45 protein-coding genes, 1 tRNA gene and 1 riboswitch are annotated in these 48,017 nt (G+C 62.8%); of the genes, 21 read left to right on the top strand and 25 right to left on the bottom strand.

Annotated features, from left to right (window positions below):
• Positions 1 to 972, bottom strand: a 972-nt coding sequence (locus CQ12_RS08585; protein WP_245309808.1) for a hydrolase, incomplete at its 3' end; no start/stop codon positions are given.
• 152 nt (positions 973 to 1,124) lie between these two features.
• Between CQ12_RS08585 and CQ12_RS08580 the strand changes: the two genes are divergently transcribed.
• The 4 genes from CQ12_RS08580 to CQ12_RS08565 all read left to right on the top strand — a co-directional run bounded on the left by CQ12_RS08580 (position 1,125) and on the right by CQ12_RS08565 (position 6,670).
• Complete coding sequence (locus CQ12_RS08580) at positions 1,125 to 2,804, top strand: MFS transporter (protein WP_057834879.1); 1,680 nt, start codon at positions 1,125 to 1,127, stop codon at positions 2,802 to 2,804.
• 217 nt (positions 2,805 to 3,021) lie between these two features.
• Complete coding sequence (locus CQ12_RS08575) at positions 3,022 to 4,158, top strand: TRAP transporter substrate-binding protein (protein WP_057834878.1); 1,137 nt, start codon at positions 3,022 to 3,024, stop codon at positions 4,156 to 4,158.
• 98 nt (positions 4,159 to 4,256) lie between these two features.
• The gene (locus CQ12_RS08570) at positions 4,257 to 4,925 is read left to right on the top strand and encodes a TRAP transporter small permease subunit (protein WP_057834877.1); all 669 of its coding nucleotides are present in this window, start codon (positions 4,257 to 4,259) and stop codon (positions 4,923 to 4,925) included.
• Complete coding sequence (locus tag CQ12_RS08565) at positions 4,922 to 6,670, top strand: TRAP transporter large permease (protein ID WP_057834876.1); 1,749 nt, start codon at positions 4,922 to 4,924, stop codon at positions 6,668 to 6,670. The genes CQ12_RS08570 and CQ12_RS08565 overlap by 4 nt, the downstream gene beginning before the upstream one ends.
• Before the next feature lie 85 nt (positions 6,671 to 6,755).
• On the opposite strand, the gene CQ12_RS08560 is transcribed toward CQ12_RS08565, so the two are convergent.
• Both CQ12_RS08560 and CQ12_RS08555 read right to left on the bottom strand, forming a co-directional pair.
• Positions 6,756 to 6,983 carry a hypothetical protein gene (locus CQ12_RS08560; protein ID WP_057834875.1) on the bottom strand — a complete coding sequence of 76 codons (228 nt, stop codon included), beginning with the start codon at positions 6,981 to 6,983 and terminating at the stop codon, positions 6,756 to 6,758.
• Between the two features lie 245 nt (positions 6,984 to 7,228).
• The gene (locus tag CQ12_RS08555; RefSeq protein ID WP_245309809.1) at positions 7,229 to 7,456 is read right to left on the bottom strand and encodes a hypothetical protein; all 228 of its coding nucleotides are present in this window, start codon (positions 7,454 to 7,456) and stop codon (positions 7,229 to 7,231) included.
• A gap of 261 nt (positions 7,457 to 7,717) precedes the next feature.
• Between CQ12_RS08555 and CQ12_RS08550 the strand changes: the two genes are divergently transcribed.
• Positions 7,718 to 8,758, top strand: coding sequence for a polysaccharide deacetylase family protein (locus CQ12_RS08550; RefSeq protein WP_057834873.1), 1,041 nt, complete (start codon positions 7,718 to 7,720; stop codon positions 8,756 to 8,758).
• 149 nt (positions 8,759 to 8,907) lie between these two features.
• On the opposite strand, the gene CQ12_RS08545 is transcribed toward CQ12_RS08550, so the two are convergent.
• The 5 genes from CQ12_RS08545 to CQ12_RS08525 form a co-directional block, all read right to left on the bottom strand.
• Complete coding sequence (locus CQ12_RS08545) at positions 8,908 to 9,372, bottom strand: hypothetical protein (protein ID WP_057834872.1); 465 nt, start codon at positions 9,370 to 9,372, stop codon at positions 8,908 to 8,910.
• 127 nt (positions 9,373 to 9,499) lie between these two features.
• Positions 9,500 to 9,575: transfer RNA gene (locus tag CQ12_RS08540), tRNA-Thr, on the bottom strand.
• A 93-nt stretch (positions 9,576 to 9,668) separates the two neighbouring features.
• Positions 9,669 to 11,456, bottom strand: a complete 1,788-nt coding sequence (locus CQ12_RS08535) for a heme biosynthesis HemY N-terminal domain-containing protein (protein WP_057834871.1) — start codon at positions 11,454 to 11,456, stop codon at positions 9,669 to 9,671.
• Positions 11,457 to 11,464: 8 nt separating this feature from the next.
• Entirely contained in the window at positions 11,465 to 12,703 is a 1,239-nt protein-coding gene (locus CQ12_RS08530) for a hypothetical protein (RefSeq protein WP_057834870.1), read from the bottom strand.
• A 130-nt stretch (positions 12,704 to 12,833) separates the two neighbouring features.
• Entirely contained in the window at positions 12,834 to 13,583 is a 750-nt protein-coding gene (locus CQ12_RS08525; RefSeq protein ID WP_057834869.1) for a uroporphyrinogen-III synthase, read from the bottom strand.
• Between the two features lie 143 nt (positions 13,584 to 13,726).
• Between CQ12_RS08525 and tsaD the strand changes: the two genes are divergently transcribed.
• The 3 genes from tsaD to CQ12_RS08510 are packed head-to-tail and all read left to right on the top strand — an operon-like array spanning position 13,727 to position 16,198.
• Positions 13,727 to 14,800: a tRNA (adenosine(37)-N6)-threonylcarbamoyltransferase complex transferase subunit TsaD gene (gene tsaD, locus CQ12_RS08520; protein ID WP_057834906.1), complete on the top strand. Its 1,074-nt coding sequence runs from the start codon at positions 13,727 to 13,729 to the stop codon at positions 14,798 to 14,800.
• 1 nt (position 14,801) lies between these two features.
• Positions 14,802 to 15,782 carry an NAD(P)H-dependent glycerol-3-phosphate dehydrogenase gene (locus tag CQ12_RS08515; RefSeq protein ID WP_057834868.1) on the top strand — a complete coding sequence of 327 codons (981 nt, stop codon included), beginning with the start codon at positions 14,802 to 14,804 and terminating at the stop codon, positions 15,780 to 15,782.
• A 2-nt stretch (positions 15,783 to 15,784) separates the two neighbouring features.
• A complete protein-coding gene (locus CQ12_RS08510) occupies positions 15,785 to 16,198 on the top strand; it encodes an EVE domain-containing protein (RefSeq protein WP_057834867.1) in 414 nt (137 codons plus the stop codon).
• Between the two features lie 157 nt (positions 16,199 to 16,355).
• On the opposite strand, the gene CQ12_RS08505 is transcribed toward CQ12_RS08510, so the two are convergent.
• Complete coding sequence (locus CQ12_RS08505) at positions 16,356 to 17,522, bottom strand: DNA topoisomerase IB (protein ID WP_057834866.1); 1,167 nt, start codon at positions 17,520 to 17,522, stop codon at positions 16,356 to 16,358.
• A 372-nt stretch (positions 17,523 to 17,894) separates the two neighbouring features.
• On the opposite strand from CQ12_RS08505, the gene acs reads away from it, so the two are divergent.
• Together acs and CQ12_RS08495 are read left to right on the top strand one after the other, a co-directional pair.
• Positions 17,895 to 19,847 (top strand): acetate--CoA ligase, encoded by a 1,953-nt coding sequence (gene acs, locus CQ12_RS08500; RefSeq protein WP_057834865.1) that lies wholly within the window; start codon positions 17,895 to 17,897, stop codon positions 19,845 to 19,847.
• 448 nt (positions 19,848 to 20,295) lie between these two features.
• Positions 20,296 to 20,808 (top strand): L,D-transpeptidase, encoded by a 513-nt coding sequence (locus tag CQ12_RS08495; RefSeq protein ID WP_057834864.1) that lies wholly within the window; start codon positions 20,296 to 20,298, stop codon positions 20,806 to 20,808.
• Positions 20,809 to 20,857: 49 nt separating this feature from the next.
• Here CQ12_RS08495 and CQ12_RS08490 read toward each other — a convergent pair whose 3' ends face one another.
• On the bottom strand, positions 20,858 to 21,445 hold the full coding sequence (locus CQ12_RS08490; RefSeq protein ID WP_198164100.1) for a thermonuclease family protein: 588 nt from the start codon (positions 21,443 to 21,445) through the stop codon (positions 20,858 to 20,860).
• A 48-nt stretch (positions 21,446 to 21,493) separates the two neighbouring features.
• Positions 21,494 to 21,703 carry a DUF1674 domain-containing protein gene (locus CQ12_RS08485; protein WP_057834862.1) on the bottom strand — a complete coding sequence of 70 codons (210 nt, stop codon included), beginning with the start codon at positions 21,701 to 21,703 and terminating at the stop codon, positions 21,494 to 21,496.
• A 157-nt stretch (positions 21,704 to 21,860) separates the two neighbouring features.
• Between CQ12_RS08485 and CQ12_RS08480 the strand changes: the two genes are divergently transcribed.
• From CQ12_RS08480 to purH, 3 genes are all read left to right on the top strand, one after another.
• The gene (locus tag CQ12_RS08480; RefSeq protein ID WP_057834861.1) at positions 21,861 to 23,207 is read left to right on the top strand and encodes an RsmB/NOP family class I SAM-dependent RNA methyltransferase; all 1,347 of its coding nucleotides are present in this window, start codon (positions 21,861 to 21,863) and stop codon (positions 23,205 to 23,207) included.
• Between the two features lie 162 nt (positions 23,208 to 23,369).
• A complete protein-coding gene (locus CQ12_RS08475) occupies positions 23,370 to 25,085 on the top strand; it encodes a heparinase II/III family protein (protein ID WP_057834860.1) in 1,716 nt (571 codons plus the stop codon).
• Positions 25,086 to 25,134: 49 nt separating this feature from the next.
• A riboswitch (ZMP/ZTP riboswitch) is annotated at positions 25,135 to 25,215 on the top strand.
• Positions 25,216 to 25,238: 23 nt separating this feature from the next.
• Positions 25,239 to 26,831 carry a bifunctional phosphoribosylaminoimidazolecarboxamide formyltransferase/IMP cyclohydrolase gene (purH, locus tag CQ12_RS08470; protein ID WP_057834859.1) on the top strand — a complete coding sequence of 531 codons (1,593 nt, stop codon included), beginning with the start codon at positions 25,239 to 25,241 and terminating at the stop codon, positions 26,829 to 26,831.
• Positions 26,832 to 26,954: 123 nt separating this feature from the next.
• Here purH and CQ12_RS08465 read toward each other — a convergent pair whose 3' ends face one another.
• The gene (locus CQ12_RS08465; RefSeq protein ID WP_057834858.1) at positions 26,955 to 28,340 is read right to left on the bottom strand and encodes an MFS transporter; all 1,386 of its coding nucleotides are present in this window, start codon (positions 28,338 to 28,340) and stop codon (positions 26,955 to 26,957) included.
• 129 nt (positions 28,341 to 28,469) lie between these two features.
• On the opposite strand from CQ12_RS08465, the gene ggt reads away from it, so the two are divergent.
• The 3 genes from ggt to CQ12_RS08450 all read left to right on the top strand — a co-directional run bounded on the left by ggt (position 28,470) and on the right by CQ12_RS08450 (position 32,645).
• Positions 28,470 to 30,212: a gamma-glutamyltransferase gene (gene ggt, locus CQ12_RS08460; protein ID WP_057834857.1), complete on the top strand. Its 1,743-nt coding sequence runs from the start codon at positions 28,470 to 28,472 to the stop codon at positions 30,210 to 30,212.
• Between the two features lie 33 nt (positions 30,213 to 30,245).
• Positions 30,246 to 31,142 (top strand): SDR family oxidoreductase, encoded by an 897-nt coding sequence (locus tag CQ12_RS08455; RefSeq protein ID WP_057834856.1) that lies wholly within the window; start codon positions 30,246 to 30,248, stop codon positions 31,140 to 31,142.
• 123 nt (positions 31,143 to 31,265) lie between these two features.
• Complete coding sequence (locus CQ12_RS08450) at positions 31,266 to 32,645, top strand: serine hydrolase domain-containing protein (RefSeq protein ID WP_057834855.1); 1,380 nt, start codon at positions 31,266 to 31,268, stop codon at positions 32,643 to 32,645.
• A 5-nt stretch (positions 32,646 to 32,650) separates the two neighbouring features.
• On the opposite strand, the gene CQ12_RS08445 is transcribed toward CQ12_RS08450, so the two are convergent.
• Entirely contained in the window at positions 32,651 to 33,316 is a 666-nt protein-coding gene (locus CQ12_RS08445) for a glutathione S-transferase family protein (protein ID WP_057834905.1), read from the bottom strand.
• Between the two features lie 1,208 nt (positions 33,317 to 34,524).
• Between CQ12_RS08445 and CQ12_RS43545 the strand changes: the two genes are divergently transcribed.
• From CQ12_RS43545 to CQ12_RS08430, 4 genes are read left to right on the top strand one after another with little or no spacing between them, the layout of a single operon-like run.
• Complete coding sequence (locus tag CQ12_RS43545; RefSeq protein WP_157088079.1) at positions 34,525 to 35,595, top strand: hypothetical protein; 1,071 nt, start codon at positions 34,525 to 34,527, stop codon at positions 35,593 to 35,595.
• Positions 35,592 to 36,182 (top strand): hypothetical protein, encoded by a 591-nt coding sequence (locus CQ12_RS08440; protein WP_057834854.1) that lies wholly within the window; start codon positions 35,592 to 35,594, stop codon positions 36,180 to 36,182. The genes CQ12_RS43545 and CQ12_RS08440 overlap by 4 nt, the downstream gene beginning before the upstream one ends.
• Entirely contained in the window at positions 36,179 to 37,312 is a 1,134-nt protein-coding gene (locus tag CQ12_RS08435; protein ID WP_057834853.1) for an ImmA/IrrE family metallo-endopeptidase, read from the top strand. Before CQ12_RS08440 ends, CQ12_RS08435 begins: the two co-directional genes overlap by 4 nt.
• Entirely contained in the window at positions 37,296 to 37,784 is a 489-nt protein-coding gene (locus CQ12_RS08430) for a PIN domain-containing protein (RefSeq protein WP_157088078.1), read from the top strand. The genes CQ12_RS08435 and CQ12_RS08430 overlap by 17 nt, the downstream gene beginning before the upstream one ends.
• A gap of 2 nt (positions 37,785 to 37,786) precedes the next feature.
• Here CQ12_RS08430 and CQ12_RS08425 read toward each other — a convergent pair whose 3' ends face one another.
• The 12 genes from CQ12_RS08425 to CQ12_RS08370 form a co-directional block, all read right to left on the bottom strand.
• Positions 37,787 to 38,032, bottom strand: coding sequence for a hypothetical protein (locus CQ12_RS08425; protein ID WP_057834851.1), 246 nt, complete (start codon positions 38,030 to 38,032; stop codon positions 37,787 to 37,789).
• A gap of 1,625 nt (positions 38,033 to 39,657) precedes the next feature.
• The gene (locus tag CQ12_RS08415; protein ID WP_057834849.1) at positions 39,658 to 41,103 is read right to left on the bottom strand and encodes a primase-helicase family protein; all 1,446 of its coding nucleotides are present in this window, start codon (positions 41,101 to 41,103) and stop codon (positions 39,658 to 39,660) included.
• Positions 41,100 to 42,152 (bottom strand): bifunctional DNA primase/polymerase, encoded by a 1,053-nt coding sequence (locus CQ12_RS08410; RefSeq protein ID WP_057834848.1) that lies wholly within the window; start codon positions 42,150 to 42,152, stop codon positions 41,100 to 41,102. The genes CQ12_RS08415 and CQ12_RS08410 overlap by 4 nt, the downstream gene beginning before the upstream one ends.
• A gap of 91 nt (positions 42,153 to 42,243) precedes the next feature.
• Positions 42,244 to 42,510: a hypothetical protein gene (locus CQ12_RS08405; RefSeq protein WP_198164099.1), complete on the bottom strand. Its 267-nt coding sequence runs from the start codon at positions 42,508 to 42,510 to the stop codon at positions 42,244 to 42,246.
• Between the two features lie 62 nt (positions 42,511 to 42,572).
• The gene (locus CQ12_RS08400; protein WP_157088076.1) at positions 42,573 to 42,764 is read right to left on the bottom strand and encodes a hypothetical protein; all 192 of its coding nucleotides are present in this window, start codon (positions 42,762 to 42,764) and stop codon (positions 42,573 to 42,575) included.
• A gap of 56 nt (positions 42,765 to 42,820) precedes the next feature.
• Entirely contained in the window at positions 42,821 to 43,156 is a 336-nt protein-coding gene (locus tag CQ12_RS08395; protein ID WP_057834845.1) for a hypothetical protein, read from the bottom strand.
• A 9-nt stretch (positions 43,157 to 43,165) separates the two neighbouring features.
• Entirely contained in the window at positions 43,166 to 43,516 is a 351-nt protein-coding gene (locus CQ12_RS08390; protein ID WP_057834844.1) for a hypothetical protein, read from the bottom strand.
• Positions 43,517 to 43,574: 58 nt separating this feature from the next.
• Complete coding sequence (locus CQ12_RS08385) at positions 43,575 to 43,892, bottom strand: hypothetical protein (protein WP_157088075.1); 318 nt, start codon at positions 43,890 to 43,892, stop codon at positions 43,575 to 43,577.
• 306 nt (positions 43,893 to 44,198) lie between these two features.
• Positions 44,199 to 45,152, bottom strand: a complete 954-nt coding sequence (locus tag CQ12_RS08380) for a hypothetical protein (RefSeq protein ID WP_057834842.1) — start codon at positions 45,150 to 45,152, stop codon at positions 44,199 to 44,201.
• Positions 45,153 to 45,187: 35 nt separating this feature from the next.
• Positions 45,188 to 45,688, bottom strand: a complete 501-nt coding sequence (locus tag CQ12_RS08375) for a hypothetical protein (RefSeq protein WP_057834841.1) — start codon at positions 45,686 to 45,688, stop codon at positions 45,188 to 45,190.
• A 4-nt stretch (positions 45,689 to 45,692) separates the two neighbouring features.
• Entirely contained in the window at positions 45,693 to 45,932 is a 240-nt protein-coding gene (locus CQ12_RS47620; RefSeq protein ID WP_198164098.1) for a helix-turn-helix transcriptional regulator, read from the bottom strand.
• A gap of 168 nt (positions 45,933 to 46,100) precedes the next feature.
• A complete protein-coding gene (locus CQ12_RS08370; RefSeq protein WP_057834840.1) occupies positions 46,101 to 47,369 on the bottom strand; it encodes a tyrosine-type recombinase/integrase in 1,269 nt (422 codons plus the stop codon).
• Between the two features lie 360 nt (positions 47,370 to 47,729).
• Between CQ12_RS08370 and CQ12_RS08365 the strand changes: the two genes are divergently transcribed.
• Positions 47,730 to 48,017: DUF2239 family protein (locus CQ12_RS08365; protein WP_157088074.1), on the top strand; the 288-nt coding region annotated here is incomplete at its 3' end.

Genomic DNA, 48,017 nt, shown 5'->3' with positions numbered 1-48,017 from the left:
GGCGCCGGTTTGCGACGAATGGATCGGACCGCCGCTCCGTTCGCCGGTATCGGGAGAGACGCGATAGATTTCGACCGTCGCGCCGGAGACAGGACGGTTGGTGACGACGCCGCCCGGCGTACCCGTCACCAATCCGCTCAGCCTGATTTCCGCTTCCGGCACGATCTCTATGCGCGACGGCTCGCGGCCTGCGATGAATTTATAGATCTCGCGAAACGCGCGCGGATGAAACGCGACCTCGCGATGATCGAGCACGCCGAGCACGAGGTTGGTCGCGCCTTTCAACGCAGGACCGTCCGACGTGACGCCGGTCGGCACGCCCGGCTTGCCGACAAAGCGGCCGTCGGCTTGCGCAAACTTATCGTTGCCGTCGCTGCGCAAGGTGAGGAATGCGGTGCCCGGCGTCACCTCGCTCTCACCCCCGTTCAGGCCACGCAGGAACGGGCCGCGGCCGTTGAACTCGCCGCCTAACCCCTCATCCCAATCGAAGATGCCGTGATTGGGAACGCCGCACAGCACGGCGTGACTGATGTCGGCGGCACCGCCATTCCTGATGTAATTGCGGATCGAATAGCCGCCGCGCGAATTACCGACCAGCGCAATACGCGCCGCGCCGGTGCGGCGCTGCAATTCCTTGACGGCGTCGCCGAGTTCGCGACGCTGGTCTTCGGTCGAAGAACGGTTCGGTTGCTCCACCTTGTCATCGGTGCGCGCGAGAGGATCGGTGAAACTGATGGCCATCATCCGATCGTGCGGCACGCCATTCGATTCCATCCGCCACAGCGTCGTGATCCAGAGCGCCGCATGGTCGCCATTGCCGTGCACGAACAGAACAGGCGGAACCGCACCCGCAACGGATGGCGTCGAAGCGGTCTGCGCCAGCGCGGAAAAGCTGAGATTGCCGGCAAGATTTCCCGCCAGCAAAGGTAGCGCGCCGGCACCCCTGAGCATGGTTCGCCGCGTCAGGCTCATTTGGGCTTCTCCCGTCATTTTTCAGTACCTTAGCTGTGCTCTAGCCATCCTCATAGCGACCTAACTACTGGACAGGACAAGGTTTTCGCAGGCATCTGTGAGGACTGCAGGAATCATCGTCCCCTCCTTTAGCAGCCCAACCGGAACCGGATATGACCGAACCGCCAAAGCGCTCCGACAGCATCACCGCACCGCTGCGGCACTCGGTGTTCCGGCGCATCTGGCTGGCAAGCCTGTTGTCGAACCTCGGCATCCTGATCCAGGGCGTGGGCGCCGCCTGGGCGATGACGCAGATGACGTCGTCTGCCGACAAGGTGGCACTGGTGCAGACCGCGCTGATGCTGCCGATCATGCTGATCTCGATGCCGGCGGGCGCCATCGCCGACATGCACGACCGCCGCGTGGTGGCGATGGTGTCGCTCTTGATCGCGCTGACTGGCGCGACCGCGCTGACCTTGCTGGCGTGGTTCAATATGGTCACGCCCAATATACTGTTGCTGTTCTGCTTCGTTGTCGGCACCGGCATGGCGTTGATGGGGCCGGCCTGGCAGTCGTCGGTCAGCGAGCAGGTGCCAGCCGAAACCTTGCCGGCGGCGGTCGCGCTCAACGGTATCAGCTACAACATCGCGCGCAGCTTCGGCCCGGCGATCGGCGGCATCATCGTCGCAACCGCGGGCGCGGTTGCCGCATTCGCCATCAATGCGGTGCTCTATCTGCCGCTGTTGATCGTGCTGTTCCTCTGGAAGCGGGTCCACGAACCGTCGCGGCTGCCGCGCGAGCGGCTCAATCGTGCGATGGTCTCCGGCGTGCGCTACATCACCAACTCGCCGGCGATCAGGATCGTGCTGACCCGCACGCTCGTCACCGGCCTGATCGGCGGCTCCGTCTCGGCGCTGATGCCGCTGATCGCGCGCGACCTGTTGCATGGCGGCGCGCAGACCTATGGCATCATGCTCGGCGCCTTCGGGATGGGCGCCGTGTTCGGTGCATTGAACATCGGCACGGTCCGCAAGCAGTTGAGCGGCGAGGCCGCGGTGCGCGCCTGCACGATCTCGCTGGCCGGCGCGATCGCCGCCGTCGCGCTCAGCACCAGCGCCGTCCTGACGGCGATCGCGCTGGTACTGGCGGGCGCGGTGTGGATGCTGGCGGTCGCGCTGTTCAATATCGGCGTGCAGCTTTCGGCGCCGCGCTGGGTGGCGGGGCGCTCGCTGGCGGCATTCCAGGCCGCGATTGCCGGCGGCATCGCGATCGGAAGCTGGGGCTGGGGTCATCTCACCGATATTTACGGCGTCGAGATCGCGCTGCTGGTCTCCGCCGGATTGATGCTGCTTTCCCCGCTGCTCGGCATCTGGCTGCGCATGCCGCCGGTCGGCGCGCGCTACGAGCCGCCCGCCGAAGCGCTGGCCGATCCCGAGGTGCGGCTGTCGCTGACGGGACGCAGCGGGCCCTTGGTGGTCGAGATCGAATATCGCGTCGCGCAGGACAACGCCCGCGCCTTTCACAATGTGATGCAGGAGGTGCAGCTCAGCCGACAGCGCAACGGCGCCTATGGCTGGTCGATCGCGCGCGACATCGCCGATCCCGAATTATGGACCGAGCGCTACCACTGCCCGACCTGGCTCGATTACCTGCGCCAGCGTAACCGGCCGACGCAATCCGAGCGCGCCTTGCACCAGAGCGCAATCGACTTCCATCTCGGGCCCGAGCCGATCCGCGTCCGCCGCATGCTGGAACGTCCCTTCGGCTCGGTCCGCTGGAAGGAGGACACCCCCGACCGCGCCGCCAACGAGGTCTTGCCTGTCGTCGCGACGGCCGCGGGCAGCAGCACGTAATTTTACGGAAGCGCCGCGATCACGTGGCTAGCTCGGCTGCGCTGTTAACCAGTCGGACGGCCCGGCTGGCGTCATGGGTTGCTGCCCACGGCCGTGCCGCAGCCTAACGCCGCATTGGTATAACGTATCCTTGCCAAAGCTCGGGCCCCGCCCGTAGAGTTCGCGCCAAGCAACAACGGCTGGCCGACCCAAGGCCGGCTCAACCGGGAGGATACAAATGACCAAGCCGACCAAGGACAATTCAACACGGCGCCGCTTCCTGAAAGTGGCCGCCGCGGGCGCTGCCACGGCCGTTGCCGCCCCGACCGTCGTCCGCGCCCAGGGGCCGATCAGCATGCGCTGGCAGAGCACCTGGCCGTCCAAGGACATTTTCCACGAATACGCCCTCGACTACGCCAAGAAGGTCAACGACATGACCGGCGGCGACCTCAAGATCGAGGTGCTGCCGGCAGGCGCCGTGGTGCCAGCCTTCGGCCTGCTCGATGCGGTATCCAAGGGCGTGCTCGACGGCGGCCATGGCGTGCTGGTCTATCACTACGGCAAGCAGACCGCTCTGGCGCTGTGGGGCTCGGGACCGGGCTTTGCGATGGACGCCAACATGCTGCTGGCCTGGCACCGCTATGGCGGCGGCAAGGAGCTGCTCGAAAAGCTCTATGCATCGATCAACGCCAACGTCGTCTCGTTCCCCTACGGGCCGATGCCGACGCAGCCGTTCGGCTGGTTCAAGAAGCCGGTTGCGAAGGTCGAAGACGTCAAGGGCCTGAAGTTCCGTACCGTCGGCATCTCCATTGACGTGTATTCGGGAATGGGTGCGGCCGTGAACGCACTTCCCGGCGGCGAGATCGTAGCAGCCATGGACCGCGGCCTGTTGGACGCTGCGGAGTTCAACAATGCCACTTCCGATCGCGTGCTGGGTTTCCCCGACGTCTCCAAGGTCTGCATGCTGCAGAGCTATCACCAGAACGCCGAGCAGTTCGAAATCATGTTCAACAAGGACAAGTACGCTGCCCTGCCGGACAAGATGAAGGCGATCATCGCCAATGCGGTGGACGCCGCATCCGCCGACATGTCCTGGAAGGCGATCGACCGCTACTCCAAGGACTATGTCGAGCTGCAGGGCAAGGACAACGTCAAGTTCTACAAGACCCCTGATGCGATCCTGAAGCGGCAACTCGAGATCTATGACGAGGTGGCGAAGAAGAAGTCTGCGGAAAACCCGCTGTTCAAGGAGATCGTGCAGTCGCAGATCGAATTCGCCAAGCGGGCGACGCAGTGGGAGCAGGACACGGTGGTGAGCCGCCGCATGGCCTACGACCACTATTTCGGGGCCAACGCCGCCGCGAAGAAGCTCTGACGCCAAAATAAACCCGGCTAGGCACCGTCCGGACCACCATCCGGACGGTGCCTGTGTTATGTTGGGACATCGTTTTCTCTCGCGCTAAACCGCATCACATGAACGTCCAGAGATTACTGCACACGATCGACGGCATCTCGACCTGGGTCGGCAAGGCATCCGCCTGGCTGATGATCCTGCTGATGAGCGTCGTCTGTATCGAAGTGTTCAAGCGCTACGCCGTGAACATGCCGACGGCGTGGATCTTCGACGTTGAAAACATGATGTATGGGTCGCTGTTCATGCTGGCTGGCGCCTATACGCTGGCGCAGAATGCCCATGTCCGAGGCGACTTCCTGTACTCCTCGATGCGCCCGCGCACGCAGGCCGCGCTCGACCTCGTTCTCTACTTCGTCTTCTTCATCCCGGGCATCGCCGCGCTGGTCTATGCCGGCTATTTCTACGCCGCGGATTCCTGGCACATCAACGAGCATTCCAACGTCACCGCGGACGGCCCGCCGGTCTACCACTTCAAGACGGTGATCCCGATTGCGGGCGCGCTGATCATGCTGCAGGGGATCGCCGAAATCATCCGCTGCATCGTGTGCCTGAAGACCGGCGAATGGCCGAGCCGCCTGAAGGACGTCGCCGAGACCGACGTCATCGAGGAGCAGCTCGCGCACTCTGAATACGTGGACGAGGAATCGCGCAAGATCGCCATCGAGGGGGCGGCGCGCATCGACGAAATGGCGCGGCAGCGCGGCATGGGTGGGGACCTGAACACATGAGCGATCCTGCACTCGGCCTGTTGATGCTGACGCTCATCGTCGTCGTCATCATGATGGGCTTTGCCACGGCCTTCACGCTGATGGGCCTCGGCATGTTCTTCGGCTTCATCGCCTTCTACGACCCGTCGCAGAACTGGACCCACAACAAGGTGTTCGAGCTGATGGTCCAGCGCACCTACGGCGCGATGACCAACGACGTGCTGATATCGATCCCGCTGTTCGTGCTGATGGGCTACGTGATGGAGCGTGGCGCGCTGGTCGACAAGATGTTCTATTCGATCCAGCTCGCCTTCCGCCGCCTGCCTGCCTCGCTCGCGGTCGCGACCCTGATCGTCTGCACCTTCTGGGGCATTGCCAGCGGCCTGGTCGGCGCGGTGGTGGTGCTGATGGGCGTCATCGCCTTCAACCCGATGCTGCGCGCCGGCTATGACGTCAAACTCGCCTCCGGCGTCATCACCGCCGGCGGCACGCTCGGCATCCTGATCCCGCCTTCGGTGATGATCATCGTCTACGCGGCGGTGGCGGGACAATCCGTCGTCAAGCTGTATGCGGCGGCGATGTTCCCAGGCTTCTTCCTGGCGTTCCTTTATCTCGTCTATATCGTCGGCTGGGCGATGATCAATCCGAAGGTCGCCCCGGCGCTGCCGGAGGAACAGACCCGCGTCCCGGTGCCGGAATGGATCACGAAATTCTCGACGCTGTATTCGCCGAACATGTTCGTCGGCCTGTTCAAGGCGCTGTTGTCGCCGGCAAAGGCGAAGACGGTTCTGATCGACGGCAAGCCGATGGGCTATGGCGCGATCGCGCAGAACTTCCTCGTCGCGCTGGTGCCATTCCTGCTGTCCGCGATCGCGCTCGCCACGGTCTGGTGGTATGTCGTGATCCACCAGCAGGCCGGCGCGGCGAGCGAAGCGGTCGAAGGCCTGCAACAGCTCGGCAGCGCGCCCGCGCCCAGCGAGGCGTCACCCGCCTCCAAGGGACCGGACACCCAGTTCTATATCTGGTTCGCGGTATCGGCCGTTGTGCTCGCGGCATGGACGCTGCGCTCTTACTTGCGCATGGGCGGCGAGCGCTTCGAGGTTCTCAAGCTCCTGACGTCTTCGGTGATGCCGCTCGGCATTCTCACCGTGGTGGTGCTCGGAGTGATCCTGTTCGGCATCACCACCGCCACCGAATCCGCCGGCGTCGGCGCGGCCGGCGCCTTCCTTCTCGCCTTCCATGCCCGCACGCTCGACTGGAAGCGCACCAAGGAAGCGGTGTTCCTGACCGCCAAGACCACCGCCATGGTGTGCTGGCTGTTCGTCGGCTCGGCGCTTTTCTCGGCGGTGTTCGCCATCCTCGGCGGCCAGGCGCTGCTGGAGAGCTGGGTGCTCTCGCTCAACTTGACGCCGCTTCAGTTCATGATCCTGTCGCAGGCGATCATCTTCGTCCTCGGCTGGCCGCTCGAATGGACCGAGATCATCATCATCTTCGTGCCGATCTTCCTGCCGATGCTCAAACATTTCGGCATCGACCCGATTCTGTGGGGCGTGCTGGTGTTCGTGAACCTGCAGGCGGCGTTCCTGTCGCCGCCGGTCGCGATGTCGGCGTTCTATCTCAAGGGCGTCGCGCCGAAACACGTCACGCTGAACCAGATCTTCGCCGGCATGATGCCCTACATGCTCATCGTCATCCTGTGCATGGCGATCATGTATGTCTGGCCGGGGCTGACGCTGTGGCTGCCGAAATATCTTTACGGCGGCTAGAGCATTTGAAAGTGCGCCCCGGATTTGATCCGGGGCGACGGTCGGTTCGCGTTACGAAGACCCGCGAAAAAATCCGAGTGCGATCTTACTGCCCGTGGCTCGCCAGCATCTGCTGGCAGCCCTTGCTGATCTTGGCGCGGTTCTGCTTCAGGCAGGCCAGCACGATCTGGTCGCCATCCTGCATCTGCGCGCGGCAGTAGCGCGAGACGTCGCGCGAGCAGGCGTCATGCCCTTTCTGCCGGTCCTGCTGGGACTGGGCCGCAGCGGCTGACGTAATCAGAACCAGGGGAATGACGAAAAGAATCTTGGTCATTTGCTATGCCTTTGCACCGGTAAAACGCAATCAGCGCGTTCTATCTTGTTTTCGAGCGGAGGGAACACCGTTTCGCGTCAGGAAAACGCCTCAAAACGGGAATCGAGCGCTGAAATCCGGGCTGGCAACGCATTTGTGATGGACGAAATCGCGCAGATCCTGCGCGTGGCGCTCCCCAAAACCTCAAGAAAAAACGCCTGCGTCGCATCGCCGCAAGCGTTTCCGGGAGCCGGACAGAGAGCCGATTACTGCGCGGCGAGCTTGCCCTTCTGGGCGGCGAGATCGCGATCCATCACGGTGCGGCAGCCCGCGCTCAGCTCGGCGCGGCGCTTGATCATGCAGGCGGTGATCTTCGGGATATTCGGGATTTCCGAGCTGCAGAGGCGGAACGCGTCGCCGGTGCACATCTGCTGCGCTTCGGAGCTGTAGGCAAAGCTCGCGGTCGACGAGGCGGCGGCGAAAGAGGTGGTCATGGCCAGCACTAAACTCACCTTGCGAACGGTATTGAAGAACATTGCGGTCATTGTCGGCTCCTGTTGGCCCGGCAAAGCGGGGCCCGTTGTTGATGGCGGGGACCATGCGCCCGGAACCGCTGTCACGACTGTGACTGACGTCACTCGCTCATAAACCCCTTATTTGCTTCGCCTAACCGGCGCCTGTTCGCGAGACGTTAAGACATTGTTGGCATTAATGACCCGTTGCGTGTGTATCCCGAGTATCTGGAAAGAGTAGCGATGCGTAATGCGTTGGGCCTGATGCTGGCCAGTTTTGTGACGGCGGTATTGATCACCGGCGTTTGGTTCTGGACCTCCTCGCCGCGCGCCGATGCGGCTCCCCCTCAAACCGTCGCCGCTCGCATGGCCGAGCCGCTGCTGGCGCCCGCCGCAGCGAGACCCGCACCGAAGGACGACGTCGAGATCACCGCCGGGCTCTCGAAGCCGATGCCGGCCGCTGCTCCCGCGCCCTTTCCTGCGCCGCAGCCGATGCGCTCGAGCTGCGCCAACCCCGACGCGCTCGGCGTCAGCCGCACCGTCGTGATCGACACCACAGGCGGTCCTGGCTTCGGCTTCCTGCAATACAAGCAGTTCGACTTCCTGACCGATAAGGAAGTGGTGCTGACCTTCGACGACGGTCCGTGGCCGACCACGCCGGCGGTGCTGAAGGCGCTCGCGGATGAATGCACCAAGGCGTTGTTCTTCCCCGTAGGCAAGCACACGACCTATCATCCGGAGATTCTCAAGCAGGTCGCGGTCGCCGGCCACACCATCGGCTCGCACACCTGGTCGCATGCCCATCTCGACAGCAAGAAGCTGACCGAGGCGCAGATGCGGGAAGAGATCGAGAAAGGCTTCAGCGCCGTGAAGATGGCGCTGGGAACCGCGCCCGCGCCGTTCTTCCGCTTCCCCGGGCTCGCGCACACACAAACAGCCCTCGGCTATCTCGCCTCGCGCAACATCTCGATGTTTTCAGTCGATGTCGATTCCAACGACTTCAAATCGTCGGGTCCCGACCAGGTGATCCAGAACGTCATGACCAAGCTCGACAAGCAGGGCAAGGGCGTGATCCTGATGCACGATCTGCAGAAGAGCACGGCGCAGGCCTTGCCGACGCTGCTGCGTCGCCTGAAGGCCGGCGGCTACAAGGTCGTGCAGATGCGCGCCAAGGAGCAGCTCGAAACCCTGCCCGAATATGACGCGATGCTGGTGAAGGATCAGAAGACGCCGGCGGTCGCCAGCCGCCCGATCAGCAGCGTGGTGCAGACGGTTTCGCAGTAAGCATTCGCGGCGCCTGTCGGCGTCGCACTTCCAATTTGGTCGCCATGCCCGGGCTTTGCCCCGGGCATCCGCGTCTTTGGGATACGCCAGCGAAGGAAGACGTGGATGGCCGGGCCGCGGCCATGACGTTCGTGAATTGAGATCTCGGCTTACCAGTAGAACCCGTATCGATGCAGCGCGCGAGCGATGCGCGCTTCGATCCGGTAGCGTGTGTGGTGCAGCCTCATTCTTCCTGACATCGACCTTCCTGACATCGACGCCGTTCTCCGGAATGCAGGCCTGCCGAGCGCGGCATGCGCGGAGGCCGCGGCGGGCCGATACGCCCTCGCCGCCCGTGGCCTAGCCGTCTCGGTCCTGCTCGTCTCAACCTTGTTCGCGTCGGCTTTCGGCGTCTCAGCCTTGGGTGTTTCAGCCCTGGGTGCCTCGATCGCCGGCCGCTCGACATATTTCGGCGGCTCCGGCGGGGCTTCAGCGGTCTTCGGTGCATCGACGACGGCCTTCGCAGGCGCCGGAGCGCGCGGCGACTCGATGCCGCCCAACGACAGGCTCCGATCGCCAGCCTGCGCCGCGGCGGATACAAAAACGAATCCTGCAATGAGAATGAATTTACGCATGTTTGTATCTCCCCTTGAGGTTGACCGGGAGACTACGGGTGGCAGGCTTTCGTTTATGTGAGACAGGTCACGCCAACGCATGCGCGACCGCGCGCGACAAATTCTTCAGGGAATTTTTTGAAAAGCGTGGTGCCGCAAACAGGACTCGAACCTGTGACCCCGTCATTACGAATGACGTGCTCTACCAACTGAGCTATTGCGGCGAACCGAAGCGGCGCTCCCGCGTGAGCCGCGAGCGCCCGCACCTGATATCGGGCACGGCCCCGATTGGCAAGAAAAACGCTCGGGCCTTAACCCTAGTTGCCGCCCCAGCGTGACAAAAATCCTCGCCAGCCGCCGGCCTGGGCCTTGGGCGTTCCGATTTGTTCCGCGAATTCGTCCGGCGGGCCTTCCTCGTCGACCCCGGGGTCGTCAGGCGCCCGGACCAGCGGGATTACGGCCGGAATCGGCGCCGGGACGGTCTTTGGAATGTCCTTGCGCGAGCGGAACAGGGGAGCCGGCTGCGGCGGGGCTGATTCGGGCGGCTTTTGCGGAGCCGGGGCCGGTTCAGCGGCCGGTTCCGGGCGGCTTGCCTCGGCCGGGGTGGGCTCGGCGGCGACAGGCGCTGGCGGCGTATTGTCCTGCGCGGCCGATGGCTCTGGTGCGACCGGAGCTGCCGATGGCTCCGGCGTGTCGGGAGCTATGGGCTCGACCACCGGCTCGTTCACGGGCTCGGGCGGCGCAATCACCACCGCGCGGCGCGGGGTCGCCAGCATGGCTTCCTCGAACGGGGAGGACTCGATCGCAGGTCCCTTGTCGGACGGCAGCGCCGCGACCGGCGTCTGCCACTGGAAGGCATCGAGCCGTCCCGTAACCGGCGAGACCGGTCGCCAGCGATCACTGACATAGCCGTCCGCGGTCCAGGCCGGATCATGCAGTGCGCGCACCGCGCGCAAGGTCCACGCCCGCGAACGGCCGCTATCGCCGTGCTCGGTGCGCTCCAGCTCCGCCATCAGCAGCGCGACACGTTGCGTCGGCTGATCGATGAAGGGCGCCAGCGCCTCACGCGCTTTCGCAAATTCGGAGGCGTCGATCGCAGCGCGCGCGATCGCCAGCGCGCCCTCGATGTGGCCTGGCGCTTTTGCAGCCAGCGTCTCGACGCGCACCAGCCGTTGCCGCGCGGAATCGCCGAGCTTCACATGAGAATAGGCGTCGGCAAGATCGGGATGCGGCTGCGCCAGCCACGCCGCCTCGACGAGGCGCATCGAGCGCCGCACCTGATGCGCTTCGCTCTCGAACTTGCTCGCCAGTACCGCGGCCGGCACCAGCGTCGGCGCCAGCTTGACCGCTTCCATCACGCTCTCGCGCGCCAGATCGCGATCGACCTTTTCGAGTTCGAGCGCGCGCGCCGTCAGCAGCACGCCGCGCTGGCGGCGATAGGTCGCCTTGTCGATAAGCCCGGCCGATTGATTGTTGTCGAGGATTTTCAGCGCACCGGCCCAGTCGCCCTTGGCGCAGCAGAAGCCGAGCACGGCGTGCGAGGCCCATGACGACGACGGCGACAGTTTCAGCGCTTCCTCGGCGAGCATGACCGCGGCGAGGGGATCGTCGGCGCGCTGCGCCTCAATGAAGAGGCCGCGCAGGCCGAGCAGCCGCGTGTCTTCACGCTCGGCCATCGCGCGGAAGGCGCGCTGCGCGCCCTCGCGGTCGCCGTCGAGCTGCGCCGATTGCGCGTGCAGTAACAAGGCCAGCGGATCGTGCGACGCGTGTTTCCGTGCGGTATCGGCATGCATGCGGGCGGCGGAGGAGTCGCCATGGCCGATCGCCAGCAGGCCTTGCGTGATCGCATGCCGGCCGCGGGCCTGACGGCGTTCGCGCCGGTTGCGGCGGAGACGTTGCGGCGTACGCCACAGGCCGCGCAAGATCGCCCAAATCATCATCGCCGCGACGATGACGATGCCGAGCACCAGCACGAACACCGGCAGCGTCATCTGGGCGCGATAGCCACCCCAGGACAACGCGACGTCGCCGGTCTGCTCGGCAATCCAGGCTGCGCCCGCTGCACCAAGCGCGATCAATAAGAGAAAAAGAATGATCCGGATCATTGAAATCCTTATTCCGACGGTTTGGCCAGCCCAGCCATGGCCTCGGCGGCAAATCGACGGGATGCGGCCAGCGCGGCGTCGCGGGCGTCGGCACGCTCGATCCAGGATTGCGCCGCGGCGCGATCAGCCGGCTCCAGCGTTTTCAATTCCCGCCGCGCCTCGTTGAAATCGTTGCGCAACGCGGCTGCCGTGATCCGCGCCACCACGGCGCCGCGATCCGTGCCGGCGGTATCGGTGCGTTCGATCTTGACCAGCTTGGCGGCGCCCGCCTGAAGACGATCGACGATGCCGGTGCCGGTCGTGGCAGCGTTCTGCTGGACCGTTGGCGTCAGCTTCGGCACCAGCGCCAGCAATTCCGTGCTCAGCTTGCCGGCATTCGGCACGCCTTTGTCCGCAAACTGGTCGAGCGGCTTGAGCGCACCGGGATCCGGCGCCAGGGATTTCGCCGTCGAGAGCGCCACGGGATAGGGATCGCCGACCCGGACGAGAACGTCGAGCAATGCAGCGGCCAGCACCCGGCGCCACGGCATATCGTTGGCGGCCTTGGCGTCGGCTGATCTGGTGTCGGCGATCTTGCTGCCTTGCTGCGCGATCTCGGCGCCCTGCGCCCGCATCTGGTTCTCGACCCTGGCGATGCGTTCGGCGAAAGCGGTGAGATCAGGCGACACCGCGCCGTCGCCGCGTGGCGCCGACTTCACATCGTTGATGGCGGATGCCAGCTTTTCGCCTTGCGCGCGTGTCGTTGCGAGTTCGCCGCGCAACGTCGCAACCGATTTTTCCAGCGCGTCGGTGCGGGCCGCGGCGGCGGGATCGGCCACCGGCTTGCCCGCTTTCGCTTCAAGACCGGCAACCCGCGAAGTCAAACCGTCGATGGCGGAGGCGTTGAGCTGCGCAGTCTGCGATACGGAGGCGGGCTGTATCGCGGGCCAGCCCAGCATCCAGCCGACACCGATCACCAGCGCGGCCGCGACCGCGCCGGAAACCGGCGCGACGACCCAAGGAGAGACGGACGCCGAGACAGGCCGTGACAGCGGCTCGGCGGCATCCGGAGATTCCTCAACCGGCGCCTGGGCGATTTCCGGCGCGGGCTCAGTCACCGGCTCGGGCGGCGCCTCGGCACCGTTCTTGGTTCCGCTCGATGCCTTGGTTTCGCTCGATGTGGCCTCGAGATCGATAGTCGGCGGCTCTCGCTTCGGCCGGCCCGAATCGGGCAGCGATCCAGTGTCTTCGGGCCTGTTGTCGACCATCGCAGCGGTTCCCTTGAATGGTTAGATGCCGGAACTTAGCAGAATCGGGACCGTCTTAGAGCATGATCCGGCGGTGGCGGCACCGGTTTTCCGATAAGAGCATGATCAGACTTAAAGATTAGCCTCAAAATCAGGATTTCGGCCGGGATTGCAACGCGCGGGCAAGCGCCTCGAACAGGGCATTCTCATCCGGCGAAGCCGCCTGTGTCACCTGGCTTGCGCCGGCATCCCGCAACACCGCGGCCACCGCCGCCGAAATGCAGCACTGCGGCAGCGCCAACGCCGAGATTTCGACGCCGCCCGAGCGTGCCGCCTCCAGGAAGGCACGCGCGCTGCGCCGCGAGTAATGCAGCACGGCCTCGACCTCATCCGCCACGAAAGCGTCACATATTTCGCGGGCCAGGCTGGGCGCGGGGACCATCCGGTAGGTGGTCTGCGTCACCACCGTAAAACCCTTCTCGCCGAGTTCGCCGGCGAGATCGCGCGCGAGATCGGCGCCGGCAAGGTACAGGATCGGGCTGCTCTTCTTCAGTTGCTTCGATTTCGCGCCTGCCAGCACCAGATCGCGCAACGCGCCGGCGTCGCCTTTCGACGCGATCACCTCGGCAAAGCCGGCCTCGCGCGCTGTGGCCGCGGTATTTTCTCCAACCGCGAACAGCGGCAGCGTGAGCAGCCGGCTATCCGCCAGATGGGACGCGATGGCGCGCAGGGCGTTGGCGCTGGTGACGATAATAGCGCCGTAGCTCGCATCCGCATCGTCCTGGAACGGCACAGGCTCGAACCGCAGCATCGGCGCGCGCAGCACGTCGAATCCCCGCGCGCGAAGCGCCTCCGCCGTTGTCTCATCGTCGGGACTTGGACGCGTGACGAGAACGGCCATATTTCAGATCTCCGCCAACACGATTTCGGTATCCCCGGGCGATTGCACGTTGCGACCTCGTAATGCTACGCGGTTACCGAAGCGTTGTTTTTGGCGATAGCGCAACAATTCATCAAGGGTTCAATTTGGACAACGACAAGCCGATGCTGGTGCTGGGTATCGAGACCACCTGCGACGAAACCGCAGCCGCCGTGGTCGAGCGCCAGCGCGACGGCAGCGCCAGAATTCTGTCCAATATCGTACGCTCGCAGACAACGGAACACGCCCGTTTCGGCGGCGTGGTGCCAGAGATCGCGGCGCGCGCCCATGTCGACCTGCTCGACGGCATCGTCGGCCAGGCCATGAAGGACGCCAATGTCGGCTTTGCGCAGTTGTCGGCAGTCGCGGCCGCCGCCGGCCCCGGGCTGATCGGCGGCGTCATCGTCGGCCTGACCACCGCCAAGGCGATTGCGATGGTCCACGATACGCCGCTGATCGCGGTCAATCACCTCGAAGCCCATGCGCTGACGCCGCGGCTCACCGGCCCGCTGGCGTTTCCCTATTGCCTGTTCCTTGCCTCCGGCGGCCACACCCAGATCGTCGCTGTCGCCGGCGTCGGCCAATATGTGCGGCTCGGCACCACCGTCGATGACGCGATGGGTGAAGCCTTCGACAAGGTGGCGAAGATGATGTCGCTGCCCTATCCGGGCGGACCGGAGGTCGAGCGCGCCGCGGCGCGTGGCGACGCCAAGCGTTTCGCCTTTCCGCGGCCGATGCTCGGACGTCCCGATGCCAATTTCTCGCTGTCGGGATTGAAGACCGCGGTTCGCAACGAGGCCAACCGCATGATGCCGCTGGAGCCGGAGGACGTTGACGATCTCTGCGCCGGTTTCCAGGCCGCGGTGCTGGAATCGACCGTGGACCGGCTGAGCGTGGGCCTAAGATTGTTTCACGAACGGTTCGGCCCGCCGCGCGCGCTGGTCGCGGCCGGCGGCGTCGCCGCCAATCACGCGATCCGCGGCGCGTTGCAAAACGTTGCCGCACGGGCGCAAACCACGCTGATCATTCCGCCGCCCGAACTCTGCACCGATAACGGCGCGATGATCGCATGGGCCGGCGCGGAACGGATGGCGCTCGGATTGACCGATACGATGGACGCACCCCCCCGCGCGCGCTGGCTGCTGGATGCCAACGCCAAAGCGCCGGCCGGCTACACCAAAACCCGCGCAGGATTCTGACATGGTGTCCTTCAATTCAGTCGCGGTGATCGGCGCCGGCGCCTATGGCACGGCGCTCGCCAGCGCCGCCCGACGCGCCGGCCGCGACGTCACGCTCTATGCGCGGAGCGCCGACGGCGCTGCGCAGATGAAGGCGACACGACAAAATCCAAGGCTGCCCGGCGTCAGCCTCGATGGCAGCATCGACATCACCGCCGACATGGCCGCGGCCGCGCGCGCCGACATCGTCCTGATTGCGACACCTGCGCAAAGCCTGCGCCAGGCCGCGATCGCGCTTACGCCGCTCCTCAAGCCGAAGACGCCTGTCGTCGCCTGCGCCAAGGGCATCGAACGCGGCACGCATCGGTTCATGACCGAGGTCATCGCCGAAGCCATTCCCGGCGCCATCCCTGCCATCCTGTCGGGACCGAATTTTGCCGACGATGTCGCGCGGGGCCTTCCGACCGCCGTCACGCTCGCCGCAAGGGATGAAGGGCTGGCGAGCCATCTGGTGCAGGCACTGGGCTCGTCGACCTTCCGGCCCTATCACAGCACGGACGTTCGCGGCGTCGAGATCGGCGGCGCGGCCAAGAACGTGCTGGCGATCGCCGCCGGCATCGTCGTCGGCCGGCAGCTCGGCGCTTCCGCGCTGGCCGCTCTGACCACCCGCGGCTTCAGCGAACTCGCCCGCCTCGGCCGCGCCTGCGGTGCGCGCAGCGAAACACTGGCGGGCCTGTCGGGTCTCGGCGACCTGATTTTGAGCTGCTCCAGTCCGCAGTCGCGCAATTTCGCGTTCGGCATCGCGCTCGGGCGCGGCGAAGCGCCGGACCGCAGCAAGCTCGCCGAAGGCGAATTCACCGCACCGGTCCTGATCGAACTGGCGGCTTCGCAGAACGTCGATATGCCGGTATCAAAGGCGGTGGCGGCGATCCTGGGCGGCAAGGTGACGATCGACGCGGCGATCGAGGGCCTGCTGACGCGGCCGTTCAAGGCGGAGGAATGACGATGGCGTACTGGCTGGTGAAATCCGAACCGTCGGTGTGGTCCTGGGACCAGCAGGTCGCGAAAGGCGCAAAGGGCGAAGCCTGGACCGGCGTGCGCAATTTCACCGCGCGCCAGAATCTCGTGAACATGAAGAAAGGCGACAAGGCGTTCTTCTATCACTCCAACGAGGGCAAGGAGATCGTCGGCATCGCGGAGATCATCAGGGAAGCCTATCCCGATCCGTCCGACAAAACCGGAAAATTCGTCTGCGTCGACATCAAGGCCGACAAGCCCTTGAAGACGCCGGTGACGATGGCCGCGATCAAGGCCGACAAGAAACTCGCGGACATGGCGCTGGTGAAATATTCGCGCCTGTCGGTGCAGCCGGTGACGGCGGACGAGTGGAAGATGGTCTGCAAGATGGGCGGGATGTAGGGCTCTTACTTCCCCTCTCCCCTTGTGGGAGAGGGTGGATCAATCGCGCTCCGCGCGATTGAGACGGGTGAGGGGTCTGTCTCCGCGGAAAGAACCCCTCATCCGGCACGGACTTCGTCCGCGCCACCTTCTCCCACAAGGGGAGAAGGAAGAAATCTTACGCCGCCGCGGCCGTCACTACCTGCGCCAGCAGCGCCTCGCGCTTGGCTTGCGTGCGATAACCCTTCATCGTCGCGGCGAAGCGCTCGAGGATACCGTCTTCGAACGCGGTGACGATAGTGTCGTGGACGTAGCTCTTGCGGCAGATCGCGGGCGTGTTCGACAGTTCGTCGGCGGCAGCGCGCACGGCTTCCAGCACCTGCTTCTTGCGGCCGCGTTCACTCGCCGCGGGCGTAATCCGCGACAGCGATTCCAGCACCACGGCTGACGCCATCAGGGTGCGGAAATCCTTCAGCGAAATCTTGATGCCGGCGATCTCGCGCAGGAACGCGTTCACCGTCGTGGTCGACACCGTACGCACGGTGCCGGAATTGTCGCGGTACTGGAACATGCGCTTGCCCGGCACGGTGCGCAGGATGCCAATGGCGCGCACGAGTTTCGCGGCGTCGCATTCCTTGCGCACGGCCTTGCCGCCCTTGGCCTTGAAGGTCAGGACGAAGCAATCGTCTTCCAGCGTAACGTTGGATTTCAGCATCGTGGTGGCGCCACGGGTGCCGTTGAGGCGGGCGTAGGATTCGTTGCCCGGACGGATCGCGGTGCGCGCGATCAATTCGATGACCGCCGAAAGCGCGAATTCGCGCGTCGGCTCGTCGCCGGACAGATACGCCGAAACCTTGCGCCGGATCTTCGGCAACGCCGCCACCAGCCGCGCCAGGCGATGCGCCTTGCGCTGCTCGCGGACCTTTTCCCAATCGGCGTGATAGCGATACTGCAGCCGTCCTGCCGCATCTATGCCGACCGCCTGCAAATGCGAAGAAGGATCGGCCGAATAGCGGACGTCGCGATAGGCCGGCGGCACCGCCATCGAATGCAGGCGGCGGATGGTGCCGGCGTGACGGATCTGCGTGCCGTTGGCGCGATGGAATGAATAGCCCTTGCCGCGCTTGACCCGGCGGATGGTCAGCCCGTTCTGGTCGCCGAGCTTGAGGCCGAGTTCCTGGGCCAGCTCTTCAACGGAAGTTTTGGCGACGATGTGCGGCTTTGCCGCGGACTTTGCGGTTTCGCCGACCGATTCCTTCGGCAGTTGGCCGAGCGCTTGCGCCAGTGCGACGGCGGGATCGGCGGAAACGGGCCGCGTAGCCTCGAAACTCTGCTGATCCATCATGTCCGTTGTCGCCTTGCTCCGCCTGTTTCGCCGGTAATGCCTTTTGCTGTGGCTTGGTTCCGGGGAGCCGTCCGGCCCCGGGAAGGCCATTTAGGGGGTAACGTATCACTTTGCGAGTCCCGATTCCATCATTGATGGTTACTAAATACCTTTCATGGGAGCCATTCCGGCGATAACGTTGATTTCGCCCTGCGCGGGCGCGCGAAAATTTGAGCGATCTTGATCCGCAATAAGGCCGGGAACCGCCAGACCGACCAAGGTCGCAGACGTTCCGCCTTGTCCGGGCATCGCCCCGCGACGCATAATCGCGGCAACAATTCAGGACGATTGCGGTCGCCCGAAGTGTGCGACTGCAATGAGCGGGAGGGAAAGATGTCCGAGAAGATTTACGACGTATCCGCCGATTGGGCCAAGCGCGCCTATGTCAATGACGCCAAGTACCGCGAAATGTATGCCCGCTCGGTCAACGATCCCAATGGCTTCTGGGCCGAACAGGCCAGGCGCATCGACTGGATGAAGCCGCCCCACAAGATCGAGAACGTCTCCTTCGCCCCCGGCAACATCTCGATCAAATGGTTCGAGGACGGCGTCCTGAACGCCGCCTGGAACTGCATCGACCGCCATCTGGACAAGCGCGGCAACCAGACCGCGATCATCTGGGAGGGCGACGACCCCTCGCAGTCCAAGCACATCACCTATCGCCAGTTGCACGACGAAGTCTGCAAGATGGCCAACATCCTGCGCACGCGGAACGTCAAGAAGGGAGACCGCGTCACGATCTATCTGCCGATGATCCCGGAAGCCGCCTATGCGATGCTGGCCTGCGCGCGGATCGGCGCCATTCACTCGGTGGTGTTCGCCGGCTTCTCGCCGGACAGCCTTGCCCAACGCATCACCGACTGTCAGTCCAAGGTGATTATCACCGCCGACGAAGGCCTGCGCGGCGGCAAGAAGGTGCCGCTGAAGGCCAATGTCGATGCGGCGATTTCCAAAGCCGGCGGCGTCGACTGGGTCGTCGTGGTCAAGCGCACCGGTGCCGCCATCGACATGAATCCGTCGCGCGATTTCTGGTATCACGAAGCGGCCGCGATGGTGACGACGGAATGCCCGGCCGAGCATATGCATGCGGAAGATCCGCTGTTCATCCTCTACACGTCGGGCTCCACCGGCCAGCCGAAGGGCGTGTTGCACACCACCGGCGGCTATCTCGTATTCGCGTCGCTGACGCACCAATACGTGTTCGATTATCACGACGGCGATATCTACTGGTGCACCGCCGACGTCGGCTGGGTCACCGGCCACAGCTACATTCTCTATGGACCGCTGGCCAACGGCGCGACCACGCTGATGTTCGAGGGCGTGCCGAATTACCCCGATAATTCGCGCTTCTGGAACGTCATCGACAAGCACAACGTCAACATCTTCTACACCGCGCCGACCGCGATCCGCGCGCTGATGCAGGCCGGCGACGGCCCCGTGCAGAAGACCTCGCGCAAGAGCCTGCGGCTGCTGGGTTCAGTCGGCGAGCCGATCAATCCGGAAGCGTGGGAGTGGTATCACCGCGTGGTCGGCGACGGCCGCTGCCCGATCGTCGACACCTGGTGGCAGACCGAGACCGGCGGCATTTTGATCACGCCGCTGCCGGGCGCGACCAAGCTGAAGCCGGGTTCGGCGACGCGGCCGTTCTTCGGCGTGGTGCCCGAAATCGTCGATGCCGACGGCAAGGTGCTGGAAGGCGAGACCACCGGCAATCTCTGCCTCGCCAAATCCTGGCCGGGTCAGATGCGCACGGTCTATGGCGATCACGCCCGTTTCGAGCAGACCTATTTCTCGACCTACAAGGGCAAGTATTTCACCGGCGACGGCTGCCGCCGGGATACCGACGGCTATTACTGGATCACCGGCCGCGTCGATGACGTCATCAACGTCTCCGGCCACCGCATGGGCACCGCCGAAGTCGAGAGCTCGCTGGTCGCGCATGCCAAGGTTTCGGAAGCCGCCGTCGTCGGCTATCCCCACGACATCAAGGGCCAGGGCATTTACGCCTATGTGACGCTGATGGCCGGCACCGAGCCGACCGAGGAGCTGCGCAAGGAGCTGGTGGCCTGGGTGCGCAAGGACATCGGCCCGATCGCGTCCCCCGACCAGATCCAGTTCGCCCCCGGCCTGCCGAAAACCCGCTCCGGCAAGATCATGCGCCGCATCCTGCGCAAGATCGCCGAGGACGAGCCCTCGAGCCTCGGCGACACCTCGACGCTCGCCGATCCGGCCGTGGTCGACGACCTCGTGCAGAACCGGCAGAACAAGAAGGGCGCCCCGGCGTAAGGCGCGGCCAGAACAGCTGGAGCTCGGGAGCGCCCCTCTATGCGCCCGAGCACCCACTATCCGCATGGTGATGGCCCTGCAAAGGAAGGCGTGGATACCCGGGACATCTAGCGCGCAGACGCGCTTCGCGCTTTTGCCCGGCCTGACGGGCTTGTGGGACTGAGCCCGCTATAGAACCTGCCGGAAATTCCCATCGCTCACGCTGATATCAGTGGCTGGCCCGCCTCGGCGGGCCTTTCGCCGCCATGTGTTGTTTTCCGGTCATTTACTTTATTTCCAACATTTCCTTTGTTCCCCCCGCCGAAATCAGTCTCGAAAGCCGGCGTTGAAACCAGCCGGTCAATTCGTGCGACTAAACTAAACGCCGCGCACGCGAGACGGCGGGCCGTCGAGGCTTGAAAGGATAGTTGAGGGATACCCGAGAGGGCGGGCAGAGTGGAGCTGGGAAATGTTTAAGAGAATTGCGGTGGCGTTAGCCGCCACCATTGGTTTGAGCATTGTTATGTCATCGGCGGCGCAAGCGCGGCCGGAACTGGTTGGCATCAGCGGCGATTACGCGCCGGGCACGATCATTGTGAAGACCCATGAGCGGCGCCTCTACCTCGTCCTCGAATCGGGCCGCGCGATGCGCTATCCGGTCGGCGTCGGCAAGGCCGGCAAGCAGTGGGCGGGCACCACCAAGATCGACGGCAAGTATCTCAACCCGGCCTGGTCGCCGCCGAACGAAGTCAGGCGCGACAAGCCCGGCATGCCCGACGTGATTCCCGGCGGCTCGCCGCGCAACCCGATGGGCGTTGCGGCGATGACGCTGGCCGGCGGCGAATACGCGATTCACGGCACCAACGTGCCGAATTCGATCGGCGGCTTCGTCTCCTACGGCTGCATCCGCATGCTCAACGACGACATCTCCGATCTCTATCAGCGCGTCTCGGTCGGAACGACCGTGACTGTTACACGCTGATCGGCTGAACGATTCCGATACAAAGAGCCGCGCGGTTCGCGCGGCTCCTTCATTTGGATATTGGTTGGCTTGCGCTCGCGCACCAGCCGTTGCGGTGACCGCCGCCATAGCTGCGCACATGTCCCGCCGCGAGCATCGCCGTCGAAACATTCCCGGTGCGCCTCGTCGCGGCATCGGCCACGACGCGGCCGCTATATTTGTCCGGCCCGATATTGAAGATCGTGACCTCGCCCTCGCGCAGCAGCACGCGCAGGGCATCGGTCGCAGCTTCCGCCATCTGCAGCTCCTGCGGACACGACGCCTTCAACTCGGGCGCATCGATGCCGCGCAACCGCACGCGCGTGGTGGGTTCGACGCCGGGCGACAAATGCACCCGCGCCTCAAACGTGTCGCCGTCGATGGTGCGGATGACATCGACGGGGTGACGCGCATCAGAATTACCGGCGTGCTTCCAGACCATCTCGGCGTCGCGCGCCGCCTGGCTGTTGGTGAAGCCAGGTAGCGACCGCCGCACCCAGTCCCGCACCGGCAGCGTCGACACCGCCACTACGCAAAGCACGAACACCCATGGCAGCCAGCGCCGCGAAGGACCCCGACGCGGGGCCCGGTATGCATTGATTCTCTCGTAGGGGGACATATTCCGACTAAGGGCTGAGTCGCCTCTTCCGGCAAGGCCCTCGGACGATCAAAAATCCGACGCGATTCCCTTGCGCTCCCAATCGCCATAGCGGGTCGGTTCCGGACCCTTCGGGCCCTGGAATTCCTTTTGCAGTGTCGTTGCATGAGCCGCGGCGGCCTTGCGGCGTGCTTCGGCCTCGGCGAGCGCGCGCTCGGCCGCGGGCGTCAGCTTCTTGCGCTCCGCGACAAGCGCGGGGGATGAAGAATTGTCGGTCATTGCAACTCTCCATAGCATGGGATGGGCCCACAGATGACATCACATTCGCAAAATTGTCTGTGGCGATTCTTACATTTGGCATATTCGCATGCCAAAGGAACCGCTCAATCAATGGCATGAGCCGAAACCTTTCCGCCTTCCGAGACATTGCTGCTGCATGCCCCCGTCAAGATTCGCAGTACCTTCAGAAGTGCCCGGCCTCGCAGCACGGCGCATCGCGGCTGACATTCTCGACGGCGTGCTGCACAAGCACCGCACCCTCGACGACCAGCTCGACGGCGCCGGCGCGCATCCCGGCCTGAAGACACTCGCCGATCGCGACCGCGCGCTGATGCGGCGGCTGGTGGCGACGATCCTGCGGCGCCTCGGCACGCTCGGCCATTTGCTGTCGCGCCTGCTCGATCGCGGCATCCCGACCGACGCGCCGCGTGCGCAAAGCGCGCTCTTGATCGGCGCCGCGCAGATTCTCTGGATGGACGTGCCCGATCACGCTGCCGTCGATCTTTCGGTGCGGCTGGTGCAATCGGATCGGCGCGCCGCGAAATATGCCGGCCTCGTCAACGCCGTGCTGCGGCGCTGCGCCCGCGAAGGACAACCGCTGATCGAGGAAGTCAAAGCGCAGACGCTCGACATTCCGCCGTGGCTGCTCGCGCGCTGGATCGGCGCCTATGGCGAGACCACTGCGCGCGAGATGGCGCGTGCCATCGGCCACGAGCCCTCGCTCGACATCACCGTGAAGGCCGACGCGCCGCAATGGGCGAACCGCCTGCATGGCGAAACCTTGCCGACCGGAACCGTGCGCACGCTGCTGCAGGGTGCGGTGACCATGCTGCCCGGTTTCTCCGAAGGACAATGGTGGGTGCAGGACGCCGCCGCCGCGCTGCCGGCGCGCTTGTTCGGCGACGTCGGCGGCAAGACCATCGTCGATCTCTGCGCCGCGCCCGGCGGCAAGACCGCGCAACTGGCACAGGCCGGCGCGCGCGTCACCGCGGTCGATCGCTCGCCGGCGCGCATGGCGCGGCTGCGCGACAATCTGGCGCGGCTTTCGCTGCAGGTCGATGACGTCGTGACTGATGCCGCCGAGTGGCAAGGCCACCATGGCGGCTTTGACGGCGTGCTGGTCGATGCGCCCTGCACCTCCACCGGTACTATCCGCCGTCACCCCGACGTCGCGTGGCTGCGTCAGGAGACCGATATTGCGACGCTGTCGGCACTGCAGAAGCGGCTGCTGCAACGGGCGGTCGCGCTTCTCAAGCCGGGCGGAATGCTGGTCTACTGCACCTGTTCGCTGGAGCCGGAGGAAGGCGAGCAGGCGGTCACCTCCCTGCTGGCGGCCGAACCGGGCGTGCGCCGGGTCCCGATCGAGACGGGCGAGGTCGCAGGCTTGAGCGAAATCGTCACCGCAAACGGTGATTTGCGTACCCTGCCCTGCCATTTGCCCCATGCCGACCCCCGGCTCGGCGGGTTGGATGGATTTTACGCGGCGCGTCTGGTCAAGTACTGATTTTAAACGCGAATCTCCCGGCCTTCGGTTGATTCGCGCCTGTTCAAGATGGTGTAACGACGGCGTTTCCGGATTAAAAGGATTCGCCAGAATACCCCTCCCTCCCTAAGCCCAAGGCACGGCGTGTCGGTCGCTCAACGCAGACGCATCTCGACGCTTATCATGAGCCGCTCGGCGCGGACCGTGATCGCGCGCGCGACCGGCGCCACAGTGGCAGTGTCGCGGCTGTGGCCCGGCCGCGCCGACCGGCTGATCATCGCCCCCCACGATTTGCGCACCGCCGACGCCACCCGCGCCGCCGAAATTTATGCCGGCCGCTTCGTGTTCGCCGGCAAGATCGTGACCTGCCATGGCCGCTCGATCTTCGATCTCGAGCCGCCGTCGGAAGATTGGGAAGTCGCCCTGCTCGGCTTCGGCTGGCTGCGCCACCTGCGCGCCGCCGACACCGCGCTGACCCGCGCCAATGCCCGCTCGCTGGTCGATGACTGGATCTCGAATCCGGGGCGTCGGCGGCCGCTGGAACGCCGCCCCGACGTGCTGGCGCGACGCGTGATCTCGCTGTTGTCGCAGGCGCCGCTGGTGCTCGGCGACACCGACGGAAAATTCTATCGCAAATATCTGCGCGGGCTGACACGCGAGATCCGCTATCTGCGCTACACGACACTCGACATCTCCGACGGCGTGCCGCGGCTGCAGGTTCTGATCGCGCTGTGCTACGCCTCGCTATGCCTTGCCAATCAGGCGCGGAACATCCGCTCCGCGACGCGCCGGTTGTCCGACGAATTGCTACGGCAGATCCTGCCCGACGGCGGGCATATCTCGCGCAATCCCGGCGCGCTGGTCGAACTGCTCAGCGATCTCTTGCCGCTGCGCCAGACCTTTGCCGCCCGGAACATCGCGCCACCGCCGGCGCTATTGAATGCGATCGACCGCATGATGCCGATGCTGCGCTTCTTCCGCCATGGCGACGGCAGCTTTGCGCTGTTCAACGGCATGAGCAACGCGCCGTCCGATCTGGTGGCGACGCTCCTCGCCTATGACGATACGCATGGCGTGCCGATGTCGAACATGCCGCATACCGGCTTCCAGCGTCTCGACGCCGGCACCACGACCGTCATCATCGACACCGGCCCACCGCCGCCGCCGAATGTCAGCCAGGAAGCGCATGCCGGCTGTCTCTCGTTCGAATTGTCGTCCGGACCGAGCCGGATCGTCGTCAATTGCGGCATGCCTTCCACCGGCCGGGACAATTGGCGCACCTTTGCGCGCAGCACCGCGGCGCATTCGACCCTGACCTATCACGATACGTCCTCGTGCCAGTTCGTCGAACTGTCGGCGATGAAGAAGCTGCTGCAGGGCGCGCCTGTCGTCAGCGGCCCGGCCAATGTGGAAAGTTACCGCGAGGCGGTAACCGACGGCGATCTCCTGACCACCTCGCATGACGGCTATCTCGGCCGCTTCGGCGCCGTGCATCGCCGGGTGCTGATGATCTCGCATGACGGCGCGAGGCTCGACGGCGAAGACACCGTGTCGCCGGCGCCGGGGGGACGCATCAAGGGCGCCGAGAACGATTTTGCCCTGCGGTTTCACCTGCATCCCGCCGTGAAGGCCAGCCGCCTCAGCGATGCGCGCGGCGTGATGCTGGTATTGCCCAACCGCGACGTCTGGACCTTCGAGGCGCTCGACGACAAGGTCGACCTCGAGGATAGCGTATTCCTGGCCGGCAATGACGGCCCCCGCCGCACCGCCCAGATCGTGATCCGCCAGGATTCCCGCCACGCCTCCTCGATCCGCTGGAGCTTTTCCCGCTCGTCGACGTCGGCGGCCACCACCAACACTCGGCGTAACGCGCGGCGCGAGCCGGAACTGCCGCTCTGAGGCTTCAATCCGCGCCCATTGTGAACCCCGCCGAAAGCTGCTAACCAGCCGGCTCTCGCGCGACTGGCGACTTTGGATGGAGCACCATCGGGAAGCGCGAGAGTAATCGCCGCGCGCCTGGGCATAAGCATCCCCTAACAAAGGACCTTGCCCATGACCGACCATCCCCGCCGCGTAACTCGCGCTCTACTGTCCGTTTCCGACAAGACCGGCCTGATCGAATTCGCCAAGGCGCTCGCCGGCCATGGCGTCGAGCTCGTCTCCACCGGCGGCACGGCCAAGGCGATCGCGGCAGCCGGACTGCAGGTCAAGGACGTCTCGGAGCTCACCGGCTTCCCTGAAATGATGGACGGCCGGGTCAAGACGCTTCATCCGAAGGTGCATGGCGGCCTGCTCGCGATCCGCGACAACAAGGAACATGCAGACGCGATGAAGTCGCACGGCATCGCGCCGATCGATCTGCTCGTCGTCAACCTCTACCCGTTCGAGGCCACCGTCGACAAAGGCGCTGGTTACGAGGACTGCATCGAGAACATCGACATCGGCGGTCCGGCGATGATCCGCGCGGCGGCGAAGAACCACGACGATGTCGCCGTAATCGTTGAGGCTGCGGATTACCAGGCCGTGCTCGACGAGCTCGCCGCCAACAAGGGCGCAACGACACTGTCGCTGCGCCGCCGCCTCGCCGCGAAAGCCTATGCCCGTACCGCGGCTTATGACGCCGCGATCTCCAACTGGTTCGCCACCCAGCTCAAGGACAACGCGCCTGATTTTCGCGCCTTCGGCGGCAGGCTGATCCAGTCGCTGCGTTACGGCGAGAACCCGCATCAGACCGCGGCGTTCTATGCGACGCCCGACAAGCGGCCTGGCGTCTCCACCGCGCGGCAATTGCAGGGCAAGGAATTGTCCTACAACAACATCAACGACACCGATGCCGCCTACGAATGCATCGGCGAGTTCGATCCGAAGCGCACCGCGGCCTGCGTTATCGTCAAGCACGCCAACCCCTGCGGTGTTGCCGAAGGCCCCGATCTCATCACCGCCTATCGCCGCGCGCTCGCCTGCGACTCGACGTCAGCCTTCGGCGGCATCATCGCGGTCAACCGTACGCTCGATGCGGAAGCCGCACGCGCCATCATCGGCATCTTCACCGAGGTGATCATCGCGCCCGACGCCACCGAGGAGGCGATCGCGATCATCGGCGGCAAGAAGAATTTGCGGTTGCTGCTCGCGGGTGGCCTGCCCGACCCGCGCACGATCGGCCTGACTGCCAAGACGGTCGCCGGCGGCCTGCTGGTGCAGAGCCGCGACAATGCCGTGGTCGAAGACATGGACATCAAGGTCGCGACCAAGCGCGCGCCGACCGACGCCGAGATGCGCGACCTCAAATTCGCCTTCCGCGTCGCCAAGCACGTCAAGTCGAACACGATTATCTACGCCAAGGATCTCGCCACCGTCGGCATCGGCGCCGGCCAGATGAGCCGGGTCGATTCCGCCCGCATCGCCGCCCGCAAGGCGCTGGACGCCGCGGCTGAACTGAAGCTCGCCGAGCCGCTGACCAAGGGCTCGGTCGTTGCATCCGACGCCTTCTTCCCCTTCGCCGACGGCATGCTGGCCTGCATCGAGGCCGGCGCAACGGCCGTGATCCAGCCCGGCGGCTCGATGCGCGACGAGGAAGTCATCAAGGCCGCCGACGACCACGGCATCGCCATGGTGTTCACGGGCACCAGGCATTTCCGGCATTGATCTCCGTCGAATCTTAGAGTGGGCAAAGGAGCGCTAGCGACGTGCCCACCATCCATCGCCGATTGCGCTGCCTGATGGTGGGCACGCTGCGCTTTGCCCACCCTACGCACTGACGCCTCGCTGTCACTCCCTCACGCGCATCAGCAGCGCGAGGCCCAGCACAAAGAACACCACCAGCAGCGCCATGCCGGCCTTCTGGCTGGCGGTGACCGCGGTGACCACGCCGATCAGGAGCGGGCCGATGAACGACGTCACCTTACCGGTCAGCGCGAACAATCCAAAATACTGCGCGATGCGGTCCTTTGGCGCGAGGCGGATCAGCAGCGTGCGCGACGCTGCCTGCAGCGGCCCGCCGGCCACGCCGATCAGACATCCCAGCACGAGATAGGCGCGCTCAGCCGCGCCGGAGAACAGCGGGCCGCCCGGAACTGGCGGCGCGACTTTCACGAACAGGATCGAATCCTTGTCGACCAGCAGAATGGCGGCAAGCGCGAACAGCAGGATCAGAAGGCTGCCGGCAATGACGCGCTTGGGGCCGAGCCTGTCGTCGAGCTTGCCGCCGAGCCACGCGCCGAAGGTGCCGGCGATGGCCAGCAGAATACCAAACGTGCCGATCTGGATCGTGTGCCAGCCGAAGGTGCCGGCTGCATAAATGCCGCCGAAGGCGAACAGCGACACCAGCCCGTCGCTGTAGATCATGTTGGCGAGCAGGAATATCGCCAACGATCGCTGCTTCGGCAATTCGCTGAGCGTCCGCTTCAGTCCGCTCAGTCCTTCGCGCACCGCTTCGCGGATCGGACGCCTGGCCGGATAATCCGGCGTGAACAGGAACATCGGCGTCACGAAGATGATGAACCAGATGCCGGTCAGCGGGCCTGTGATGCGATCGCCCTGATGGGATACGGGATCGAGACCGAACAGCGGCGTCAGTCCGAACAGGGTGCGGCCGGTCTCCGGGCTGGCGGCAAGAAAACCGAGCACCAGGATGAGGCTGAGAATGCCGCCGATATAACCGGTCGCCCAGCCGGTGCCGGACAACCGTCCGATTCGATCAGGTGGCACCAGCGTCGGCATCATCGCATTGTTGAAGACGGTGGCGAATTCGACGCCCACGGTTGCGATCGCATAGGCCAGCAAGAGCTGCGGGATGACGCTCGCATCACCTGGCTTTCCGAGCCACATCAGGCAGGAGCCGATCACCAGCAGTGCGCCGAAACCGGCGATCCATGGCTTGCGGCGGCCGCTGGCATCGGCGATCGCCCCCAGCACCGGCGACAGCAGCGCGATCGCGAGGCCGGCAGCCGCGGTGGCAAATCCCCACAATGCCTGTCCCTCCGCCGGATTCGGCGCCACGAAGCTCGCGAAATAGGGCGCGAATACAAAGGTCGTGATCAGCGTGAAGTACGGCTGGGCTGCCCAGTCGAAGAATATCCAGCTCACGACGGCGGCGCGGCCCGGGTATTGCTGCGTAGTTTTGCCGCCCGTTGCCTCGGAAGCGATCACCGCCATGCCGGAAATTTCCTTCAAACTCACGTGAAGCGTTCTGCCCGTCGAATTCGAACCCATATAGCATGCGTCACCGACGCTTTGGCTATTGCCGGGCGTCACACGGGGCTTCCTAACTGCGGCGGATTTTCGATGACGGTCTTTTCAATCCGGTGGCGTCAGGTAACCGCCACATTCGTTCTTGCCTTTGCCTGCACCGCGACGGCCGTTGCGCAGGAACGTCGCGCGTACGCGCCTCCCGATCTCACATCAGTTCGCGCCGTCATGGCCGAGCGCGGCATGGTGGTGGCGCAGGAGAGGCTTGCCGCGCAAGTCGGCGCCGACATCCTGAAGCAGGGCGGCAACGCGATCGATGCCGCGGTCGCCACCGGCTTTGCGCTTGCCGTCACCTATCCGCGCGCCGGCAACATCGGCGGCGGCGGCTTCATGGTGATCCATTCGGCGGCGCGGAACGAAGACGCGGCGATCGATTATCGCGAGACCGCACCGGCTGCGACCACCCCAGACATTTTCCTGGGACCGGACGGCAAGCCCGATACCGACAAGTCACGCAATTCAGCGCTCGGCATTGGCGTGCCCGGCACGGTCGCCGGGTTGGCGCTGGCGCTCGAGAAATACGGCTCGGGCCGTTTCACGCTCGCGCAGATCCTCAAACCCGCCATCGAACTGGCACGCGACGGCTTTGCGGTTACTGACGACACGGCCGACACGTTGCCGGACATGTATCGCCGGATGGCGCGCTGGCCGGATTCGGCCAGAACATTCTCCCGCAGCGACGGCACGGCGCTGCGCGAGGGCGACCGGCTGATCCAGGCCGAACTCGCAGCAACGCTGTCGGCAGTCGCCGAGCAAGGGCCGCGCGGCTTCTACCAAGGACCGGTCGCCGAAAAGCTGGCAAAAGCCGTCCGCGATGCCGGCGGCATCATGACGGTGGACGATCTCAAATCCTACGAGGCGGTGATCCGCAATCCCGTGCGCGGCACCTATCGGGGTTACGACATTGTGTCGATGCCACTGCCCTCTTCGGGCGGCACAGTTCTCCTGGAGACGCTGAACATTCTCGAAGGGTTTCCGATGCCTGACATGAAGCAGGGCTCCGCGCCTTCGCTACATGTCATGATCGAGGCCATGAAGCGCGCTTACGCCGACCGCGCGCGCTATCTCGGCGATCCCGCCTTCGTCAACGCGCCGGCGGATATTCTGATCAGCAAGGACTACGCAACGAAACTGCGCGGCGGCATCGACCTTGCGCGCGCCACGCCGGCCGAAGCCCTGTCGGCGAAGCCGCCGCGCGAGGGCAGCAACACCACGCATTATTCGGTCGTCGACTCCAGCGGCAACGCGGTCAGCAACACGTATACGCTGAACTTTTCCTATGGTGTCGGGCTGGTCGCCGACGGCACCGGCGTACTGCTCAACAACGAGCTCGATGATTTCACCGCGGCGCCCGGCGCATCGAACGCATTTGGGCTGGTGGGATTCGAAGCCAACCTGCCCGGCCCCGGAAAACGACCGCTGTCGTCGATGTCGCCGACCATCGTGCTGAAGGACGGCAAGCCGGTGCTGGTGACGGGCTCGCCGGGCGGCAGTCGCATCATTTCGGCGGTGCTGCAGGTCGTGGTCGACGTGCTCGACTACAAGATGGACGTCGCCGCCGCCGTGGCCGCCCCTCGCCTGCACCATCAATGGATGCCGGACGTGGTGCGCGTGGAACAGGGCTTTCCGAAGGAAACGCTGGATGCGTTGAGGGAGAAAGGCCACCATGTGATCGAGCCGCTCGGCCAGACCTCGGCCAATTCGATCGCGGTCACGCCCAACGGCCTCCTCGGTGCACCCGACCCGCGCACGCGAGGCGCGGCGGCAGTGGGACAATAACGTAGCATTGCATCCTTCAAAGGAGAGCTTCAGATGACATCTCTCAAAGGCAAGACGCTGTTCATCTCAGGCGCCAGCCGCGGCATCGGTCTGGCGATTGCGCTGCGCGCCGCGCGTGACGGCGCCAATGTCGTGATTGCGGCGAAGACGGCGGAGCCGCATCCGAAGCTCAAGGGCACCATCTACACCGCCGCGGAAGAAATCCGCGCTGCCGGCGGCAAGGCGCTGCCGGTGCTGTGCGACATCCGCGACGAGGCGCAGGTGATGGCGGCGATCGAGCAGACCGTCGCCGAGTTCGGCGGCATCGATATCTGCGTCAACAATGCCAGCGCCATCAGCCTCACCAATTCGCAGGGAACCGACATGAAGCGGTTCGACCTGATGATGGGCATTAATACCCGCGGCACCTTCATGGTGTCGAAATACTGCATCCCGCACCTGAAGAAGGCCACCAACCCGCACATCCTGATGCTGTCGCCGCCGCTCGACATGAAGACCAAATGGTTCGAGCATTCCACCGCCTACACGATGGCCAAGTTCGGCATGAGCATGTGCGTGCTGGGACTGTCAGGCGAACTGAAATCCGCCGGCGTTGCGGTCAACGCACTGTGGCCGCGTACCACCATCGCCACCGCCGCCGTCGGTAACCTGCTCGGCGGCGAGGCGATGATGCGCGCGAGCCGGACGCCGGAGATCATGGGCGACGCTGCACACGCCATCCTGGTAAAACCGTCGCGCGAGTTTACCGGCCAGTTCTGCATCGACGACAAGGTGCTCTATGCCGCCGGCGTCAGGGATTTCGAGCCTTATCGCGTCGACCGCTCGGTGCCGCTGATGTCGGACTTCTTCGTCCCCGACGACGACGTGCCGCCGCCCGGCGTCACCGTGCAGGCGCTGCCCTCGGTGGGCGCGGCGCAGGCGTCGCGCTAGAGCATGATCCGGAAAAGCGTGTAGCGGTTTTTCGAAAAGATCATGCTCAAACAAAAAGCTAAAGCGGGATGACGTTTCGAAGAAAAGTCATCCCGCTTTAGAGGCTCGGGGAGCACGCCTGCTTTGCGAAAGTGGATTGCCATCGCCCTCGCCGTCTTGGTCGCCGCGTTAGCGGGCGCGAGCGTCCACTTCCGGCCCGATCGCGCCATCCGCGTCGCGACCGGCTATGTTGCGCATAACATCTGCTCGAAGACCTTCGTCTCAGGGCTCGATCCGCAAACGGTATTCGCAGAGGTTTCCGATCGCGCCGGGATCCGACGGCTGCGCCACGTACTGCGCTTCACCCTCGACCGCAGCGCGGGGACCGTAGATGCCTCGACGCTCGGGCTGTTCCGCAGCCGCGCGGCCTTTCACGAAGGGTTCGGCTGTGTCGATCAGTATGGAGCAAAGCAACCTTATCTGCTGAAGAACGACGTCGAGGCGCTCAAGGCGAAGACGCCGCCGGCGCTTCCCGAGATTGCGGGCCCCGCCGTGGTCGAACCGGCGGACGCGGCGCTGAAGGCGGCGCTCGATCATGCCTTCGAGCCGGCCGCGCCGCCGTTCCGCAGGACCAAGGCGGTGGTCGTTGTGCACGACGGCAAGGTGATCGCCGAACGCTACGCTCCCGGCATCGGCGTCGACACGGCGCTGCTCGGCTTCTCCATGACCAAGTCGGTGGTCAACGCACTGATCGGCATCTTGACGCAGCAGGGCCTGGTCACGCCCTCGATGCCCGCGCCGATACCGGAATGGCGCGGTGCCGGCGATCCCAGGCGCGAGATCGAGGTCGAGCATCTCATGCGCATGACCAGCGGTCTGGACCTCGACGAAACCAATTCCGGCTTCGATCCGTCCAGCCGGATGTTCCTGCAGGATGATACGGCAGCCTATGCCGTGAATGCAAAGATGATCTCGCCGCTGGGCACGCGATGGGCGTATTCGAGTCCGACCACGCAGATCCTGGCGCGCATCGTTCGCGACGCCGTCGGCGGACCGGAACAGACGCTGGCGTTTGCGTGGCGCGAACTGTTCAATCCGCTCGGCATGCGCAGCGTCACGTTGGAGTTCGACGGATCAGGCACGCTGCAGGGCTCGACCTACATGCTGGCCAGCGCGCGCGACTGGGCGAGGTTCGGCCTGCTCTATCTCAATGACGGCGTGGTCGGGGACAAGCGTATCCTGCATCCGGACTGGGTCGATTTTTGCGCGGCGGCGACGCTCGATACCGATTACGCCGCCGGCTTCTGGACCAATCGCAGCGAACACCCCAACGCCAGAGGCCGCGTGCGGCTAGGCATACCCCGCGACGCCTTCTTTGCCTCCGGCGACCTCGGCCAGCGCATCTTTATCATCCCGTCTCAGCGCCTCGTCGTGGTACGTCTCGGCGACAGCGTCGATCCGACCGGCGATATCAGAGGCGCTGCGAGGCTGGTGAAGGAAGTGATCGCGGCGGTGCAGCCTTAAGACGATTATCGCCCGATCACATACGGCCCGCCCTTTTCCAGCGCGCGCGCATAGGCCGGGCGGGCGTGAATACGTTCGAGGAACGCCATCGCCTTGGGATGGCCCTGCTCCAGCCCGCCGCGCGCCGCGGCGGCTTCGAGCGGAAAGCTCATCTGGATGTCGGCGCCCGAAAATTCGTTACCGGCGAACCATTCGCTTTTGCCGAGTTCGCCCTCCCAGTAATCCATGTGCTGCTTGAGCTGCGGATTGACCAGCGTGGTCAGCGCCGTGTTGGAGACCTTGCGCACCAGCGGCCGAAGCAGCGCCGGCGCGCGCTTCGGCATCAGCGTGAACAGCAGCTTCAGCAGGAGCGGCGACATCGCCGAACCTTCCGCATAGTGCAGCCAATAGGTGTAGCGCAGCCGCTCCGGCGTATTCGGCGGCGGGATCAGGCGGCCATTGCCATAGGTGCCGATGATGTATTCGCAGATCGCGCCGGACTCGGCGATGGTGTTGCCATTGTCGGTGATGACGGGCGACTTGCCGAGCGGGTGAATGGCGCGCAGCTCCTTCGGGGCGCGCATGTCCGGCTGGCGCTGGTAGCGCACGATCTCGTACTCGACGCCAAGCTCTTCGAGGAGCCACAGCACGCGCTGGGAGCGTGAGTTGTTGAGATGATGAACCGTGAGCACTTTGGAATTCAAATTGCACCTGCATTACAGTGGGTTAGCGCCATTCTTCGCGCTGACCTTTCGGAATTTGTACGGCTTTTGCGCGGACGGTTAATCGTATCTTAACGGGACAATTCCGGCCATAGCCCTAGAACGCGCAGGCGAGCCGTGCAGCGGTCTTCCACTCGGCTGCATTCAGTTCACGGCGGAGGCCGTTTAACGCGCCGGGCGGGCGGGCTGTGCGGCGTGAAACTAATCCGGTCTTAACCCCCGGGGTTGCATCATGACCGCCCCCAAGAGCCTGAAAACCGGATGGTGCGCTCAATGGCCGCTGACTTCATCCCCCGTGGCTCGCGCTATTTTCTTGCCTTGGTCGTCATCTGCATCCTACTCAGCTTCGCCGCTGTTAACGCGCTCCTAAAGTCGTCACCCACTGAAATGGCAGCGACACCGCGCACGACTTCGTTCACTTCCAATCCAGCGCCAGTTTCGGTCTACGTCATCGATGGCGACACCATCAGCTTGAACGACGGTCGGCCTAACGTCCGTTTAGTCGGCTTCAACGCGCCCGAAACAGGAAGCCGGGCGCGGTGCGAGGCTGAGCGCCAAAAAGGCGAGGCCGCGCAACGGCGGCTTCGCGAACTAGTCAGCACTGGCCGACCGAATTTCCAACAGGTTGCGTGCTCATGCCCGCCGGGGACTGAAGGCACCAATGCGTGCAACTTCGGTCGTCGCTGCGGCACGCTGCGAATTAACGGCGTGGACGTAGGATCAATTCTGATCAGCGAGGGGCTGGCCGCCCGGCTCGTCTGTAGCGCGACTAGCTGTCCAGCGCTGCCGCGCCCGTGGTGTTGACGTAGACGGGCTACCGAGACCTATTGAACGGGCGGCAACACCGCGCGGTCAGCGAATCGTGTCACCGAACCTTGGTTGGGCGCTCTATCCGCGACCAGAGGTCGGCAATCGAAACGTGATTCGTCCAACCAGCCGTCACCGGGAAATGCGGCATCTGCCTTCTGCCGCGCCTGCGGTCCAGTCCAAGCCCTCACTTCGGCAAACGGCCCTTCGATCTCAGCAGACGTAGGGTCTAAGGCGTAGATGCGCATACTAATCTCCATGATTGCATCTTTACTGCTAGAGGAAAATCGAGTCCTCTCCTTGAAGTTGAATGGCATGGCTAGACAAACTGTTCTCTTTATGTTCTATTGGCTTTGAAAGCAAGGCTTTTCATGAGCGCCGGTCAACCTGATAAGTGCTCAATCGAGCACGTTGGAAAGCAGCGGAACGGCAAGCCGCGATACTGGTGTCGGACGCACCGATCCAGCGCGACGGGCCACAATGGTGCGCGTCTATCTGCATGTCACGGCCTCGCGAAAGCGCAAAAGCCGCCAAAAGTCCTAGAGCTTGATGCTTCGGCGCACCCCGGCGGGATCGCTCTGTGGGGTGCTGTTGAGGCAGTCTACGACACTTCTTCAATGCCCCCAGAAATTGGCATCCACGTCCATGCGCGAGCCACCGCAGACGGACGTAAAGAAGTCGATGACACTTTCGACACTGTAATCGTAACGTTGTCTTCAACTGAACAGGCTACTATCACCGGTGACACGGCGATTAGTTTTTATCTGAGCCGCTTTCTAAAGCGCGACGTCAAGCTTCTCCACTGCCCACACTGTAACGAAGCGCATTTGGATGCTGGCTACTTTGCTGTTAACCCTCACCGCAGGCACATGTGCCAAGATTGCGGACGACAGTTCAACGACTCAGAGAAATCAATATCTAACCCCGTGGCCCTGCTTCAGGTCGTTCAGCAGAATGTCCAGCCGATCAGAGCGCCGCGAACCCTAAACGTGGAGCAAGCTTCTTATCCGGGCGGCGTTCAAATCTGGGCATCAAATCCAGCGCTGCTGTGGACTTCGGATCGACCCGAAGAAGCTGGCCTGCACATTCACCTTTATGATTCTCATGGGGATATCGTCGTTGACGACACTTTCGACCACGTCTTGCTTGACGGCGTTGAGCTGAATGAAGTTCACATCCAATATTTTATGGCTCAACAGGCTTTGCCATACCTCTCGGATAAAGTGGTCAGCTTAAATTGCCCCCGTTGTGAGAAAGCGCACTTTGACGTTGGCGATTTGGCGTTTTCTCCGCATCGCGAGCACACATGCGATTATTGCAACGAAAAATTTGTTTCGAACGGGCGGCGCAAGCTAGTTGTGAGCAATCCCTTCGAAGCCGTTCGAAAAAGCCTCAGGGCGAATTGGCAGTCTAATCAATTTGAAGCGCGGAGACGACCGTGAAGGGTTACATCTATATATCAGGCACCGGCACCGATCCCCATGCGCGCGGCAACATGAACGATCCTATCCTTTTTAGGAAGACCCCGACGTTAGGAGCGTGCATGACTAACATTCGACGGGTTGTTTTGCCCGGTGACTTCATATTCGTAGTCAGCGGAAAGGTGCCTGCGGTCCAGCAATATGTCGTAGGCGGCTTGCAAGTTGACGAGAGGATTGACGCGCTAGCTGCCTACCGGAGATTTCCCGAAGATAGACTTCAGACCGGCGCAAACGGGCTCGTAGAAGGAAACATCATCGTTGATGCCAAAGGGAATCAGCATCCCTTAGATACGCATAAGCCGGACACTTTCGAAGATCGAATCAAAAACTTCATTGTCGGTAAGAATCCGGTAGCGCTCGAAAGCGACCGCGAAGTCGCGATGGGCCGCGACCAAACTCTTCCCAAGCTCTCTGAAATGCTCGGCAAGCGAGGAAACCGCGTTTTCGACGTGATGGGTCGCGCCGCAAAGCTCAACGAATCCCAGGTTAAAGACATGCTTTCTTGGTTGCAGGGAATTAAGGCGTCCGCCGCCTTAACGCGATCATGAGCAGGGTCGCGACTTTTCTAAGACAGTTGCCGCTGTCGCCCGATGAGATAGCGACCAAATCGCGGCTCTCAACGGATCGCATTCGCGCGTTCTTAGACGGCGAAGATCCAACCTTGGCAGACCTGCGTGCGTTGTCGCGCGGGCTAAAAGTCCCTCTTCGTTCGTTCGCTTCAGAGAGCGCATCGAAGAGCGAACTAGGAATGTTGTTCCGCCAGACCGTCTCTTCAAGGCCTGATCGCGGAGTAGAGGCAGCGGCCGGGTTTGTCGAGGCTGCGCTAAAGATACTTCCACCACGCGATGCGCCCCCGCAATGGCTCTCACAATTTCGATTTGAGCAAGAGACCTACCAAGAGGCAGAGCGGCTCGCGAATGAATTTCGTCAGATGTTGTTGCCAGATCAGCTCGACGACCCACTCACGGACTTGCCACGTCTAATAGTTGATTTGGGTGTAATTCTGGGAAGGCTAGAGACGTCTCGCTTCGAAGGCGCGTCGGTCGTAGCGGATGGCTATCCCTTCGTATTCGTGTCGCCGCGCTTTAGTGGCAGAATGCTGTTCACGCTTGCGCACGAAGTCGGCCATCTAATAACGCACCACAAGAACTTTAATCGATCAGTGACCTTCGATCTGGCTGGGCAGATTGGGGGGCTTCACAGATATCGATCACAAGCGGAGTATTTCGTAAACGCCTTTGCTTCCGTACTTCTGCTTCCTGCGAGCGGTGTTGGAAAGGTTCTGCAGCAGGTTCGCAGGACGCTCGGTATTACCAATCCGGCAATCGGCGACATCGAGATATTGTATCTGTCGCGCTTCTACGGGGTGAGCTTCGAGGTGGCAGCGCGTCGCTGCGAAGATTTGCAGCTTCTCCCATCGGGGGGAGCAAAATCACTCGCTGACCACCTTCGGGACTACTTTGGCGGCCCCGAGAAGCGAGCAGAGGCTCTTCGTTTGCCTACGCGCGAGCCCGTGCATATCCCGCGTGTATCAAAGAACCTGCTTAATGTTGCTGCGAAAAAAGTTGAGCAAGGTGAGGTTTCCATCGGTTGGGTAACGGACCGCTTGAACTGCTCCATCAACGACGTCTATGGATCGCGCATCAGCGGTGAGGGACGTCGTGGACCTCATCATTGATGCGAGTTCGGTAATCAACCTATCGAATGCCGAGGCGTTAGCCGTCGTCGCTGCTCTGCCAAATGTGAATATTTGTGTCTCGCCCTTGGTAGTGGGTGAATGCGAGCCAACCTGTGCGGCGGAGCTTCTCGCGCTTCAGGAGCAAGGCACGATCCGTTTCGTAGACCCAAACGAAGTTTCCTCTGAACGCTTTCTTACTTTGCTCGACGAGCACGAGCTTGGCGAGGGGGAGACGGAGTGTTTGGCGCTGCTTCTAGACGGAGACTACGTCTTCTGCTGCGACGACGGAAAAGCTAGGCGGATTGCAATCGCCTTGGCCGACCAAGGCAAGGTGGTGGGCAGCCTGCGTCTGCTAAAATGGGCTGTTGAGGCCGGGCTTTGCACAGCCGAAGAGGCATTTGAATATTATGAGCGGATGAAGGACGCTGGCGGCTTTCTGCCCGATATCGCGCTTGAATGGTTTCAATCCTAAACTCACCTTCCCGCGCGCTTATCAGTCTGATTCATCCAGCGGGCAGGCGTGACGTGGTCGAACGCGCCGCCGCAGTCGAAGCGGTCGAACAGCTTCGCGACCGCCAGCCGACGCGGCGCTTCGTCGATATCCACGACAGGAATCTCGCTGCCGTCGTCTTCGACGTGCCGCGCTTTGAATGCGGCGACCCGGCAAGCGGGCTGACAGTATCGCTGGCGGCGTCCGGTTGTCTGTTTCGGTTCGAACATTCGGCCGCAATGTTGGCAGGGCACGGCGTCGGCTGACGTCACCTCGGGCGCGGTAGAGACCCCAAGCCTGCATTCCTCCGAACAGAATCGCCGGTTGCCAGTGTTGCGGCCACGCGGTGGCATCGGCACGCCACAGCGCGAGCATGGTATTTGAACCGGCGCTATCCGCGACCTGCGCAGCCGTTCCAGTTCGCGCCTACGCTCGACGCGGCACGCATCCGAACACGTGATTTGCAAATCTTCATTAGCTCGCGACGGCGTGAAGTCGCCGCCGCATACTATACACGCCTTCGTCGTCATCGCGTCGCGCGACTCCGCGCCAGCTTCAAGCCTGCGTCTAGCAGGTCGCGGATAACGCCGGGACGACCACCGGGGGCGGGTCCCGCAATGCGATTGATGCTGCGGATTTGGTCACGACGTAGCTTCACCGTCAGGTAAGCCGCGTCCTTCCCCAGCACGCTGGGACGTCCGCCCTTCGATTTGTCACGCTGCTTTGACATGTCCGACTCCATTGTTCATCAAGAGCCATGCGAGGAAACTTCCAACTTGGTATCCGCCGGGGCCGCCGGGCGCGCCGCGCTTTAGCGCATCATCGACGCCGGTTTCCGTGAGTCCCAAGATGTTGATTAGCGCTCGCTTCGAAACACGCGGCTCTTTCATGAGGGGCCTTCCTTGTTTGTGTTGCGACGGCCGGACCATAGCGGAAGACTAACGCCCGCGCGAAGGAACGATTCTGCACGCGCGAGCGCCTACCCATTTCGCAGCCGGTTTTTGAAAAATCCAGAATCGACTCGCGGCCGATTTGCGGATTCGACGAGTCGCGAATTCTATAAGCGCGGCACTTTGAAGTTTTGCGCTTACCCATTTCGTACCGAAAATATTTTTCTTACCCGTCCGGTGAGCATCTGCGCTCCGTTTCTGCCCTCATAGCGTTTTTTCGTTTTGGAAGGACCCCGAGAAAATTTCAGCGCATCGCTTTAGAGAAATAATTTCTCTTAGTGCTTCGAAGAATCGGAATCGCAAATTGCGTGATGGCGAGTCCATCCCCGAGCCCGGTCTTGCCTCTATGCCTATGCATTGCATGTACTGGCCTTGCTGATGTGGGCATCCGCTTATTGTTCGATGGTCGTCGAGTGTTATCGCGTGCGAACGCGTGAGACGGAGATTAGTTGTGAAGGCAACGAGATATTTTATGCCTCAAACATTTGATTTCATTTCTCTTAACGCAAAGGTTCTCCGCCACGCTTCCGGGCTATCAATCCAGCGGCGTGAAGAGATAAGAGCGCGTCGAGCGCGGGCGCGGTGCGGGGTCTTCGCCCTACCATGTGGGGAGGGGGTACCCCCTGAACGTGGACAGGTTAGGGAATGTGGACAGGTTGCGAGCAAACCTGTCCGCCATGTTAGCCCACTGCCGCAGGCACTTCTTTAATTTTGGACAGGTTGGACGCGTTGGAGGGGGGCAATTCTATATAACCATGAGATAGCGTGCGGCCGTCCTTCTTTCATTCTTTTTCCTTATAAGTAAGAGATAACCTGTCCAAACTGTCCAACTGTGGGGAAACCCCTTTGGTTATAGGCTTTGGCGCGGACAGGGCCTGTCCATGACCTGTCCAAACCTGTCCATTCTAGCCGAATTCGTCATCATCGTCGTCGATATCCATCCCCGACGACCATTCGGCTTCGGGGTTTGCGAACGGCGGGCAAAAGGGTTTGGCTTTGAGCCATGCAGTCCGCATTTCCGACAGCGGCGGGAAAACCCAATGCGATCCGTTCGACCGCTTGCGCTCGCAACCCCAATCTTCGAGGAACGTGCTTAGGGTCGGGTCGCCGTTGTGCCCCATCTTCGGGCGCTTGCGCGCGAGGTCGAAAAACTCGCCGCTCTTGACTATGTTCGGCGCTGCGCGACTCTGACAATCGAGAACGCCGGAAAGCAGGTAGCCATATAGCCAGGATTCCTTTGCGCCCAGCGATAGCACTTGCTGCGCCTTCAGTGCCTTCGTTGCCGGGATTCCGCTGCGCGGATGCCACTCGCCAAGGGGCCTGTTCTGCAAGTCGTACATCATCCCCGCGAGTCCGCCGTCGTCTAGCTGCTCCTGAATCGCGCGGAAATACTTTTGATCCTGCTGACGCTTCGTCGATACTTCGAAGACGGCATAGCGGCGTTCGTCCTCCGACGCTTGAACAATCTTCGAGTTGTTCGACGCCAACATGACCTTCAGCGCGTTGCGCATGGTGACAAGGTCGATTCCCTTGCGCTCAATCTGAATTGTGTCCTCGGTGATGATTCCCTTTAACACGTTGTCGTCTTCGACTCGGTCGGGTCGCACCGCTTCGTCGCTGAAGAGGAAACCGCATAGCGCATGGTGCGCGTTGAACTTGCCGGTTAGCTGCGAGCGTTGCAGGATTTGGAGTCCGTGCGCGCCGAACGCCTTGACGATGGCGCGCCCCAACATACCCTTGCCTGTTCCCTTCGCTTCGGACATGAGCGCTACCGCCACTTCGGCGCGTTCGGTCGGATTCTGGAATGCGAATGCGAGCCAATGCAGAAGGTATTTTTCGCTAGGCGCTTCGCCCGCCGCCAGAATCTTCGCTATATGCTCTTCCATCTTCGACCAATCGCCGGGCGCGGGCGTGATTCCGAATCCGCGCCATAGATTGATTTCGTCTTTGCTGTTGCGCTTCGAGTCGAACACAAGGCCGTCGTATATGTAGCGCGTCGGGTCTTCGAGCCAATGCTTTGCCAAATCGACTCGCACGGTGCGCGCTGGCTTTGACTTGGTCGCGGGCAAATCCTTATAGACGGCGCGGTTCTGCAACAGCGCCTTAAAATCGGGAATCGTCATGAACTCGGGAACACGCACCTTGGGGTCAAAGCCCGACTTGCCCCAACGCATGACGCGCGGCTTGCCGTTGTTGTTCACAAGCTTCACCATTTCGTCGATGTTTTCGACGCTGATTTCGTTGAGTATGAACAGCCGTTGCGCGTCTAGTTCGGCGGCGGCGTCGTTCTTCGCGACTAGCCGCAGAAAATCCGCGCTGTCGGGGTGGATTTTGATTTCGATCTCACTCATGACTTGGCCTTCCGTCGCTTTATACCCGCGTCGCGGACATTGACATAACGGGACGTCGTCGCGTCCCTATAACCTTCCGTTTTCGATATGGGCACGTCGCGCACCATGTCGTCGGGGAATTCGTCGTGTGACACGTCGCGCGGCGGGATAGCGTCGGCAGCGCCGCGTTCGCGTAGAATCTTGTTTAGGGTCCGGTATGTGATCGCGTTCGACTTGTCGCCGCATGATCGCCAGCGCTTTTGCACAATGGCCGAGTCGCCAGCGAATTGCGGGTCGCTCGCGGACCAATCCATAAAGACGCGTTCGCCGTCGCCATTGGTCGCGTGATGGCAGGCGAACATCAGGTTGCGCCACTCGAATTGATCGCGGAATTCCGTCACGTCTAGCCGTTCGAGCGCGCGGGCGAGTTGTTCGACCGTGTACTGTCCGCCATCGCCGCCGCCGTTGTGGCCACTGTCCTTGCGCGCGATGACGCGCAACAGCGCCGTCGGGACCATGGGGATTCCCTTGCGAATGTCGGGATGGTCTACCGACCAACGATAAAGCCCGCCGTCAGGATGGCGCGAACCGGCGGCGACGACTTGGCGGCCCTTCGATTTGAATTCTATGCCGGGGTATTCGTCCAGCGTTTCACAGATCAACACGTCCTCGGGCTTCGCCATATAGCAATGCCATCCGCCCGACCCGGTATACACGCGCGGCCACTCATCGCCGTCTAAGCCTATGTCAAAGCACAACGCCGCAAAACTGGCGTCGCCGCCGTTGCGCGGGTCAACGTCGATAACGAGTTGATTCGGTTTGAGCCGGATTCCCATGTTGCGCAGTTCGGCGAGGCACCGCCTGCGGACGGCGCGCGACACGACTCGAATCGTCGTCCACTTGCGCGCGATGGGCGCTTTGCCGATGGCGGTTAGGGTGCCATTAGGAAGGCGCTTCCGAGCGTTCCACATGTGCAGCGCTAGGAAGTCGGACGTGTCGGGGTTGTAGCGCTCGAAGCCGCGTCCAAACGTTCCTTTGGCCGGGACGGGCGGGTTTGCTAGCTTAAACATTCTCGACTCCTTACTTCACTTGCCCGGCCGCGATTGCCACTCGCGCGCCGGGTTTCTTTTAGCGATGGGGAGTCGCCGGGTTGAAAACTTCCTAGCCGAATTCGGCGAACCGCTTGGCGGGTTTGCGCAGAAACAGTTCCCGAAAAACTTCGTTAAAGTCGGGGCCGCCCGAGTAGCCGTTTTCAAGCCCCGCACGAATCTGTTGCGCCAGCACGGCGATTCCAAAGTCCAGCGTTGACGCTTGCATATGCGCAGCGGCCAAGGTAGCGCAGGCTTCGGCCGACCACTTAGGGCCGGGCTCTATCTCGCTGGCTGCTAGCGCCCGCAAGGCTTCGTCCAATTTCTGATTGGCAGTCATCCTGCTTTGCGCGAGTAGCCCATGGAAGTCAGCTTCGATTGTCTGTGGCACAGCGGTTACTCCTACGCAGTTTTGCGCCGGTCGGTGCGGTTCGCGAAGTAGCGTGCGACCTGACGCATGTCATAGATTTTGTTTTTGCCGACGACGTACAGCGGCGCGGGGAAGCCCGCTTCCATCGCGACCTGATAGATTCGCTGCGTGCTTTTGCCTTCCGCGGCAGCGATATCTTTGATGGTGCCTTCGTGTCGGTGCATCGTCATATCTCCTATCGAAAGTAGAAACATGGATTAGAAAAATCTGCAAAGGAACGTTAGCGCTGCTTCAGCGAGTCCAGGTAACGCTGATACACGAATCGCTGATAACGCTTCGACGGCGGCTGCCAGTTTTTCGCTATCCGCGCCTTCGCGCTCGCCAGCGCGTCTTCAAGCGGCATCGTCTCGATGACGTTCAACATCGCGACGTTAATCACGCACGACACTTCCGCGTCGCCCTCGTAGAAAGGGAATGCCGCTTCGACGAACTTGGCGCGGCTACAGTGGTGCCACACAACCTTCTGCATGTCGGTCGCGGTTGGCAGCGCCTCTTGATAAAGGCGCATCGCCTCGCGAAGATGGGCAAGCAAATATTCGTCGCTGGGAAGTGCCATGACACGAACTCAATCGTTCGGCGGGTCGCCGGACCCGACGAAAATTCTCTGGCCGGTAGATGCATCGTGGCCGGTGGGTGCATTGTGGCCGCTTGGCGGGTCGCCATCGCCAATCCAGATTGTTGCGCCCTTGTCGGGTTCGGATGTTGAGAGGCCACGAATCATAGCGGCTGTCGCCATATCGGCATCCCAAGCGGCTACGGCTGCGGCATCGCCGTTGTTGTGGCAGTAGCAGCCGAATGGCTCGCAATCGCAAGGACGAGGGCCTTTCGGTTCAACAAGCTTTGCGCACTCCTCGATTGTGTCGGCGCGCACCGCTGCGGCGCGGTCTTCGCGAGCGGCAATTTTGATGCGGGGCATGGATTCAACTCCAGTTGGAATGGTGGAAGCGGCGACTCTTTGCAGAGTCGCCGAGGGATCAGTTGTCGCGGTCAACCGGCGGCGGATTATTCCAGCGCTTGAAAATTCCGACCGGGTCCAGTTTCTTGACCGGCGTCGGCCGCTCGGGCGTGCCGAACGCCTTCGCGCGGATTGCGTCGAAGTCGTCATCGACTCGCTTTGCGTCGGTGCCTGCGCTCGCGTTGCCGATAAGCTTTTGCAACGCGGCCATGCACCTTGCATGATTGGCGGGCGGCACGTCGGGCAGGAACCCTGTCGTTGCGCCGTTCGCCACTAGGACCATGGTCACCGCGTGCTTTCCTGCGGCGCGCCGTGCTTCCCGATAGACCTTCTGCAACGGCGTAGATTCGATTTCGTCAACTGCACTCATGTTTGTAGTCCTCTACTGGTTTGAACTAAAACGTTCCGGCCCGTGTCGCTTGGTGCTTTCACACCTCGCCGAGTCGGGGAGTCCTCGGCTTTTCCACCATCACAACACGGGCCTTCGCGTCCCCACGCCGTGGCTAGTCGCGGGTATCCGCCAAAAGAAGGAAGCAGCCTCACCTTCGACGGAATTTGGTGCGGCGGGCGATACACTCCCCAGCAATCGCCCGCCGCGTCGCCGCGCATGTGGAAAGGAGCACGCGCGGCGAAAACTTTTTGCCTATGCGCGGACCAAATCCAAAATGGCGAGGACGTTGGTGCTGATGCGCGGACCGGGGTTTGCGCCCTGACTGCGCGCAACACGGTGCCAGTATTCGCCCTTGTATTGGATATCCAGAATCGCGGCGTTGACTTCCTTCAGTCGGCGCGAACGTTCGACCGCGTCCAGCGCGTCCGCGTCGTTGTGATTCTCCAGTATCAACGCGGTTAGCCGTTCGATCATTTCGGGGCCGAACAGCGCGGCCATGACGCCGAGTGCGTCGGGAACGTAGGTTATGCCGCCAATGCCATCGGGGATACTCAGGCGCGGCAGCGAGAGGCTACGCCGCTTGAAGCGGTCCGTCTTGTCGTTCAGATCGACATGCCGAACGCTCTTTTGAATCTTGGCTGCCCATTTCGAGACGTCTTCGGCGATAATGGCCTGAATCTCGGCGGCGGGTAGCGGGGCTTTGCCGATGGCTATACGCTCGGCGAGCTTCGCCTGATTCTGTTCGCGATAGTGCTGCGTCATATCCACGGCCGTCTTGCCCGGCAGAAGTGTGTCGGTCGTGTTCGCACACTCGTAGGGCTGATGCGCGGCACTCGATGAAAAGAAACTGCGAATGGCGTTCCCCATGGGGCCGGGGCGGTTGCGCAAATATTCATTCTGGCGGCGGTCAATTTCGGCCCGCTTTGCCTTCAGTTTCTCTGCTTCCTTTTCCAATCGCTCTTCGCGCTTTGTCGAGCGCTTAGGGCTTCGCTGTTCGACCATGAGCATGTGCGCATTTTCGGCCACTTCGAGGCGATAGGCGTTCAACGCTCTTTGGTGCGCTTCGTAATTGGATTGGTTTTCCGATTCCAACCTGTCTTCGTCAGCGTGGATTGGGCCGATGTGCGGAAACTGTTCTTCAAATTTCTCGCGGACCGTGAGCGGCTGAATGCCTTCGCCGACGTGGATTTCCTGAATGTTAGACATGTTCGATCCTCATTGGGTTTGAATTCATCTAGGGCTTAGCGGTCGCAGGGGCCGCGATCTACATCCGACTTCGTGGATGTTGCATCCGACTTCGTGGATGTTGCCGCTTCGGCGAGGGGAGTCAGGACGGCTTGTAGTCGCGCCAGATGCTTCGCTTTGCGTTGATGCGACTCACAAATAAGCCGCACGATCTCTTCGGCTTCGGGTTTTACGCCGCGTGCAAATTCGCGCCTGAAAATCTTATCGACGGCGCTAAAAGGCGATTTCGCGTTGCCATAGTGATGCTTGGCGATACATGAGCGCAGCACGGCCGGGCGAGTCTCTTTGAGTTCACGCGTTAACAGGATCAGACTCGCGAGCGCTTGCGCCATCTTCCTTTCACGCGGCAATCGCTTAATGTCTTTTCGGCAAAGCCAGATTGTTAGTCCGGCGTCCGCGACAAGGGCCGCGAGCGCTGTTATTGAGTCGGTTGCCCGCCATTCAACGATGGCATCTTCAAGCAAGGCGGCGTCGATTTTGGGGGAGCTTTTTGTCATGGCGTCACCGCCTGCGCCGACGCTTCACCACTGGCGAGCGGTCGCGCGCTTCGAGCCTTGCGCGTTTGCACTGCTCTAGTTCGTCTTCGACCCATCGCGACGTATTCGGACCAATGCGGACGGGCCGGGGATAGCGGCCGGCGGCAATGCCTTCGTAAAACGTGGAACGGCTGATGGGGCTGTTTTCGCCGCCAAGAATGGCTAGGGATTTTGTAAGGTCGCAGAGTTTTATAGGCGCGGACATAGGACGACTCCCGACGCGCTGCATCGCTTGCAGCGTCCAAACGAGTTCGCCGTCCGCTAACGGCTATGACTCGGGCGGGAGTTCAATTCGCTCGGCGTCCGAAGACGTCCGGCGGCGTATGCATAGCACGACCACCGGGCGTTTTCTCAGGTAACGATTTTGAAATTTTTATCCCTGCGCCGTTCCCAGCACGCAGCGAGTCCATTCGTCGAAGGCTTGCCGTTTCAATTCCATCAACGCCGCCGCCCTGCGCTGCATCGTGGATTGCTTGGCTTTGATATAGCGCCGCGTGACGGCCGCGCCCGCGTCGGGTCGCTTCTCGCGTTTCGGCGAGTGGTTAAGGCAAAGACTGATAGTGGACTCGGGAAATCCCATTTCATCAAGGTAGGTCGCGCAGGTCCGCCGGAGTCCGTGGATGGTGTAGCCCTTCGCCGAACCAAGGCGCTTCGATATATCACGGCCGGAAAACAGCACGGTAAGACGGGGGCCGGTCACAGGCGTGTCGTTAACCAAGCCCCACGGGTTATCTAGGTCGTTGCCGAGCAATTCGAGCATGGTCGAATTTAACGGAATCGGGTGCGGCTTTTTGTTCTTCGTCCGCGCGCCGGGGATGGTCAGGACTCCGTCTCGAATCTCGCCGGGCTGGATTTCGGCAACCTCGCTGATGCGGCAGCCGGTAAGAAGTGCCAGCTTCAGCACGCGGGCGTAGACGTCCCGGCCCAACGGGGGCAAGGCGTCGCGAACGCCATTCCAGAACGCGGCTAGTTCGTCGTCGTCCATTGCCCGAACCTTCTCGCCGTGCTGCTCCGGCCCGGCGGGCTTGGCAATGGATTCCATGGGATTCGATTCCAGGATCGCGGCGACGCGCACGGCCCAATCGAAACACAAGCGCATGTGTGTATGGCAGTGCCCGGCGTAGGTCTGCGCGCCGCGCTGGCGAACCCGGTCCAGACATTCGGCAAGGTCGCGGCGGGTCAGGTCGGCGACGCTCTTGTCGCCGATAAATTTCCCGAACTCGTTTCGCAAAATTCGCCTGATCTGGTCCACAGTCCGAAGCTTCGCAACGTCTGGGTCGGCTAAATATCGTTCGATGACCTGCGCGACGGTCAGCCCGGCGGCTGCGGCGGCCTGTTCGTCGTCCCGGATGTTGCGGGGATCGCGCGGCGGCTTGGCAGCCAGCGCTTGCCGGGCGGCTGTGACGGCGTTCCGGGCGTCGGCGAGCGAGAACGCCGGGAACTGCCCGAGGTCCATCCGGGCGCGCTTGCCGTCGAATGTGTAGTGGAACGTGAAGGTTCTGCGGCCGGTCGGGGCGACGCGGATAGCTAGGCCGGGGGCCGTCTCGCCGGTCCCGTCCGCGAAGTGTTCGCGGTAGCGCTTGGCGGCGACGTCAGCCGGGTCGGGCTTCAGGGCTTCGAGGGTGCGGAAGGTGAACTGCATAGGGACGCTCCGGGATACGCTTCGAGCGGTCCTAGGGCGTACAAATCGCCCCGTCAAATTGTACGGAAACGCCGGAACGGGTCGGACAGGCTCGGATTTGGCTGGACGCAATCGGACAAATAGGCGAACGGTATCAATTGGTTACGACACATAAGCGCTTTTTCTTCAATGGCTTACAGAAGCGGGGAAGATGATGAACCGTCAGCATTGGCGCTCCCCTGAAGTTGGCGTCGCGTTGGTGCCAGCCGGGGGACGGAAAGTCGAGACGGCCTTAGGCGGGGCAATATATTTACCCGGATGATATTGACATCATAATTTATCCGGGTAAATATAGGCTAACGAAAATACCGAGTACCTCCAATGGCTGACATTGCTCGTCCCCAATTCACCGCCTTCATCGGGCCGCAGCGCCTCGCGGCGGGCCCGCTGGCCGAAGTCGCGCTGGCGGTGATGCAGGCCTCCCGAAGGCCCGCCGCGCCGCCGATCATCATATTCAACGACGCGACTGGCCAACCGATCGATCTCGACCTGCGCGGCACCGAACGCGACGTCATCGCGCGCCTGCCGCAGCCGGTTCCTGATCCGGAAGCCGCGACGGACGGGTCGGCGGAGGCGCCGCGCGGGCGCGGACGGCCCAAGCTCGGCGTC

It is taken from the genome of Bradyrhizobium jicamae, assembly GCF_001440395.1.
Lineage (GTDB): Bacteria > Pseudomonadota > Alphaproteobacteria > Rhizobiales > Xanthobacteraceae > Bradyrhizobium > Bradyrhizobium jicamae.
This window is presented reverse-complemented; position numbering and strand designations above follow the sequence as displayed.

Bases quoted from the DNA above. Each gene is read 5' to 3' on its own strand.
- CQ12_RS08580 (WP_057834879.1), top strand. From the start codon at position 1,125: ATGACCGAACCGCCAAAGCGCTCCGACAGCATCACCGCACCGCTGCGG.
- CQ12_RS08575 (WP_057834878.1), top strand. From the start codon at position 3,022: ATGACCAAGCCGACCAAGGACAATTCAACACGGCGCCGCTTCCTGAAA.
- CQ12_RS08570 (WP_057834877.1), top strand. From the start codon at position 4,257: ATGAACGTCCAGAGATTACTGCACACGATCGACGGCATCTCGACCTGG.
- CQ12_RS08565 (WP_057834876.1), top strand. From the start codon at position 4,922: ATGAGCGATCCTGCACTCGGCCTGTTGATGCTGACGCTCATCGTCGTC.
- CQ12_RS08560 (WP_057834875.1), bottom strand. From the start codon at position 6,983: ATGACCAAGATTCTTTTCGTCATTCCCCTGGTTCTGATTACGTCAGCC.
- CQ12_RS08555 (WP_245309809.1), bottom strand. From the start codon at position 7,456: ATGACCACCTCTTTCGCCGCCGCCTCGTCGACCGCGAGCTTTGCCTAC.
- CQ12_RS08550 (WP_057834873.1), top strand. From the start codon at position 7,718: ATGCGTAATGCGTTGGGCCTGATGCTGGCCAGTTTTGTGACGGCGGTA.
- CQ12_RS08545 (WP_057834872.1), bottom strand. From the start codon at position 9,372: ATGCGTAAATTCATTCTCATTGCAGGATTCGTTTTTGTATCCGCCGCG.
- CQ12_RS08535 (WP_057834871.1), bottom strand. From the start codon at position 11,456: ATGATCCGGATCATTCTTTTTCTCTTATTGATCGCGCTTGGTGCAGCG.
- CQ12_RS08530 (WP_057834870.1), bottom strand. From the start codon at position 12,703: ATGGTCGACAACAGGCCCGAAGACACTGGATCGCTGCCCGATTCGGGC.
- CQ12_RS08525 (WP_057834869.1), bottom strand. From the start codon at position 13,583: ATGGCCGTTCTCGTCACGCGTCCAAGTCCCGACGATGAGACAACGGCG.
- tsaD (WP_057834906.1), top strand. From the start codon at position 13,727: ATGCTGGTGCTGGGTATCGAGACCACCTGCGACGAAACCGCAGCCGCC.
- CQ12_RS08515 (WP_057834868.1), top strand. From the start codon at position 14,802: ATGGTGTCCTTCAATTCAGTCGCGGTGATCGGCGCCGGCGCCTATGGC.
- CQ12_RS08510 (WP_057834867.1), top strand. From the start codon at position 15,785: ATGGCGTACTGGCTGGTGAAATCCGAACCGTCGGTGTGGTCCTGGGAC.
- CQ12_RS08505 (WP_057834866.1), bottom strand. From the start codon at position 17,522: ATGATGGATCAGCAGAGTTTCGAGGCTACGCGGCCCGTTTCCGCCGAT.
- acs (WP_057834865.1), top strand. From the start codon at position 17,895: ATGTCCGAGAAGATTTACGACGTATCCGCCGATTGGGCCAAGCGCGCC.
- CQ12_RS08495 (WP_057834864.1), top strand. From the start codon at position 20,296: ATGTTTAAGAGAATTGCGGTGGCGTTAGCCGCCACCATTGGTTTGAGC.
- CQ12_RS08490 (WP_198164100.1), bottom strand. From the start codon at position 21,445: ATGTCCCCCTACGAGAGAATCAATGCATACCGGGCCCCGCGTCGGGGT.
- CQ12_RS08485 (WP_057834862.1), bottom strand. From the start codon at position 21,703: ATGACCGACAATTCTTCATCCCCCGCGCTTGTCGCGGAGCGCAAGAAG.
- CQ12_RS08480 (WP_057834861.1), top strand. From the start codon at position 21,861: ATGCCCCCGTCAAGATTCGCAGTACCTTCAGAAGTGCCCGGCCTCGCA.
- CQ12_RS08475 (WP_057834860.1), top strand. From the start codon at position 23,370: ATGAGCCGCTCGGCGCGGACCGTGATCGCGCGCGCGACCGGCGCCACA.
- purH (WP_057834859.1), top strand. From the start codon at position 25,239: ATGACCGACCATCCCCGCCGCGTAACTCGCGCTCTACTGTCCGTTTCC.
- CQ12_RS08465 (WP_057834858.1), bottom strand. From the start codon at position 28,340: ATGGCGGTGATCGCTTCCGAGGCAACGGGCGGCAAAACTACGCAGCAA.
- ggt (WP_057834857.1), top strand. From the start codon at position 28,470: ATGACGGTCTTTTCAATCCGGTGGCGTCAGGTAACCGCCACATTCGTT.
- CQ12_RS08455 (WP_057834856.1), top strand. From the start codon at position 30,246: ATGACATCTCTCAAAGGCAAGACGCTGTTCATCTCAGGCGCCAGCCGC.
- CQ12_RS43545 (WP_157088079.1), top strand. From the start codon at position 34,525: ATGAGCGCCGGTCAACCTGATAAGTGCTCAATCGAGCACGTTGGAAAG.
- CQ12_RS08435 (WP_057834853.1), top strand. From the start codon at position 36,179: ATGAGCAGGGTCGCGACTTTTCTAAGACAGTTGCCGCTGTCGCCCGAT.
- CQ12_RS08425 (WP_057834851.1), bottom strand. From the start codon at position 38,032: ATGTTCGAACCGAAACAGACAACCGGACGCCGCCAGCGATACTGTCAG.
- CQ12_RS08415 (WP_057834849.1), bottom strand. From the start codon at position 41,103: ATGAGTGAGATCGAAATCAAAATCCACCCCGACAGCGCGGATTTTCTG.
- CQ12_RS08410 (WP_057834848.1), bottom strand. From the start codon at position 42,152: ATGTTTAAGCTAGCAAACCCGCCCGTCCCGGCCAAAGGAACGTTTGGA.
- CQ12_RS08405 (WP_198164099.1), bottom strand. From the start codon at position 42,510: ATGACTGCCAATCAGAAATTGGACGAAGCCTTGCGGGCGCTAGCAGCC.
- CQ12_RS08400 (WP_157088076.1), bottom strand. From the start codon at position 42,764: ATGCACCGACACGAAGGCACCATCAAAGATATCGCTGCCGCGGAAGGC.
- CQ12_RS08395 (WP_057834845.1), bottom strand. From the start codon at position 43,156: ATGGCACTTCCCAGCGACGAATATTTGCTTGCCCATCTTCGCGAGGCG.
- CQ12_RS08390 (WP_057834844.1), bottom strand. From the start codon at position 43,516: ATGCCCCGCATCAAAATTGCCGCTCGCGAAGACCGCGCCGCAGCGGTG.
- CQ12_RS08380 (WP_057834842.1), bottom strand. From the start codon at position 45,152: ATGTCTAACATTCAGGAAATCCACGTCGGCGAAGGCATTCAGCCGCTC.
- CQ12_RS08375 (WP_057834841.1), bottom strand. From the start codon at position 45,688: ATGACAAAAAGCTCCCCCAAAATCGACGCCGCCTTGCTTGAAGATGCC.
- CQ12_RS47620 (WP_198164098.1), bottom strand. From the start codon at position 45,932: ATGTCCGCGCCTATAAAACTCTGCGACCTTACAAAATCCCTAGCCATT.
- CQ12_RS08370 (WP_057834840.1), bottom strand. From the start codon at position 47,369: ATGCAGTTCACCTTCCGCACCCTCGAAGCCCTGAAGCCCGACCCGGCT.